Origin of the sequence: Streptomyces sp. NPDC052721, from assembly GCF_040678315.1 — a bacterium.
Lineage (GTDB): Bacteria > Actinomycetota > Actinomycetes > Streptomycetales > Streptomycetaceae > Streptomyces.
The window spans coordinates 57,672-114,789 of sequence record NZ_JBFATL010000026.1; the positions used below are offsets into that span (position 1 = coordinate 57,672).

At 71.8% G+C, this 57,118-nt stretch carries 49 protein-coding genes and 1 riboswitch (2 of these 50 only partly in view); of the genes, 33 read left to right on the plus strand and 16 right to left on the minus strand.

Features of this window, described 5'->3' with window-relative positions:
* Nucleotides 1-259, minus strand: the start of a protein-coding gene (locus tag AB0L21_RS23960) for a response regulator (RefSeq protein ID WP_365786270.1). It extends 434 nt beyond the left edge of the window; 259 of the gene's 693 nt are visible here — the first part of the coding sequence; the start codon lies at nt 257-259; its stop codon lies off the left edge, out of view.
* Nucleotides 260-418: 159 nt separating this feature from the next.
* Between AB0L21_RS23960 and AB0L21_RS23965 the strand changes: the two genes are divergently transcribed.
* The 3 genes from AB0L21_RS23965 to AB0L21_RS23975 all read left to right on the plus strand — a co-directional run bounded on the left by AB0L21_RS23965 (nt 419) and on the right by AB0L21_RS23975 (nt 3,208).
* Nucleotides 419-1,234, plus strand: coding sequence for an ABC transporter ATP-binding protein (locus AB0L21_RS23965; protein WP_365705655.1), 816 nt, complete (start codon nt 419-421; stop codon nt 1,232-1,234).
* The gene (locus tag AB0L21_RS23970; RefSeq protein ID WP_365705657.1) at nt 1,224-2,087 is read left to right on the plus strand and encodes an ABC transporter permease; all 864 of its coding nucleotides are present in this window, start codon (nt 1,224-1,226) and stop codon (nt 2,085-2,087) included. Before AB0L21_RS23965 ends, AB0L21_RS23970 begins: the two co-directional genes overlap by 11 nt.
* A gap of 62 nt (nt 2,088-2,149) precedes the next feature.
* Nucleotides 2,150-3,208 carry an ABC transporter substrate-binding protein gene (locus tag AB0L21_RS23975; RefSeq protein ID WP_365705659.1) on the plus strand — a complete coding sequence of 353 codons (1,059 nt, stop codon included), beginning with the start codon at nt 2,150-2,152 and terminating at the stop codon, nt 3,206-3,208.
* Between the two features lie 27 nt (nt 3,209-3,235).
* Here the strand turns inward: AB0L21_RS23975 and AB0L21_RS23980 are convergent, their stop codons facing one another.
* From AB0L21_RS23980 to AB0L21_RS23995, 4 genes are all read right to left on the minus strand, one after another.
* Complete coding sequence (locus AB0L21_RS23980) at nt 3,236-3,916, minus strand: response regulator (RefSeq protein ID WP_365786272.1); 681 nt, start codon at nt 3,914-3,916, stop codon at nt 3,236-3,238.
* Nucleotides 3,913-5,592 carry a sensor histidine kinase gene (locus AB0L21_RS23985; RefSeq protein ID WP_365786274.1) on the minus strand — a complete coding sequence of 560 codons (1,680 nt, stop codon included), beginning with the start codon at nt 5,590-5,592 and terminating at the stop codon, nt 3,913-3,915. The genes AB0L21_RS23980 and AB0L21_RS23985 overlap by 4 nt, the downstream gene beginning before the upstream one ends.
* A 142-nt stretch (nt 5,593-5,734) precedes the next feature.
* Nucleotides 5,735-6,676 (minus strand): sucrase ferredoxin, encoded by a 942-nt coding sequence (locus tag AB0L21_RS23990; protein WP_365705665.1) that lies wholly within the window; start codon nt 6,674-6,676, stop codon nt 5,735-5,737.
* Nucleotides 6,677-6,729: 53 nt separating this feature from the next.
* Complete coding sequence (locus AB0L21_RS23995; protein WP_365705667.1) at nt 6,730-7,986, minus strand: citrate synthase; 1,257 nt, start codon at nt 7,984-7,986, stop codon at nt 6,730-6,732.
* 124 nt (nt 7,987-8,110) lie between these two features.
* On the opposite strand from AB0L21_RS23995, the gene AB0L21_RS24000 reads away from it, so the two are divergent.
* Together AB0L21_RS24000 and AB0L21_RS24005 are read left to right on the plus strand one after the other, a co-directional pair.
* A complete protein-coding gene (locus AB0L21_RS24000; RefSeq protein WP_365705669.1) occupies nt 8,111-9,277 on the plus strand; it encodes a citrate synthase/methylcitrate synthase in 1,167 nt (388 codons plus the stop codon).
* A gap of 162 nt (nt 9,278-9,439) precedes the next feature.
* A complete protein-coding gene (locus tag AB0L21_RS24005; protein WP_365786276.1) occupies nt 9,440-10,534 on the plus strand; it encodes a GTP-binding protein in 1,095 nt (364 codons plus the stop codon).
* Between the two features lie 40 nt (nt 10,535-10,574).
* On the opposite strand, the gene AB0L21_RS24010 is transcribed toward AB0L21_RS24005, so the two are convergent.
* Complete coding sequence (locus AB0L21_RS24010) at nt 10,575-13,034, minus strand: DNA topoisomerase IV subunit A (protein WP_365705672.1); 2,460 nt, start codon at nt 13,032-13,034, stop codon at nt 10,575-10,577.
* 258 nt (nt 13,035-13,292) lie between these two features.
* Here AB0L21_RS24010 and AB0L21_RS24015 point away from each other — a divergent pair, with 258 nt between their 5' ends.
* The 4 genes from AB0L21_RS24015 (at nt 13,293) to AB0L21_RS24030 (ending at nt 18,122) form a co-directional block, all read left to right on the plus strand.
* A complete protein-coding gene (locus tag AB0L21_RS24015) occupies nt 13,293-14,687 on the plus strand; it encodes a pitrilysin family protein (RefSeq protein ID WP_365705674.1) in 1,395 nt (464 codons plus the stop codon).
* Entirely contained in the window at nt 14,684-16,072 is a 1,389-nt protein-coding gene (locus tag AB0L21_RS24020) for a pitrilysin family protein (RefSeq protein ID WP_365786278.1), read from the plus strand. Before AB0L21_RS24015 ends, AB0L21_RS24020 begins: the two co-directional genes overlap by 4 nt.
* A gap of 236 nt (nt 16,073-16,308) precedes the next feature.
* Nucleotides 16,309-16,469, plus strand: a riboswitch (cyclic di-AMP (ydaO/yuaA leader).
* Between the two features lie 12 nt (nt 16,470-16,481).
* The gene (locus AB0L21_RS24025; RefSeq protein WP_365786280.1) at nt 16,482-17,237 is read left to right on the plus strand and encodes a M23 family metallopeptidase; all 756 of its coding nucleotides are present in this window, start codon (nt 16,482-16,484) and stop codon (nt 17,235-17,237) included.
* A 198-nt stretch (nt 17,238-17,435) separates the two neighbouring features.
* Complete coding sequence (locus tag AB0L21_RS24030) at nt 17,436-18,122, plus strand: GntR family transcriptional regulator (RefSeq protein ID WP_365786282.1); 687 nt, start codon at nt 17,436-17,438, stop codon at nt 18,120-18,122.
* A gap of 202 nt (nt 18,123-18,324) precedes the next feature.
* On the opposite strand, the gene AB0L21_RS24035 is transcribed toward AB0L21_RS24030, so the two are convergent.
* Nucleotides 18,325-18,606, minus strand: coding sequence for an HPr family phosphocarrier protein (locus AB0L21_RS24035; protein ID WP_014675499.1), 282 nt, complete (start codon nt 18,604-18,606; stop codon nt 18,325-18,327).
* 177 nt (nt 18,607-18,783) lie between these two features.
* Between AB0L21_RS24035 and AB0L21_RS24040 the strand changes: the two genes are divergently transcribed.
* The 4 genes from AB0L21_RS24040 to AB0L21_RS24055 all read left to right on the plus strand — a co-directional run bounded on the left by AB0L21_RS24040 (nt 18,784) and on the right by AB0L21_RS24055 (nt 24,183).
* A complete protein-coding gene (locus AB0L21_RS24040; protein WP_365786284.1) occupies nt 18,784-21,594 on the plus strand; it encodes a GNAT family N-acetyltransferase in 2,811 nt (936 codons plus the stop codon).
* A 105-nt stretch (nt 21,595-21,699) separates the two neighbouring features.
* Entirely contained in the window at nt 21,700-22,287 is a 588-nt protein-coding gene (locus AB0L21_RS24045; RefSeq protein WP_365705684.1) for a DUF5998 family protein, read from the plus strand.
* Nucleotides 22,287-23,477: a nucleotide pyrophosphatase/phosphodiesterase family protein gene (locus AB0L21_RS24050; RefSeq protein WP_365705686.1), complete on the plus strand. Its 1,191-nt coding sequence runs from the start codon at nt 22,287-22,289 to the stop codon at nt 23,475-23,477. The genes AB0L21_RS24045 and AB0L21_RS24050 overlap by 1 nt, the downstream gene beginning before the upstream one ends.
* Before the next feature lie 46 nt (nt 23,478-23,523).
* Entirely contained in the window at nt 23,524-24,183 is a 660-nt protein-coding gene (locus tag AB0L21_RS24055; RefSeq protein ID WP_365705689.1) for a thymidine kinase, read from the plus strand.
* A gap of 3 nt (nt 24,184-24,186) precedes the next feature.
* Here AB0L21_RS24055 and AB0L21_RS24060 read toward each other — a convergent pair whose 3' ends face one another.
* Entirely contained in the window at nt 24,187-24,978 is a 792-nt protein-coding gene (locus AB0L21_RS24060) for a VOC family protein (RefSeq protein ID WP_365786287.1), read from the minus strand.
* A gap of 316 nt (nt 24,979-25,294) precedes the next feature.
* On the opposite strand from AB0L21_RS24060, the gene AB0L21_RS24065 reads away from it, so the two are divergent.
* Nucleotides 25,295-26,146 (plus strand): sulfurtransferase, encoded by an 852-nt coding sequence (locus tag AB0L21_RS24065; protein WP_365705693.1) that lies wholly within the window; start codon nt 25,295-25,297, stop codon nt 26,144-26,146.
* Between the two features lie 57 nt (nt 26,147-26,203).
* On the opposite strand, the gene sepH is transcribed toward AB0L21_RS24065, so the two are convergent.
* Nucleotides 26,204-27,244, minus strand: a complete 1,041-nt coding sequence (sepH, locus tag AB0L21_RS24070) for a septation protein SepH (RefSeq protein ID WP_365786289.1) — start codon at nt 27,242-27,244, stop codon at nt 26,204-26,206.
* 500 nt (nt 27,245-27,744) lie between these two features.
* On the opposite strand from sepH, the gene AB0L21_RS24075 reads away from it, so the two are divergent.
* Nucleotides 27,745-28,524 carry a hypothetical protein gene (locus AB0L21_RS24075; protein WP_365786291.1) on the plus strand — a complete coding sequence of 260 codons (780 nt, stop codon included), beginning with the start codon at nt 27,745-27,747 and terminating at the stop codon, nt 28,522-28,524.
* On the opposite strand, the gene AB0L21_RS24080 is transcribed toward AB0L21_RS24075, so the two are convergent.
* The gene (locus AB0L21_RS24080; protein WP_365786293.1) at nt 28,448-29,767 is read right to left on the minus strand and encodes a D-arabinono-1,4-lactone oxidase; all 1,320 of its coding nucleotides are present in this window, start codon (nt 29,765-29,767) and stop codon (nt 28,448-28,450) included. The two genes, AB0L21_RS24075 and AB0L21_RS24080, sit on opposite strands and share 77 nt — an antisense overlap.
* Entirely contained in the window at nt 29,727-30,965 is a 1,239-nt protein-coding gene (locus AB0L21_RS24085) for an MFS transporter (protein WP_365705704.1), read from the minus strand. The genes AB0L21_RS24080 and AB0L21_RS24085 overlap by 41 nt, the downstream gene beginning before the upstream one ends.
* 172 nt (nt 30,966-31,137) lie before the next feature.
* Between AB0L21_RS24085 and AB0L21_RS24090 the strand changes: the two genes are divergently transcribed.
* Together AB0L21_RS24090 and AB0L21_RS24095 are read left to right on the plus strand one after the other, a co-directional pair.
* Complete coding sequence (locus AB0L21_RS24090; RefSeq protein WP_365786295.1) at nt 31,138-32,265, plus strand: ferrochelatase; 1,128 nt, start codon at nt 31,138-31,140, stop codon at nt 32,263-32,265.
* A gap of 8 nt (nt 32,266-32,273) precedes the next feature.
* Entirely contained in the window at nt 32,274-33,089 is an 816-nt protein-coding gene (locus AB0L21_RS24095; RefSeq protein WP_365705709.1) for an inositol monophosphatase family protein, read from the plus strand.
* 71 nt (nt 33,090-33,160) lie between these two features.
* Here the strand turns inward: AB0L21_RS24095 and AB0L21_RS24100 are convergent, their stop codons facing one another.
* A complete protein-coding gene (locus AB0L21_RS24100) occupies nt 33,161-33,334 on the minus strand; it encodes a hypothetical protein (RefSeq protein WP_167381439.1) in 174 nt (57 codons plus the stop codon).
* Nucleotides 33,335-33,746: 412 nt separating this feature from the next.
* On the opposite strand from AB0L21_RS24100, the gene AB0L21_RS24105 reads away from it, so the two are divergent.
* The 4 genes from AB0L21_RS24105 to AB0L21_RS24120 all read left to right on the plus strand — a co-directional run bounded on the left by AB0L21_RS24105 (nt 33,747) and on the right by AB0L21_RS24120 (nt 37,279).
* Nucleotides 33,747-34,400, plus strand: a complete 654-nt coding sequence (locus tag AB0L21_RS24105; protein WP_003993508.1) for a response regulator transcription factor — start codon at nt 33,747-33,749, stop codon at nt 34,398-34,400.
* A gap of 5 nt (nt 34,401-34,405) precedes the next feature.
* The gene (locus AB0L21_RS24110) at nt 34,406-35,662 is read left to right on the plus strand and encodes a HAMP domain-containing sensor histidine kinase (protein WP_365705712.1); all 1,257 of its coding nucleotides are present in this window, start codon (nt 34,406-34,408) and stop codon (nt 35,660-35,662) included.
* A 392-nt stretch (nt 35,663-36,054) separates the two neighbouring features.
* Nucleotides 36,055-36,351, plus strand: a complete 297-nt coding sequence (locus tag AB0L21_RS24115) for a DUF4193 domain-containing protein (RefSeq protein ID WP_003997302.1) — start codon at nt 36,055-36,057, stop codon at nt 36,349-36,351.
* A gap of 13 nt (nt 36,352-36,364) precedes the next feature.
* Nucleotides 36,365-37,279, plus strand: coding sequence for a hypothetical protein (locus tag AB0L21_RS24120; RefSeq protein WP_365705714.1), 915 nt, complete (start codon nt 36,365-36,367; stop codon nt 37,277-37,279).
* Here AB0L21_RS24120 and AB0L21_RS24125 read toward each other — a convergent pair.
* Nucleotides 37,276-37,740 (minus strand): DUF3093 domain-containing protein, encoded by a 465-nt coding sequence (locus AB0L21_RS24125; RefSeq protein WP_365786297.1) that lies wholly within the window; start codon nt 37,738-37,740, stop codon nt 37,276-37,278. The genes AB0L21_RS24120 and AB0L21_RS24125 overlap by 4 nt on opposite strands.
* A gap of 112 nt (nt 37,741-37,852) precedes the next feature.
* Between AB0L21_RS24125 and AB0L21_RS24130 the strand changes: the two genes are divergently transcribed.
* The 8 genes from AB0L21_RS24130 to AB0L21_RS24165 all read left to right on the plus strand — a co-directional run bounded on the left by AB0L21_RS24130 (nt 37,853) and on the right by AB0L21_RS24165 (nt 45,310).
* Nucleotides 37,853-38,437 (plus strand): PaaI family thioesterase, encoded by a 585-nt coding sequence (locus AB0L21_RS24130; RefSeq protein ID WP_365705718.1) that lies wholly within the window; start codon nt 37,853-37,855, stop codon nt 38,435-38,437.
* The gene (dut, locus tag AB0L21_RS24135) at nt 38,434-38,985 is read left to right on the plus strand and encodes a dUTP diphosphatase (RefSeq protein ID WP_365786299.1); all 552 of its coding nucleotides are present in this window, start codon (nt 38,434-38,436) and stop codon (nt 38,983-38,985) included. The genes AB0L21_RS24130 and dut overlap by 4 nt, the downstream gene beginning before the upstream one ends.
* A 1-nt stretch (nt 38,986) precedes the next feature.
* Complete coding sequence (locus AB0L21_RS24140; protein WP_365705722.1) at nt 38,987-39,748, plus strand: DUF3710 domain-containing protein; 762 nt, start codon at nt 38,987-38,989, stop codon at nt 39,746-39,748.
* A gap of 188 nt (nt 39,749-39,936) precedes the next feature.
* Nucleotides 39,937-40,629 carry an ABC transporter ATP-binding protein gene (locus AB0L21_RS24145; protein ID WP_365786301.1) on the plus strand — a complete coding sequence of 231 codons (693 nt, stop codon included), beginning with the start codon at nt 39,937-39,939 and terminating at the stop codon, nt 40,627-40,629.
* 139 nt (nt 40,630-40,768) lie between these two features.
* Nucleotides 40,769-43,327 carry a sensor histidine kinase KdpD gene (locus AB0L21_RS24150; RefSeq protein ID WP_365786303.1) on the plus strand — a complete coding sequence of 853 codons (2,559 nt, stop codon included), beginning with the start codon at nt 40,769-40,771 and terminating at the stop codon, nt 43,325-43,327.
* Complete coding sequence (locus AB0L21_RS24155; protein ID WP_365705728.1) at nt 43,321-44,040, plus strand: response regulator; 720 nt, start codon at nt 43,321-43,323, stop codon at nt 44,038-44,040. The genes AB0L21_RS24150 and AB0L21_RS24155 overlap by 7 nt, the downstream gene beginning before the upstream one ends.
* A 115-nt stretch (nt 44,041-44,155) precedes the next feature.
* A complete protein-coding gene (locus AB0L21_RS24160) occupies nt 44,156-44,554 on the plus strand; it encodes an OB-fold nucleic acid binding domain-containing protein (RefSeq protein ID WP_078629620.1) in 399 nt (132 codons plus the stop codon).
* A gap of 3 nt (nt 44,555-44,557) precedes the next feature.
* Nucleotides 44,558-45,310 (plus strand): DUF3159 domain-containing protein, encoded by a 753-nt coding sequence (locus AB0L21_RS24165; RefSeq protein WP_365705730.1) that lies wholly within the window; start codon nt 44,558-44,560, stop codon nt 45,308-45,310.
* Nucleotides 45,311-45,619: 309 nt separating this feature from the next.
* Here the strand turns inward: AB0L21_RS24165 and AB0L21_RS24170 are convergent, their stop codons facing one another.
* Nucleotides 45,620-46,288, minus strand: coding sequence for a TrkA family potassium uptake protein (locus tag AB0L21_RS24170; RefSeq protein WP_014675525.1), 669 nt, complete (start codon nt 46,286-46,288; stop codon nt 45,620-45,622).
* Entirely contained in the window at nt 46,288-46,959 is a 672-nt protein-coding gene (locus tag AB0L21_RS24175) for a TrkA family potassium uptake protein (RefSeq protein WP_014675526.1), read from the minus strand. The genes AB0L21_RS24170 and AB0L21_RS24175 overlap by 1 nt, the downstream gene beginning before the upstream one ends.
* Before the next feature lie 374 nt (nt 46,960-47,333).
* Between AB0L21_RS24175 and AB0L21_RS24180 the strand changes: the two genes are divergently transcribed.
* Together AB0L21_RS24180 and AB0L21_RS24185 are read left to right on the plus strand one after the other, a co-directional pair.
* Nucleotides 47,334-49,382 (plus strand): APC family permease, encoded by a 2,049-nt coding sequence (locus AB0L21_RS24180; RefSeq protein ID WP_365705732.1) that lies wholly within the window; start codon nt 47,334-47,336, stop codon nt 49,380-49,382.
* Nucleotides 49,383-49,470: 88 nt separating this feature from the next.
* A complete protein-coding gene (locus AB0L21_RS24185) occupies nt 49,471-50,799 on the plus strand; it encodes a TRAM domain-containing protein (RefSeq protein WP_365705735.1) in 1,329 nt (442 codons plus the stop codon).
* Between the two features lie 851 nt (nt 50,800-51,650).
* On the opposite strand, the gene AB0L21_RS24190 is transcribed toward AB0L21_RS24185, so the two are convergent.
* Entirely contained in the window at nt 51,651-52,160 is a 510-nt protein-coding gene (locus AB0L21_RS24190) for a peptidoglycan-binding domain-containing protein (protein WP_365705738.1), read from the minus strand.
* Between the two features lie 342 nt (nt 52,161-52,502).
* Here AB0L21_RS24190 and AB0L21_RS24195 point away from each other — a divergent pair, with 342 nt between their 5' ends.
* Entirely contained in the window at nt 52,503-56,738 is a 4,236-nt protein-coding gene (locus AB0L21_RS24195; protein ID WP_365786305.1) for an FtsK/SpoIIIE domain-containing protein, read from the plus strand.
* A gap of 237 nt (nt 56,739-56,975) precedes the next feature.
* Nucleotides 56,976-57,118: the 5' portion of a hypothetical protein gene (locus AB0L21_RS24200; RefSeq protein WP_365705743.1), read on the plus strand. The gene runs 133 nt beyond the window's last position; 143 of the gene's 276 nt are visible here — the first part of the coding sequence; its start codon is at nt 56,976-56,978; its stop codon lies beyond the right edge, outside the window.

The following is a 57,118-nucleotide window of genomic DNA, read 5'->3' on the forward strand; positions in this document are numbered from 1 at the left end:
CATCGCTGGCCGCCGTGATCATGATGACGTCGGTGCCGTGGCCCTGCTCGCGCATGCGGTGCACGAGTTCCAGGCCGGTCTGGTCCGGCAGGTAGTGGTCGAGCAGGACCAGGTCGATGGAACCGCGTTCCACGGCGGCCAGGGCCTGGGCGGCGCTGTGCGCGCGGGCGGCCACCCGGAAGCCGGGAACCTTTCCCACGTACTTGGCGTTGATCTCAGCGACACGGTAGTCGTCGTCGACCACCAGGACGTCAATCATCAGGCCTCTCCTTACAAGGCCGGCGAGCGTTCAGCCCGTGTTTCGGCTCCGCAGTTGTAGCGCGAGCAAAACGAGCACAACAGGTTCTTGCGAGCAAAAGAACGGCTTGTGCTCACAAGACTCCTGCTGTGGCCGGGGCCACACCTACCGTCCCGGTCCATGAGCGCACACACCAGCCCCGCCATCGAGCTGCGGGGCGCGAGCAAGACCTTCAGAACCCCGTCCGGGGGACTGCACACGGCGGTGCGCGGCCTGGACCTCACCGTGGAGCGCGGCGAGTTCGTGGCCGTCGTAGGACCGACCGGATGCGGCAAGTCCACCACGCTGACCCTGGTCAGTGGCCTGGAGGAGCCCAGCGAGGGCGAGGTGCTGGTGGCCGGGGAACCGGTCGACGGGGTCGGCGACAAGGTCGGCTTCGTCTTCCAGCAGGACGCTACTTTTCCCTGGCGGACCGTGCTGTCGAACGTCATGGCGGGCCCGCGCTTCCGGGGCGTACCCAAGGCGGAGGCCAAGCAGAAGGCCCGTGACTGGCTGGCCCGGGTGGGACTCGCCGCCTTCGAGGACCGCTATCCGCACCAGCTCTCCGGCGGTCAGCGCAAGCGGGTCGCCCTGGCGGCCACCTTCGTCAACGACCCCGAGATCCTGCTGATGGACGAGCCGTTCTCGGCGCTCGACGTGCAGACCCGGGCGCTGATGTCGGACGAGCTGCTGGAGCTGTGGGAGGGCACCGGCGCCTCCGTCGTCTTCGTCACCCACGACCTGGAGGAGTCCATCGCGCTGGCCGACAAGGTCGTCGTGATGACCGCCGGACCCGCGACCGTGAAGCAGGTCTTCGACATCGACCTGCCCCGCCCGCGCAAGGTCGAGTCGGTGCGGCTGGAGCCGCGGTTCATCGAGATCTACCGCGAGATCTGGGAGTCCCTCGGCGAAGAGGTCCGCATCACCCGCGAGAGGGGTGCCGCCCATGTCGCCTGAGGTCCTCAGCACCCCGGTCGTGGACACCGTCAAGACACCCGATCGCGCGCAGACCCGCGCCCAGGCCGCACGCCGGCGCAAGCTCCTCGTCAACGCCGTGCGCGTGGTGCTCCTGGTGGCCGTCCTCGGACTGTGGGAGGCGCTGTCCCGCGCCAAGGTCATCGATCCGTTCAACTTCTCGATGCCCTCGAAGATCTGGGACCAGATCTACACCTGGGTGACCCATGGGACGGCACTCGGCTCCCTGGGCGAGCAGATCTGGTACACGCTGTACGAGGCCCTGCTCGGCTGGGTCATCGGTGTGATCGCCGGTGTGCTGCTCGGCATTGCGCTCGGGCGGATCAGATTGCTCGCCGAGGTTCTTGGTCCATACATCAAGGTGCTCAACTCGATTCCCAGGATCGTGCTGGCGCCGATCTTCCTGATCTGGTTCGGTCTCGGACCGTCCTCCAAGGTGGCCTCCGCCGTGGTGCTCGTCTTCTTCCCGGTGTTCTTCAACGCCTTCCAGGGCGCCCGCGAAGTGGACCGCAACCTCGTGGCCAACGCCCGCATCCTGGGCGCGAGCGACCGCAGGGTGACCCTCCAGGTGGTCATCCCGTCGGCCACCTCCTGGATCTTCACCAGCCTGCACGTCAGCTTCGGCTTCGCGCTCATCGGCGCCATCGTCGGCGAGTACATCGGCGCGACCAAGGGCATCGGCCTGCTCGTCTCGCAGTCGCAGAACACCTTCAACGCCGCCGGCGTGTACGCCGCGATGGTCATCCTCGCCGTCGTCGCCCTCGTCGCCGAGGGGCTGCTGACCTTCGCCGAGCGCCGCATCTTCCGCTGGAGGCCCACCGGTTCCGACAGCTGACCGGTCCCCTCGCCACCCCCCGCTCCTTCCCGCACAGCCCTCTCACAAGGACGTGAACCCGTATGCGCAAGACCGCCAGATACGCCTCCCTGGCCGCCGCCGGACTGCTCGCCCTCTCCTCCCTCACCGCCTGCGCCAACGACGCGGCAAGCTCCACGGCCGACACCGGCAGCGGCGGGGGCGGCGGAAAGGGGGAGACCGTCAAGATCATGGTGGGCGGACTGGACAAGGTCATCTACCTGCCCGCGATGCTCACCCAGCGCCTCGGCTACTTCCAGGCGCAGGGGCTGAACGTCCAGCTCCTCAGCGAGCCCGCCGGGGTCCAGGCCGAGACCGCGCTCGTCTCCGGCCAGGTGCAGGGGGCGGTCGGGTTCTACGACCACACCCTGGACCTTCAGGTGAAGGGCAAGTCGGTGGAGTCGGTCGTGCAGTTCTCGCACGCGCCCGGCGAGGTCGAGGTCGTCTCCAACAAGGCCGCCGGTGACCTCACCTCCCCCAAGGACTTCAAGGGCCGCAAGCTGGGTGTGACCGGGCTCGGTTCCTCGACCGACTTCCTCACCAAGTACCTGGCGGTCAAGAACGGAGTGAAGATCAGCGACTTCACGCCGGTCGCGGTGGGGGCCGGACCCACGTTCATCGCGGCGCTCCAGAAGGGCGCGATCGACGGCGGCATGACCACCGACCCGACCGTCGCGACGATCCTGGACAAGAAGGCCGGGAAGATCCTCATCGACATGCGCACCCCCGAGGGCTCGCAGGAAGCGCTGGGCGGGCCGTACCCCTCGTCAAGTCTGTACATGCAGACGGACTGGGTGAACGGACACAAGGACACCGTCCAGAAGTTGGTCAACGCATTCGTCAAGACGCTCAAGTGGATGTCCACGCACAGCGCCGACGAGATCGCCGCCAAGATGCCCGCCGACTACTCCCAGGGCGACAAGGCGCTGTACGCGCAGGCCATCAAGAGCACCCTTCCGATGTTCACCGACGACGGCGTGATGCCCCAGGGCGGCCCTGAGACCGTCGAGAAGGTCCTCAAGGCGTTCAACCCCAACATCAAGAACGCGAAGGTCGACTTGAGCAAGACGTACACGACGGAGTTCGTCAAGGCGGTCAAGTGACCGCCGCCGCGTCCATGTGAAGCGCGCTCAGGCGCGGGTCGCCCACACATAACGGTGTTCCGGGCGGCCCGCGTCGCCGTACTTGAGCGTCAGCCGGGCCCGGCCCGTGCGCTCCAGGAGCTTCAGATAGCGCTGGGCGGTCTGCCGGCTCACCCCCGTCCGCTCGGCGATCTCCTGGGCCGACAGGGGGCGTTCGGCGTTCAGCAGTGCCTGGCGCACCAGCTCGGCCGTCGTGGGGGAGTGTCCCTTGGGCAGCCCGGGCTCCGACGGGGCGGACAGGGCGCCGAAGATGCGGTCCACCTCCGCCTGCTCGGCCTCCCCGCCGCCGTCCAGGGTGCGCCGCAGCTCGGCGTACGCCTCCAGCTTCGCCCGCAGACCGGCGAAGGCGAACGGCTTCACCAGATACTGCAGTGCGCCCTGCCGCATGGCCGCCTGCACGGTCGATACGTCCCGCGCGGCCGTCACCATGATCACGTCGGTCTGGTGGCCGCGCCGGCGCATCTCCTGGACCACCGCGAGACCCGTGTCGTCGGGCAGGTAGTGGTCCATCAGGACGAGATCCAGCCGGGGCAGCGTCTCGACCTGGCGCAGTGCCTCGGCCGCGTTGTGCGCCTCGCCGGCGACGTGGAAGCCGGGCACCTTCTCCACGTAGGCGGCGTTGACCCGGGCGACGCGGGTGTCGTCGTCCACGACCAGGACCTCGATCATCGCGCTTCCTCCTCGGCGACGGCAGCTGTCTGGACAGACCCCTCGGGCACCGCCGGTTCCAGCTCCGGCTCGGTCAGCGCCTCGGGCAGGACCACGGTGAACTCCGCGCCACCGCCGGCCGCCGCGCCCACGGCCGCGCTGCCCCCCTGCCGTTCGGCGAGCCGGCGCACCAGGGAGAGTCCGATGCCCCGCTTGCCGTGCGCGGGCGGCTTCTTGGTGGACCACCCCTCCGTGAAGATCAGCTCCCGCTGGTCCTCGCGGATCCCGGGGCCCGTGTCGCGTACCCGCAGGACGACCGTACGGCCCTCCGTGCGCAACTCGACCTCCACGCGCGCGTGGAGTGTGCCCGCGACCGCGTCGAGAGCGTTGTCCACGAGGTTGCCGACGACCGTGACCAGCCCCCGGGGATCGATCAGCCGGTCCGGGAGCCGGGTGCGCTCCGACACCCACAGGGCGACCCCGCGCTCGGCCGCCACGGTCGCCTTGCCCACCAGCAGCGCGGCCAGCAGCGGGTCCTGGATCTTCTCCGTGACCTGCTCGGCGGTGGCCCGGTGGTCCCCGACCACCTCGCCGACGAACTCCACGGCGTCGTCGTACATCTCCAGCTCCAGCAGCCCCAGCAGGGTGTGCATGCGGTTGGCGTGTTCGTGGTCCTGGGCGCGCAGGGCGTCGATCAGCCCGCGCGTGGAGTCGAGTTCGCGTCCCAGCTGCTCCAGTTCGGTGCGGTCGCGCAGGGTCGCCACCGCACCGCCGTCGTCGGTGGGCATGCGGTTGGCGACCAGCACGCGATGGCCGCGCACGGTGAGCAGATCGGTGCCGGTGACCCGGCCGGCCAGCACGTCCGTCGTACGGCCCGCGCCGAGCGCCTCGTCCGGGGTCCGCCCGACGGCCTCGTCGCCGATGCCCAGCAGCCGTCGTGCCTCGTCGTTGAGCAGGCGGATACGGCCGCCCCGGTCGAGCGCGACCACGCCCTCCCGGATGCCGTGCAGCATCGCCTCGCGCTCCGCGAGCAGCGCCGAGATGTCGGAGAAGGCCAGGTCCCGGGTCTGCCGCTGGACCCGGCGCGAGATCAGCCAGGCGGCCAGCGCGCCCACCGCGAGGGCTCCACCGGCGTACGCGAACAGGCCCGGGATCGCGCTGATCAGCCGTGCCCGTACGCTGTCGTAGGCGATGCCGACCGATACCGCGCCGACGATGCGGTGGTCGGCGTCGTACAGCGGCACCTTGCCGCGCGCCGAGCGTCCCAGGGTGCCCCTGTCGATCTCCATGACCTCCTGGCCGGCCAGGGCGTCGGTGGGGTCGGTGGAGACGCGCCGGCCGATCTCCGAGGCCGTGGGATGCGACCAGCGCACCCAGTTCCGGTCCAGCACCACGATGTACTCGGCGTGCGTGGCCCGCCGGATCCGCTCGGCCTCCTTCTGCACGGGGCCGTTCCTGGCCGGCGGGGTGGTCAGGACGCCCTCGGCGATCTGCGGGTCCTGGGCCGTGGTCTCGGCGATGGCCAGCGCGCGGCGCATCGCCTCCTGGTCCAGCTGCTTGCTCAGCGGGGCGAGGAAGAGCCCGGTCGCGAGCACCGCGACTCCCGCGGCGATCGCCACCTGCATCAGCAGCACCTGGGAGAACATCCGCCGTGGCAGACCGAGGCGCAGCCGGCGGGCGGGGGGAGTGGGGCTCATACCCATGACGGTACGTGGGGCGGCCGGACGCACCCCAGCGGGTGTGGTGTGGATCTCTTGATCCATGCGTTGATCAAGGGTTGACGGCATCCGCGCCCAGGATGGCACCCGCACCATCGCCCAGGACCACACCCGAGCCCGGCTAACTCGCCAGCGTCGTCGGCCTCAGCTCGCGCACCTCGACCACGTCCATCCGCGCGGGCGCACCGAGCACCGCCGCGCCACAGCTCTCCGGCCGGGGCGGCAGCGACGTCCCCTGCGCCACGGTGACCCGCCACCGGCGGCCGTCGGCGTGCCGGACGGTGACCTCCCAGCCCGGAGCCGTGCCGTCGGTCCGTACGACGCTGAGCACACCCGCCCGGTACTCGCCCGCGGCCGACCGGACGGCCAGCTCAGCCGCCTGGCCGGGTCGTTCCCACGCCGAGCACCCCCGGCACCCCTCCACGACCACACGCCCCTCCTGGACGCCGTGCAGGGCCTCCTTGACGGTGTGCGCCTCGGCGCGGCCGTAGGCGTAGCCGTACGGCAGGACGAGCACTGTGGGGGAGAACCGATGTCCACCCAGATGGGTGACCTCCCAGACCCCGCGCACCCCCGAGGCGACCAGCTCCGTGGCGAGCGGGCGGCCCAGGAGGGCACAGCAGCGGTCACGTTTGCCGTTGGTGCACACGAGCGCCAGCGGATCACCCCGGTGCGGCCGTCCGCCGAGCACCGCGCCGAAGGAACGGTGGTCGCCCGCCCCGAGGCCGGCGAGATCCAGGTCGAGCAGCCGCCGCGGATCGCGTGTGGTGGCGCCGTGCAGCCACACACGCCCGGGGACGGTGTGGGCGGCGTACACCTGCCGGATCGGGGGCGTACCGGGGTCGGCGTGGCGCCCGGGGCGCCGGATGAGCGCGATCCGCACGCCGGTTCCGTCGGCGGCGGCCTCCAGCGCCCGGCCCAGCGCGGGGTCCAGGTGACTGGACGTGAGCGCCTTGGCGCCCCATGGGCCGGGCTGTTCCAGCAGCAGCCATGTCGTCGCCGTGGCCGCCGTACCGGACACCGGCTCGTCGAGGCTCCGGGAGACGGTCGCACACCTACTCACAGAGGTGAGCCTAACCTGACTTTCCCCGGGGCGACTTCCGGCCCGCCCGTGTCCTACTCCGGGAGGGGCTGCGGCGGGCGCGGACCGACGTAGTGGCCGCTGGGCCGCATGCGCAGCGGACGCTCGCCGTACTCCTCCAGCGCGTGGGCGATCCAGCCCGCGGTCCGCGCGACGGCGAAGATCGTCTCACCGGCCGTGGCCGGCATGCCGCTGGAGGCGGTGAACACCGCGAGGGCCAGGTCCACATTGGCGTGCAGCGGGGTGTGCCGGGCGGTCGTCGCGACGATGTCACGGGCCGCGAGCAGCGCGGACTCCGCGCGTGGGACCTGCTCCAGGAGGCCGAACAGCACCCGCGCGCGGGGGTCCTCGCCGGGGTACAGCCGGTGGCCGAGACCGGGGACGCGGCGGCCCGCGCGCAGCTCGTCGGCGATCACCGGGACCGCCGTGCCCTGGTCGAGCACGTCCAGGAGCATCCGGTGGGCCAGGCCGCTGGCGGCACCGTGCAACGGGCCTTCCAGCACGCCGAGCCCGGCCGAGACGGCCGCGTACGCGTGCGCCCGGGCCGAGGCGGCGACCCGCACCGCCAGTGTGGACGCCGCAAGGTCGTGGTCGGCGAGCAGTGCGAGCGCGGTGTCCAGGACGCGCAGGGAGGCCTCGTCGGCCGGGTGGCCGGTCAGCCGCCCCCACAGGCGCTGTGCCAGCGGGCCGCCGTCCTTGTGGCCGGGACGGGCCGGCGGGAGCGCGGCGACGAGGGTCGGGATGAGGACGCGCGCCGTGTTCAGCACGGCGTCCTCGGACAGGTCGAAGCGCAGCGGGTCCTCGGCCGCCGCGGCGATCGCGGCGACCCGCAGCCGGTCGACCGGGGAGGCGTGTTCGGACAGGGCGTCCACCGCGCGGCGGGCCACCGCGACGGTGGCCTCGGGCGCGGAGAACGTCACCCCGGGGGTCAGCCGGCCGGTCCACAGCCACTCCGCGACCTCCTCGTAGGAGCGGCGGGTGGCCAGGTCGACGGCGTCCACGCCCCGGTAGAAGTACCGGTCCTGTTCGATGAGCGTGATCCGGGTGCGGACGGACAGGTCCCCGCCGGAGCCCGGACTCCCGGCCGCCTCGCGCCGGTTGCGGCGGGCGAGGGCCTCCACCTCCCCGGCCTCGAACGTGCTGGACCGGCCGCCGGGTTCGCGTCTGCTGCTGAGCAGGCCGCGGCTCACGTACGCGTAGACCGTCTCGGGCTTCACGCCGAGCAGTTCGGCGGTCTCCTTGGTGCTCAGCCGGCGCCCGGGACGGTGGGGAGCGGTGTCGTGATCGCGCATGGGGGTCACCGTAGTCGCCTCTGCACATCTTGATGGCCGAATATTGATTCCATCAACGTTGACAAGCAAATAGTCAAGCATGGACAGTCGGATCAAGTCGAAGGAGAAAACCAGGAGGAAATCCATGGCCGTCAACACGACCGCCACCCCGCTCATCGACGCCCCACGCGGTCTCGCCGGCGTCGTCGTCACCGAGACCGAGATCGGTGACGTCCGGGGCCGGGAGGGCTTCTACCACTACCGCCAGTACTCGGCCGTCGACCTCGCGCGCACCCGGAGCTTCGAGGACGTCTGGCATCTCCTGGTCCACGGCACCCTCCCGGACGCCCGGCGCGGTGCCGCCTTCGCCGCCGGGACCGCCGCGCTGCGACGCCTGCCCGAGGACGTCCGCGCGGCCCTGCCCGCCATCGCCGCGGCCGGGCAGGGCTCCGGACCACTGGCCGGACTGCGCACGGCGCTGTCCCTGCTCGGCGCGGCACTGGGTTTCCGGCCCGTGTACGACATCGACGCCGACCGGCGCCGCGACGACACCGTGGCCGCCTGCGCGGCCGTACCCACCCTGCTCACCGCGCTCTACCGGCTCGGCCGCGGCCTTCACCCGGTCGAGCCGCGCGAGGACCTCTCGTACGCGGCCAACTACCTGTACATGTTGACGGGTTCGGAACCGGATCCGCGCCGGGCGCGTGCGGTCGAGCAATACCTGATCTCAACCATTGATCACGGATTCAATGCGTCAACCTTCACCGCTCGCGTCATCGCCTCCACGGGCGCCGATGTGGCGGCCTGCCTGACCGGTGCCGTCGGCGCCCTGTCCGGGCCGCTGCACGGGGGCGCGCCCAGCCGGGCCCTGGACACCCTGGACGCGATCGGCACGCCCGACCGGATCGACGCCTGGATCCGCGAGCGGGTGCTCGCCGGTGACCGCGTCATGGGCTTCGGCCACGCCGTCTACCGCACGGAGGACCCGCGGTCCCGGATGCTGCGCGAGATCGCCCTCGGCTTCGGCGGCCCGCGGGTGCGCTTCGCGGTGGAGGTCGAGCGCCGTGTGGAGGCGATCCTCGCCGAGCTGAAGCCCGGCCGTGAACTCCACACGAACGTCGAGTTCTACGCCGGTGTGGTCATGGAACTGTGCGGCCTGCCCCGGGAGATGTTCACCCCCACCTTCGCGGCGGCACGGGTCGTGGGCTGGAGCGCCAACATCCTGGAACAGGCCGCCGACTCGAAGATCATCCGCCCGGTGGCGCGGTACGTGGGCCCGGAGCCGAAGGCGGCGGTGCCCGCCGCCGAGTGAGCACGGCGGACCGCCGTGTCCCCATGCCGCCCGTCGTATCCCCGCGCCGACGGCCGCACCCCTTCGGGTCCCGTCCCGCTCGTATCCTTGACGGGCAGTCCCTGCCCGTCCGCGCATCGGGCAGCGAACCGGTGCGCGCTGGTACGTCAGAGAGGTCGCCCGTTGGGGAACAGCCTGGCACGCAGCGGCAGTCCGCAGCAGATCCCGGTCGTCGTGCTCGCCGGTTTCCTGGGCTCCGGGAAGACCACGCTCCTCAATCATCTGCTGCACCGCAGCGGAGGCAGCCGGATCGGGGCCATCGTCAACGACTTCGGGGCCATCGAGATCGACGCGATGGCCGTCGCCGGCGCCCTGGGCGACTCGACCGTCTCGCTCGGCAACGGCTGTCTGTGCTGCGCCGTCGACGCGAGCGAACTCGACCTGTACCTGGACCGGCTCGCCGCGCCCGGCACCGGGATCGACGTGATCGTCATCGAGGCCAGCGGGCTGGCCGAGCCCCGGGAACTCGTGCGCATGGTGCTCGCCAGCGAGCACCCGGGCATCGTCTACGGCGGTCTCGTCCAGGTCGTCGACGCCGCCGAGTTCGACGACACGCGGGAGAAGCACCCCGAGATCGACCGGCACCTTGCCCTCGCCGACCTGGTCGTCGTCAACAAGCTGGACCGCACGGACGACGCCGAGCGGATCCTGGAGGTCGTCCGTTCCCTCACCGGCCGCGCCGCCGTCGTTCCCGCCAGCTACGGCCGGATCGACCCCGAGTTCCTCTTCGACTGCCGGCCGAGCCAGGAGCGCCTCGGGCAGCTGTCCTTCGACGACCTGGACGACCACGACGCCGACGACCACGAAGCGGACGACCATGCCGGGCATCTGCACACCGGCTACGACAGCCTGTCCTTCACCTCCGGCGTGCCCCTGGAGCCCCGTCGGCTCATGCGGTTCCTGGACAGCCGGCCCGAGGGGCTGTACCGGATCAAGGGGTACGTCGACTTCGGGCCGTACGACCCGCTCAACCGCTACGCCGTGCACGCCGTCGGCCGGTTCCTGCGCTTCTACCCGGAGCCCTGGGCGCCCCGTGAGGACCGCCGCACCCAGCTCGTGCTGATCGGCGCCGGCATCGACGCGGACACCCTCGGCAAGGAACTGGAGGCGTGCGAGGACGACGCCCCGCACGCCGACGAACACGGCATGTGGGGCGTCCTGCGCTACGTACAGGGCCCGGACGAAGCGGATGCCGACGTGGAGGATCCGCCCGCCTAGAGCCCCCGGGCGAGCCCCGTGGAGCCCGCCCGGAGCCCGCCTACAGCACCGGTCCCGCCACCACCGCCACCGTCTTCGGCAGCGACGTGCCCGAGCCGTCCCGGCGCGGGTCCGGCTCCGGCAGGTCCGCCGGAGTGCCGTTCTTCTGCGCCGCGAGCGCGGGCGCCGGGCCCGCCCAGGCCAGCGACAGGCAGTCCTCGCCCTTCAGGAACCGCTGGCAGCGCACGCCGCCCGTGGCCCGGCCCTTGCGCGGGTACTGGTCGAACGGGGTCAGCTTGGCCGTCGTCTGCACCGAGTCGTCCAGCGTGCCGCGCGAGCCCGCCACCGTGAACACCACCGCGTCGACGGCCGGGTCGACCGCCGTGAAGGAGATGACCTTCGCGCCCTCGGTGAGCTTGATGCCCGCCATGCCGCCCGCCGGGCGGCCCTGCGGGCGGACGATGGAGGCCTGGAAGCGCAGCAGCTGCGCGTCGTCCGTGATGAACACCAGGTCCTCCTCGCCGGTGCGCAGCTCCACCGCGCCGACGATCCGGTCGCCCTCCTTGAGCGTGATGACCTCCAACTCGTCCTTGTTGGACGGGTAGTCGGGCACCACGCGCTTGACGACGCCCTGCTCGGTGCCGAGCGCGAGACCCGGGGACGATTCGTCCAGCGTGGTCAGGCAGACCACCGTCTCGTCGTCCTCCAGGGAGACGAACTCCGCCAGCGGTGCCCCTCCGGAGAGGTTCGGCGCGGTCGCCGACTCGGGCAGCTGCGGCAGGTCCACCACGTTGATCCGCAGCAGCCGGCCCGCCGAGGTCACCGCGCCGATCACCCCGCGCGCGGTCGCGGGCACCGCCGAGACGATCACGTCGTGCTTGACGCGCTTGGCGCCCGCCGCCTCCGGGAACGGCTCGTCGGTCGCCGTACGGGCCAGCAGCCCCGTCGAGGACAGCAGCACCCGGCACGGGTCGTCGGCCACCTGCAACGGGACCGTGGCCGCCGGGGCGCCCGCGGACTCCAGCAGGACCGTGCGCCGGTCGGTGCCGAACTTCTTGGCCACGGCGGCGAGTTCGGCCGAGACCAGCTTGCGCAGCTCCGCGTCCGACTCCAGGATCCGGGTCAGCTCCTCGATCTCCGCGGTGAGCTTGTCCTTCTCCGCCTCCAGCTCGATCCGGTCGTACTTGGTGAGCCGGCGCAGCGGCGTGTCGAGGATGTACTGCGTCTGCACCTCGCTCAGCGAGAAGCGCTCGATCAGGCGCTCCTTGGCCTGCGCGGAGTTCTCGCTGGACCGGATGATCCGGATGACCTCGTCGATGTCGACCAGCGCGGTCAGCAGGCCCTCGACCAGGTGCAGCCGGTCGCGCCTCTTGCCGCGGCGGAACTCACTGCGGCGCCGGACCACGTCGAAGCGGTGGTCCAGGTAGACCTCCAGCAGCTCCTTGAGGCCCAGGGTGAGCGGCTGGCCGTCGACCAGGGCGACGTTGTTGATGCCGAAGGACTCCTCCATCGGGGTCAGCTTGTACAGCTGCTCCAGGATCGCCTCCGGCACGAAGCCGTTCTTGATCTCGATGACCAGGCGCAGGCCGTGCTCGCGGTCGGTGAGGTCCTTGACGTCGGCGATGCCCTGGACCTTCTTCGCGTTGACCAGGTCCTTGATCTTCGCGATGACCTTCTCGGGGCCGACCGTGAACGGCAGCTCGGTGACCACCAGGCCCTTGCGACGGGCGGTCACGGGCTCGACCGAGACCGTCGCGCGCATCTTGAAGGTGCCACGGCCGGTCGCGTACGCGTCCCGGATGCCGTCCAGGCCGACGATCCGGCCGCCGGTGGGCAGGTCCGGGCCCGGGACGTGCTTCATCAGCGCGTCCAGGTCCGCGTTCGGGTTCCGGATCAGGTGGCGGGCGGCGGCGATGACCTCGCGCAGGTTGTGCGGCGGCATGTTCGTCGCCATGCCGACCGCGATGCCCGAGGAGCCGTTGACCAGCAGGTTCGGGAAGGCGGCGGGCAGCGCCACCGGCTCCTGCTCCTGGCCGTCGTAGTTCGGCGCGAAGTCGACCGTGTCCTCGTCGATCGACTCGGTCATCAGGCTCGTGGCCTCGGCCATCCGGCACTCGGTGTACCGCATGGCGGCCGGCGGGTCGTCGTTGCCCAGCGAGCCGAAGTTGCCGTGGCCGTCGACCAGCGGCACGCGCATGGAGAAGGGCTGCGCCATGCGCACCAGGGCGTCGTAGATCGACGCGTCGCCGTGCGGGTGCAGCTTGCCCATGACCTCGCCGACCACACGCGCGCACTTCACGTAGCCGCGCTCGGGGCGCAGGCCCATCTCGTTCATCTGGTACACGATCCGGCGGTGCACCGGCTTCAGGCCGTCACGGGCGTCCGGCAGGGCGCGCGAGTAGATGACCGAGTACGCGTACTCCAGGTAGGAGCCACGCATCTCGTCCACGACGTCGATGTCGAGGATCCTCTCCTCGAACGAATCGTCGGGCGGCGGGGTCTTCGTGCTGCGGCGGGCCATCGCTGCCGGCTCCTTGCTGAAAGGATGGACGGAACTGACGCCGACCATTGTGGACCGACACACTGACAACCCGTGCCACGACCCGGTTCCGGAGGGCCTGCCGGGAGCCGGGGCCGGGTCCCGGGGGATCGCGATATCCGCTGTGGGCGTACGTCCCGCGGGAACTTCGCCGAGGCCCCGCACGCTTTGCATACAGTGGCAGGAACGGCAGGAAAACCGCGGTTTCCATCAACCGCCTCCGCTCGCGAAGGGACGTACATGCCCATGGGTCACACGACCACAGCCGAGGCAGGCTCCGGGGGCCTGACAGCGACCGAGCACCGCCTGGCCAACGGTCTGCGCGTGGTGCTCTCCGAGGACCACCTGACCCCGGTGGCGGCGGTCTGCCTCTGGTACGACGTCGGCTCCCGCCACGAAGTCAAGGGGCGTACCGGCCTGGCCCACCTCTTCGAGCACCTGATGTTCCAGGGCTCCGCGCAGGTCAAGGGCAACGGCCACTTCGAACTGGTGCAGGGCGCCGGCGGCTCGCTGAACGGCACGACGAGCTTCGAGCGCACCAACTACTTCGAGACCATGCCCGCCCACCAGCTGGAGCTGGCGCTCTGGCTGGAGGCCGACCGCATGGGCTCGCTGCTGGCCGCCCTGGACGACGAGTCCATGGAGAACCAGCGGGACGTCGTCAAGAACGAGCGCCGCCAGCGCTACGACAACGTGCCCTACGGCACCGCCTTCGAGAAGCTGACCGCGCTCTCCTACCCGGAGGGCCACCCTTACCACCACACGCCGATCGGCTCCATGGCGGACCTGGACGCGGCCACCCTGGAGGACGCCCGCCAGTTCTTCCGCACCTACTACGCGCCGAACAACGCGGTGCTCTCCGTGGTCGGCGACATCGATCCGCAGCAGACCCTGGCCTGGATCGAGAAGTACTTCGGCTCCATCCCGTCCCACGACGGCAAGCCCGCCCCCCGCGACGGCTCGCTGCCGGACATCATCGGCGAGCAGCTGCGCGAGGTCCTCGTGGAGGAGGTCCCGGCGCGCGCCCTGATGGCCGCCTACCGGCTCCCGCACGACGGCACGCGCGCGTGCGACGCGGCCGACCTCGCCCTGACCATCCTGGGCGGCGGCGAGTCCTCCCGCCTGTACAACCGGCTGGTGCGCCGGGACCGGACGGCCGTCGCGGCCGGCTTCGGCCTGCTGCGCCTGGCCGGCGCGCCCTCCATGGGCTGGCTGGACGTGAAGACCTCCGGTGACGTCGAGGTGCCGGTCATCGAGGCCGCCATCGACGAGGAGCTGGCCCGGTTCGCCGCGGAGGGCCCCACGCCCGAGGAGATGGAGCGCGCCCAGGCCCAGCTGGAGCGCGAGTGGCTGGACCGGCTCGGCACGGTCGCCGGCCGCGCCGACGAACTGTGCCGGTACGCGGTCCTGTTCGGCGACCCGCAGCTCGCCCTGACCGCCGTCAAGCGCGTCCTCGAGGTCACCCCGCAGGAGGTCCAGGAGGTCGCCAAGGCCCGCCTGCGGCCCGACAACCGCGCGGTCCTCGTCTACGAGCCGAAGTCCCCGGAGGCCGTCCCGGACGCCGGGGTCCCCGAGGACCCGGAGCAGGAAGCGACCGTAGAGGCCGGCAACGAGAACGAGGAGACGGCCAAGTGACCGAGCTCGCCACCATGGACTTCCACCCCCAGCCGCAGCCCGGCGAGGCCAGGCCGTGGGCGTTCCCGGCGCCCGAGCGCGGCACGCTCGACAACGGCTTGACCGTGCTGCGCTGCCACCGCCCGGGCCAGCAGGTCGTCGCCGTCGAGGTGCTGCTGGACGCGCCGCTGGACGCCGAGCCGGCCGGCCTGGACGGCGTCGCCACGATCATGGCGCGGGCCTTCTCCGAGGGCACCGACAAGCACTCCGCCGAGGAGTTCGCCGCCGAGCTGGAGCGCGCGGGCGCCACCCTCGACGCGCACGCCGACCACCCCGGTGTCCGGCTCAGCCTGGAGGTCCCGGCCTCCCGCCTGGCCAAGGGCCTCGGCCTGCTCGCCGACGCCCTGCGCGCGCCCGCCTTCGCCGCGAGCGAGGTCGAGCGGCTGGTCCGCAACCGCCTGGACGAGATCCCGCACGAGCTGGCCAACCCCTCCCGCCGGGCCGCCAAGGAACTCTCCAAGGAGCTGTTCCCGGCGACCTCGCGCATGTCCCGTCCGCGCCAGGGCACCGAGGAGACGGTCGAGAAGATCGACGAGGCGGCCGTACGCGCCTTCTACGACCGTCATGTGCGGCCCGCCACGGCCACCGTCGTCGTCGTCGGCGACCTGACCGGCGCCGACCTGGACGCGCTGCTGGGCGACACCCTGGGCGCGTGGACCGGCACCCCGGGCGAGCCCCGGCCGGTGCCGCCGGTGACCGCCGACGACACCGGGCGCGTGGTCATCGTGGACCGGCCCGGCGCGGTCCAGACGCAGCTGCTCATCGGCCGCATCGGTCCCGACCGGCACGACCGGGTGTGGCCCGCCCAGGTGCTCGGCACGTACTGCCTCGGCGGCACCCTCACCTCCCGCCTGGACCGCGTGCTGCGCGAGGAGAAGGGCTACACCTACGGCGTGCGGGCCTTCGGGCAGGTCCTGCGGTCCGCGCCGGACGGCACGGGCGCGGCGATGCTCGCCATCAGCGGCTCCGTGGACACCCCGAACACCGGCCCGGCGCTGGACGATCTGTGGAAGGTGCTGCGCACGGTCGCGGCGGACGGCCTGACCGACGCCGAGCGGGACGTCGCCGTGCAGAACCTGGTCGGTGTGGCGCCGCTGAAGTACGAGACCGCGGCGGCCGTCGCGAGCACGCTGGCGGACCAGGTCGAGCAGCACCTGCCCGACGACTTCCAGGCGACGCTGTACCAGCAGCTGGCGGCCACGGGCACGGTGGAGGCCACCGCGGCGGTCGTGAACGCCTTCCCGGTGGACCGCCTGGTGACCGTCCTCGTCGGTGACGCGTCGCAGATCAAGGCGCCGGTGGAGGCGCTGGGCATCGGTGAAGTGACCGTGGTGGCGGCCGAGTAGACGCGACCGTGACGGCGGCCGGATGACGGCACGCGCGCGTGGGGCCCTGGCGACCTACAGGTCGTCAGGGCCCCATGGTGTTCCACTCCGACCCCCGGTGCCCGTTTTGGGGCGGAGGTTGCCTGTCTGCCCTGTGGGATGCGCTACAAAAGCCGGGATGCGTTTGAGGATTGACAGCGTGCTTGCGTAGCTTCGTCCGGGCTGTTCGTCAGGCAGTGCGCCGCATCCGCGGCACCGGACAGTCATCGCCGAGTCCCCGTACGGCGCGAGCCAGGGGAGCCGGGGACCCACCGTCCCTGGGGTGAATCGGGCGCCCGCGCGACCGCGAGGGGGCTCGTAGGAGACCTTCCTGCTCCGAACCCGTCAGCTAACCCGGTAGGCGAGAGGGAAGGAAAGGACCAGCCACTTCATGGCGTTCATGTGCGCCACCGGGAAGCACCGCAAGCCCGGCCGGGTCAAGCGGACCACCGTTCAGGCGGCCGGCGTCGCGGCCCTCACCACCACCGGTGTGATCGGCACCCTCGCCGCCTCCCCGGCGCTCGCCGCCGAGAACTCCACGGAGCAGACCGGCCTCACCCCGGTCGTCGCCGCGTCCGAGGACGTCGCCGACGAGATCGGCGCGCAGGCCGCCGCGCAGCAGCAGGCCGCCGAGCAGAGGGCGGCCGAGGAGGCCGCGGCGAAGGCGGCGGCCGAGCGAGCGGAGGAGATCCGCGCCGCCAAGGCCCGGGCCGCCCGCGAGGCGGAGCGCAAGCGGCTGAACGCCTTCGTCGCCCCGATCGCCCACTCGTACGTCTCCACCGCCTACCAGGCCGGCAGCTCCCTGTGGTCCTCCGGTGCGCACACCGGCATCGACTTCCACGCGGCCAGCGGCACGGCCGTCCACGCGGTGGGCTCCGGCACGGTCGTCTCCGCGGGCTGGGGCGGCGCGTACGGCAACCAGGTCGTGATCCGCATGGCCGACGGCATGTACACCCAGTACGGACACCTGTCGTCCATCGGGGTCACGGTGGGCCAGAAGGTCGTCCCGGGCCAGCAGATCGGCCTGTCCGGCGCCACCGGCAACGTCACCGGCCCGCACCTCCACTTCGAGGCGCGCACGACCCCCGAGTACGGCTCCGACGTCGACCCCGTCGCCTACCTCCGCAAGCACGGCGTGAACGTCTGACACCGACCGCACGACTGTCCGAGGCCCCGGCTCACCGAGCCGGGGCTTTCGCCGTTTTTCATGGTGTCCGCCGGATCCGCTGTCCAAAAAATAGCCATGGATTAGGGCCCGCCGTCGGAAATTCCGGCTCATTGGAATAGAGTCACGGAACACGCGTCCATCGTCGACGTTTCACGGGGATTAAGACGGAGGTCGGTCATGCGTATTCCGGCGCACTCGGTGTGCACGGCCATCCGGGACGACATCGTCGCGGGTGTCTACGAGCGCGGCAGCCGCCTCACCGAGGAAGTCCTGGCCCGCCGCTACGGCGTCTCGCGCGTCCCCGTCCGCGAGGCCCTGCGCACCCTGGAGGCCGAGGGCTTCGTGGTGACGCGCCGGCACGCGGGCGCGTGCGTGGCCGAGCCGACCGAGCAGGAGGCCGCCGACCTGCTGGAGATGCGGACGCTGCTGGAGCCGCTGGGCGCCGCCCGGGCCGCCCAGCGGCGCACCGAGGCGCATCTGAAGGTGCTGCGCGGTCTGGTCCGGCTGGGTCAGGAGAGGGCCCGCAGAGGCAGCAACGAGGATCTGCGGTCGCTGGGCGGCTGGTTCCACGAGACGCTCGCCCAGGCCTCCGGCAGCACCTCGCTGACCTCGATGCTCACCCAGCTGCGGCACAAGATCGCCTGGATGTACACGGTGGAGGCGCCGGCCAGTCCGGTGGAGTCCTGGACGGAGCACGGTGCCATCGTGGACGCGGTGGCGCGCGGCGACGCCGAGCGCGCCCGGGCGCTCACCGCGCTGCACGCCGAGCGTGCGACGGGCGCGCACCGGCTGGGCTTTTCCCCCGCCGCGGAGCGCGTGAGGACTTCGCAACATGCAGTAAACATGTCGGGCCCGCGACATTAACAAGCGCACCGTATACAAAGAAGAGTTATTCCGGGCCGGGTATTTCCTGCTGCCCGAATTCATCCTGTCGTAATTCGCCGGAGCTCTCCGGGCGGCGGCGGGCGGTAAATCGACGGCACATCGGATCGAGCGCGCCCGCAAACGGCGAAGCCGCGCCGCCCGGAAAGGCGAACGCGGCTCCGGCGCTCTGTGCGGTGGTCGCTCAGACGGTCTCGGGCAGCTCTTCCAGGCCCTCGGAGACCAGCTTGGCCAGACGGTCCAGGGCGGCGTCGGCGCCCTCGGCGTCGGAGGCGAGGACGATCTCCTCGCCACCCTGGGCGCCCAGGCCCAGGACGGCCAGCATGGAGGCCGCGTTGACGGGGTTGCCCCCGGCCTTGGCGATCGTCACCGGGACGCCTGCGGCCGTGGCGGCTCGGACGAAGATGGAGGCGGGGCGGGCGTGGAGGCCCTCGGCCCAGCCGACGTTGACGCGGCGCTCAGCCATGTGTTGCTGCCCTTCGGTGTTCAGGGTTGTCTAGACCAGTTTCCCATATCGTGAAGCGCGTCCGGAGCGGACCTGCGTCCGCTCCGGTGTGGCACCGGACCGCGGCCTCGGTCCGGCTTCCCGTCCTCCACAGACTGCCTCGCGCCGTTGTCGGACGCGAGCCGTACTCTGGGGCCCATGCAGACCTCGGCGGACCGGCAGGACCGGCACCAGTACCCCGCCCACTGGGAGGCGGACGTGGTGCTGCGCGACGGTGGCACCGCGCGCATCAGGCCCATCACCGTTGATGACGCCGACCGCCTGGTCAGTTTCTACGAGCAGGTCTCGGACGAGTCGAAGTACTACCGCTTCTTCGCGCCGTACCCACGGCTCTCCGCCAAGGACGTCCACCGCTTCACGCACCACGACTTTGTGGACCGGGTGGGACTCGCGGCCACCATCGGCGGCGAGTTCATCGCCACCGTACGCTATGACCGCATCGGTACCGACGGCATGCCCGCGTCCGCGCCCGCCGACGAGGCCGAGGTCGCCTTCCTGGTGCAGGACGCCCACCAGGGCCGCGGGGTCGCCTCCGCCCTGCTGGAGCACATCGCGGCCGTCGCCCGCGAGCGGGGCATCCGCCGCTTCGCCGCCGAGGTGCTGCCCGCCAACACCAAGATGATCAAGGTCTTCACGGACGCCGGCTACACCCAGAAGCGCAGCTTCGAGGACGGCGTCGTCCGCCTGGAGTTCGACCTCGAACCCACCGACCGCTCCCTCGCCGTGCAGCGCGCGCGGGAGCAGCGCGCCGAGGCCCGTTCCGTACGCAGGCTCCTCGCGCCCGGCTCCGTCGCGGTGGTCGGTGTCGGCCGCGCCCCCGGCGGGGTGGGCCGCGGCGTCCTCGGCAACCTGCGCGACGCCGGCTACCCCGGCCGCCTGTACGCGGTGAACAAGGCGTTCCCGGAAGACCTCAAGGAGGTCGACGGAGTGCCCGCGCACCGCTCGGTGCGGGACATCGACGGGCATGTCGACCTGGCCGTCGTCGCCGTACCGGCCGCGCACGTGCCCGCCGTGGTCGCCGAGTGCGGGGAGCACGGCGTCCAGGGGCTGGTGGTGCTCTCCGCCGGATACGCCGAGAGCGGGCCCGAGGGGCGCGAGCGGCAGCGGGCCCTCGTGCGGGCCGCGCGCGCCTACGGCATGCGGATCATCGGCCCGAACGCGTTCGGGATCATCAACACCGCCCCGGACGTCCGGCTGAACGCCTCGCTCGCCCCGGAGATGCCCCGTCCGGGCCGCATCGGGCTGTTCGCCCAGTCCGGTGCCATCGGCATCGCCCTGCTGTCCCGGCTGCACCGGCGCGGCGGAGGGGTCACCGGGGTCACCGGCGTCTCCACGTTCGTGTCCGCCGGCAACCGCGCCGACGTCTCCGGCAACGACGTCCTCCAGTACTGGTACGACGACCCGGAGACCGACGTCGTCCTCATGTACCTGGAGTCGATCGGCAACCCCCGCAAGTTCACCCGCCTCGCCCGGCGGACGGCGGCGGCCAAGCCACTGGTCGTGGTGCAGGGGACCGGCACGGCGCCGCAGGGACACGCGGTCCGGGCCACCCGGCTGCCGTACGAGACCGTCTCCGCGCTGCTCCGGCAGGCCGGTGTGATCCGGGTCGACACGATCACCGAGCTGGTCGACGCCGGCCTGCTGCTCGCGCGGCAGCCGCTGCCCGCCGGGCCGCGCGTGGCCATCCTCGGCAACTCCGAGTCGCTGGGCGTGCTGACGTACGACCGGTGCCTCGCCGAGGGGCTGCGGCCCGCGCGGCCGGTGGACCTGACGACCGCGGCGACGGCGGAGGACTTCCACCGGGCGCTCGCCGCCGCGCTGGCCGACGGCACCAACGACGCCGTCGTCGTCACGGCGATCCCCGCCATCGGGGAGGGCTCACCGGGGGACGCGGAGCTGGCGCAGGCGCTGCGGTCGGCCGCGGCGACGGTGCCGGGCAAGCCGGTGCTCGTGGTGCACGTGGAGCTGGGGGGACTGGCGGAGGCGTTGTCGGCCGCGGCGAGCACCGCACCGGGTGCCGTCGAGAAGGTGCCCGGCACCGAGGGAGCGGCGGTCCCCGCCCCACGGACCACCCCGCCCGAAGGCACCCACCTCATCCCCGCCTACCCCGCCGCCGAACGTGCCGTCCGCGCCCTCGCCGAAGCCGTGAGGTACGCGCAGTGGCGGCGGGAGGCCGCCGATCCCGGGAAGGTGCCGGAGTACGACGACATCGACGAGAAGGGGGCCGCCCGGCTGATCGGCGAGCTGCTCGCGCGCGGGCAGGGGCTCACCATCTCCGACGCGGAGACCTGTGAACTGCTCGCCAGGTACGGCATACCCGTGCGCCGCGCCCTGCCCGCCCTCACCCCGGACGCCGCCGTCGAGGCCGCCCGCGCGCTCGGCTACCCGGTGGCCCTCAAGGCCACCGCCCCGCACCTCAGGCACCGCGCCGACCTGGGCGGCGTACGCCTGGACCTCGCGGACGAGGAGCAACTACTGCGGGCGTACGCCGAATTGACCGAGCTGTTCGGGCCGCCGGAGGAGCTGCGGCCGGTGGTGCAGGGGATGGCACCCCGCGGGGTCGACACGGTCGTACGGGCCGTGATCGACCCGGCGGCCGGGGCCGTGCTGTCCTTCGGGCTCGCCGGGGCCGCCTCCCAGCTGCTCGGCGACATGGCCCACCGGCTGGTCCCCGTCACCGACCGGGAGGCCACCTCGCTGGTGCGGTCGATCCGGACGGCACCGCTGCTGTTCGGCTGGCGCGGCTCCACCCCGGTGGACACCCCGGCCCTGGAGGAACTGCTGCTGCGGGTGTCGCGGCTGGTCGACGACCATCCGGAGGTGGTCGCCGTCACCCTGGAGCCGGTCGTCGTCGCCCCCCACGGAGCCAGCGTGCTCGGCGCCACGGTACGGCTCGCACCCCCACCGGCCCGCGACGACCTGGGCCCACGGACCCTGCCGGCGTACTGAGCGGGCACCGCCGCGCCGAGATCGGCCGCGCCCCGGCCTCCCGACCGGTCACGTGTGCTCGCGACTGGCCCGGACCGCCCTTGCCCACGGATTAGGATGGACGCCATGGCCAAGACCAGTACGACGACCCAGGGGCTGCGCGCGGCGATCGAGCGCAGCGGCTACTACCCGGCCCTCGTGGCCGAGGCGGTGGAGGCCGCAGTGGGCGGCGAGCCCATCCGGTCGTACCTGGTCCACCAGGAGACCACGTTCGACCAGAACGAGGTGCGCCGGCACGTCACCGTGCTCGTCCTGACCGGCAACCGGTTCATCGTCAGCCACACCGACGAGCAGGCCGCCGACACCACGTCCCCGACGCCGTACGCCACCACCTCCACCGAGTCGGTGAAGCTCGACCGGATCTCCTCGGTCGTCGTCAGCCGGGTGGTCGCGAACCCCGAGCAGTACACGCCGGGTACCCTGCCCCGCGAGGTCGTGCTGACCATCGGCTGGGGCGCGGTCAGCCGCATCGACCTGGAGCCCGCCGCCTGCGGCGACCCCAACTGCGACGCCGACCACGGCTACACGGGCAGCTCCACGGCGGACGACCTCAGCCTGCGCGTCAGCGAGGCCGGGGACGGCCCGGAGACGGTGCGCCAGGCGCTCGCCTTCGCGCAGGCCATCTCGGAGGCGACCGCGGACGTCACGCGCTGATGTCCCAGCTCTCCGCCTGGGACCACCCGGAACCCCTCGCCCTGGACACCGCGCCGCTGCCGGAGTACGGCACCGGCTCCCTCGCCGACCTGCTGCCCACCCTGGCCGCCGGCATGGGCGTGCCCGGTCTGACCGCCACGATCGAGGAACTGACCCCCGCCGACCGGGTCTGCGTCTTCCTCATCGACGGCCTCGGCTGGGAGCAGCTGAAGGCCCACCCGGACGAGGCCCCGTTCCTGACCTCCCTGCTCGGCAGCTCGCGCGGCGGCACCGGCCGCCCGCTCACCGCCGGCTACCCGGCGACGACCGCGACCTCCCTCGCCTCCGTCGGCACCGGCCTGCCGCCCGGCGCCCACGGCCTGCCCGGCTACACCGTGCGCAACCCGGAGACCGGCGCGCTGATGAACCAGCTCCGCTGGCAGCCGTACACCGAACCGCGCCCCTGGCAGCCGTACCCCACCGTCTTCCAGCTCGCCCACCAGGCCGGGGTGCACGCCGCCCAGGTGTCCTCGCCCGCCTTCGAGCACACCCCGCTCACCAAGGTGGCGCTCAGCGGCGGCAGCTTCCGCGGCCGGCTCACCGGCGAGGAGCGCATGGACCTCGCGGCCGAGCAACTGGCCGCCGCGGACCGCGCGCTGGTGTACACGTACTACGCCGAACTGGACGGCTCCGGACACCGCTACGGCATCGCCTCCGACACCTGGCGCGGTCAGCTCATGTACGTCGACCGGCTCGCCCAGCGCCTGGCGGAGCAGCTGCCGCCGCGCAGCGCCCTCTACGTCACCGCCGACCACGGCATGGTCGACATCCCGTTCGACGAGCGGCACCGCATCGACTTCGACGAGGACTGGGAACTGCGCGCCGGGGTCGCGCTGCTGGGCGGCGAGGGCCGCGCCCGGCACGTGTACGCGGTGCCGGGCGCGGAGAACGACGTACTGACCTGTTGGCGCGAGGTGCTCGGGGAGCAGTTCTGGGTGGCCTCACGGGACGAGGCGATCGCGGCCGGCTGGTTCGGGCCGCAGGTGGAGGAGCGCGTGTACCCGCGGATCGGGGACGTGGTCGCCGCCGCGCACGACGACGTCCTGATCATCGCCTCCGAGCGGGAGCCCAAGGAGTCGGCGCTGGTCGGCAACCACGGCTCGATGACCCCTGCGGAGCAGCTGGTCCCGCTGCTCGAAGTACGCTCCTGAACCGCCCCCCGTCTTCAGCGACTCGCCGAAAGGTGCTCAACTCCTCATGCCCGAGCTGGTGTTCTTCTCCGGAACGATGGACTGCGGGAAGTCGACGCTGGCTCTGCAGATCGAGCACAACCGCTCCGCGCGCGGCCTGGCCGGCATGATCTTCACCCGGGACGACCGCGCCGGCGAGGGCAAGCTCTCCTCCCGGCTGGGCCTGGTCACCGACGCGGTGGAGGTCGAGGACGGCCAGGACCTGTACGCCTATCTCGTGGACCATCTCTCGCGGGGCGGCCGGGCCGACTATGTGATCGCGGACGAGGCGCAGTTCCTCGCGCCCGAGCAGATCGACCAGCTCGCGCGCGTGGTGGACGATCTCGGCCTGGACGTGTTCGCCTTCGGCATCACCACCGACTTCCGCTCCAAGCTGTTCCCCGGCTCCCAGCGGCTGGTGGAGCTGGCCGACCGGATCGAGGTGCTCCAGGTGGAGGCGCTGTGCTGGTGCGGCGCCCGCGCCACGCACAACGCCCGCACGATAGACGGTGAGATGGTGGTCGAGGGCGCCCAGGTGGTCGTCGGCGATGTCAACCAGTCCGCGGGCCAGGTCGGCTACGAGGTGCTGTGCCGGCGCCACCACCGGCGCCGGATGACCGCGGCGACGGCCCGCGCGGCGGCCCTGTCCCCGGACGTGCTGCCCGTCCCGTCCTCCGGAACCCCCTGAGTCTCAGCGCGGCTCCTGGACCACCGAGAACTCGGCGCCCTCCGGGTCCGCCACCGTCGCCAGCCGCCCGTGCGGGCCGTCGTGGGCCGGCTTGAGGATCCGGCCGCCCAGGCCGGTGACCTGCCGCAGCGTCTCGGCGAGGTCGGCGACCTCGAAGTACGTCTCCCAGTACGGCCCCCGGTCCGGGGGCAGGCCGTGGCCCACGCCGTGCAGCCCGGCCACCGGACGGCCGTCGAGGCGCAGGGTCAGATAGTCGAAGTCGGCGGAGACCACCGGCTCCTCCTCGTAGCCGAACACACTCCTGTAGAACTTGGCGACGCTCTCGGTCTCGAAGGTGACCAGTTCGTTCCAGACGGGCGTGCCGGGTACGCCGGTGACCGACGTGCCGAGATACGCGGAGTCCTGCCAGATCCCGAACACCGCCCCGGAGGGATCGGAGGCGATCGCCATCCGCCCGGCCTCCGCCGCGTCCAGCGGCCCGACGGCCAGCGTGCCGCCGCACAACCGTACGGTGTCCGCGGTCTGGTCCACGTCGTCCGAGGCGAAGTACGGCGTCCAGGCGACCGGCAGCCGGCGGTCCGGCGGCAGCTGGCCCATGCCGGCGACCTCCCGCCCGTCCAGCAGCGCCCGCACATAGGGTCCGAGCTGCTGCGGGCCCGGCAGGAACTCCCAGCCGAACAGCTCACCGTAGAACTCCTCGGTGGCGTCCAGCGCGTGCACCATCAGGCTCACCCAGCAGGGCGTGCCGGGCACGCGCCGCGCGTGCGGACCGGCCGACTCCCGTGCCTCGGTCATCGATCACTCTCTCCCCGGCCCCTCGTGGTGGCCGTCTCGCTTCCGCTGCCCGGAAACGGTGTCCACGCCGCTGGCGCGTACGCCCGTGCCGGTGCCCGCATCCTCCGCGGTGCCGGGGGCCGTACCGCCCGCTCGGCCGTACTCCGGGAGGATGCCCGATCTGCCGTCTTCCGCCGCTTCCTGACGATGGCCGGCGGGTGTCCGTCGGCTGTACAGCACGTGCTCGATCACGTACGCCGGGTGATCGAGTGGGTCCGGCCGAGCAGAGTAGCCGGACCTGGACGCCGCGGCCACCCCTGGCGTATGGATGGACGCCATGACAGCCATCATCACCGCATCCGAACTCGCACACGAGCTGACCGGCGGCAACCCGCCGGTACTGCTGGACGTGCGCTGGCAGCTGACCACGGCGAAGGCGCCGGGCGCTCCGGCCTTCGACGGCCGGGCCGAGTACGCGGCCGGCCACCTCCCCGGCGCGGTCTTCGTCGACCTGGACCGGGAGCTGGCCGCCGCGCCCGGCACACACGGCCGGCACCCGCTGCCCGGCCTGGCGGAGTTCGGTGCCGCGATGCGCCGCGCGGGCGTGTCGGCGGGCCGGCCGGTCGTCGTGTACGACGGCGGGCAGGGCTGGGCCGCCGCGCGCGCGTGGTGGTTGCTGCGCTGGACGGGTCACCCGGACGTGCGGGTGCTCGACGGCGGGTTGCCGTCCTGGGAGGGCGAGCTGTCCACCGGGACGCCGGTGCCGGAAGAGGGCGACTTCGAGCCGGCGCCGGGCGCGGCTGGACTGCTGGACGCGGACGGTGCCGCGGCCCTGGCCCGCACGGGTGTGCTGCTGGACGCGCGCGCGGGTGAGCGGTACCGGGGTGAGGTGGAGCCGATCGACCGGGTCGGCGGGCACATCCCGGGCGCGGTGTCGGCGCCGACGACGGAGAACGTGGGCCCGGACGGCCGCTTCCTGCCCGCGGCGGAACTGAGGGACCGCTTCAAGGCCCTGGGGGTGTCCGAGGACACCGAAGTGGGCGTGTACTGCGGTTCGGGCGTCTCCGCCGCCCACGAGGTCCTCGCGCTGGCGGTGGCGGGCATTCCGGCGGCCCTGTACGTCGGTTCCTGGTCCGAGTGGTCCGCGGACCCGTCCCGGCCGGTGGCGGTGGGGGCGGATCCGCAGTAACCGGGCAGCCGGAAGAGGGGGCACGCGCGCGTGCCCCCTCCTGTCCGTACGACAGTCCTACTCCTGCTTCTTGCGGCGCGTGCCGAACACGATCTCGTCCCAGCTCGGTACGGCGGCGCGACGACCGGGGCGGACACCGTCGGCCTCGGCCTGGCGGTCGGTCGCGCCGATGAGCCGGTCGCGGTGGCTGCCGACGGAGCGCGGCATGAGGACGTCCGCGTAGGCCGAGCCGGCGGACGCGGCGGGCGCCGGCGGCTCCTCGGCGGCGGGCTCCTCCTCAGGCTCCTCCGAGGCCTCCGACGGGCGTTCCGGGACCACCAGGTCGCCCCGGAAGCTCGGCACGGCCTCCAGCAGGCTGGTCAGCGAGTCGCGTTCGCCCGTGCTCTCCTCGGCCGGCTCGGACGACTGCGCCGGCAGGCTGGGCCGCTCGCGGTCGCTCCGGTCGAGAGCGCGGTCCATGGAGCGCTCGCGCGGCAGCCGGGCGATCCGCGGGACGAACGGGAAGCTCGGCTCCGGCACGGCGAGGTCGTCGGACTCGCCGATCAGCGAGCGCGCCTCGTCGTCGACGGCCTGGACGAGTCGCCGGGGCGGGTCGTACGTCCAGCTCGCCGAGTGCGGTTCGCCCGCGACCCGGTAGACGAGGAGCACTTCCCAAGTGCCGTCGTCGCGGCGCCAGGAGTCCCACTGCACGGTGTCCTTCTCGGCACCGCGCAGCAGCAGCCGCTCCTGCACGGCCTCGCCGAGCAGCGGGCCGGAGTTCTCGCCGGGGCGGCGGACCGGGGTCTTGCGGGCCCGCTCGGCCATGAAGGCGCGCTCGGCCAGCACCGGACCCTCGAAGCGCCGTACCCGGTCGACGGGGATGCCGGCGAGCTGCGCGACCTCCTCCGCCGTGGCACCTGCTCTTATCCGGGCCTGGATGTCCCGCGGGCGCAGATGGCTCTCGACCTCGATCTCGATCTGGCCGAGGCGAGGCCGGTCGCCGCGGACGGCGGCGCGCAGCCGTTCGTCGATCGGAAGCGTGTACTCCGTAGAGTCGGCAGCCTTCAGCACCAGCCGTGTGCCGTCATTCGAGACGGCCACGACACGCAGTTCGGGCATGGGGACCTCCCGGGTGGTGCCTGCCGACGTCACGTGCGTCGCTGCTTCCGCTAGTCGAGTGTGGCCTGCCCGGGTGCAGCCTGCCACAACCTTGCCGAGTTGCCCGGCGTGTCGGGCGCGGGCCCGGGATCGCCGTTATGGCACGGTTACCTGTTCGCAACGCTAAGTGACCAACTCCGTCACCCTGTGCAACTAGCCCCCTCCCGGCGATCCTGCAAGGTCGCGGGCACCCTGGTGGGAGACCGGACCCAGGGCTCGCAACAGTACTCCATTTGGACCACGTGCGTGGATTGGCGCGCCGCCCAACTTCTGGCAAGGGGTGCGACTTGACCGTCCGCAACCGGTTTTGTGGATCATGAACGTGGCGAACTTCACGCAATCGCCAGAAACGGAACTAATGGTTTCGTCCGTACGTCCCCTTCTCGTGCAGTCGGCCGACCAATGTCGGCAACTGCGGCAAGTGCTCCGTGAGGTACGGGAAAGGCAGGCAAGTTCCGGGTATGCGTGAGACGCCCGACACGGGTCGGAAGCGGATCGACCTGAGCGTCCCCCAGGTCGCGGGCAGCGCCCTGGCGGCGGTGGTGGCGGCCAAACTGGCTTCGTACTTCGGGGTGTACGGCACGATCCTCGGCGCCGGCGTCGTCAGCGTCGTCGCCACCTGCGGCGGCTCGCTCTTCCAGCACTTCTTCAAGCGGACCGGGGAGCAGCTCCGGGAGAAGACCGCGGTGGCGGCCCGGCCGCAGGAGGAGCGGGAAACGCGGGCACAGGAGCGGCAGACGTCCCCGCCGCCGGGCGAGTTCACCGAGGGGACCGTCTACCGCGCACGGGCCAGGAGCCGGCGCCGCCCGCTGGTCGCCGCCGCCCTGGTCTTCGGGGTCACGCTGGCCGGTATCACGGCGTACGAGCTGGTCTCCGGGAACAGCTTCAGCGGCGGTACGGGGACGACGGTGAGCGACGCCGTCACCGGACGGGGCTCCTCCGGCGCCAAGTCCGGTGAGGCACCCGCCCCTTCGGGCACCCCGTCCCCGGAGCGCACGCCGCCCACCGGCGGTGGTACGAGCCGCGGCACGCCCCCGGAGCCCGGCGGCTCACCCAGCGGGCAGCCGGCCGGGCAGCCGGACTCCGCCCGGAGCGGGGAACCGAGCGGCGACCCGGCCACCCCGGCCCCCACGCCCACTGCGCCCAGCGCGTCCGCCACGACGCCTACGCCCCCAGAACCCTCCGCAGATAGTCGTTCTGGAACAGCCGGTCCGGGTCCAGACGATCCCGCAGCGCCGTGAACTCGCCGAAGCGCGGGTACACCCGGGCGAAGTACTCCGCGTCCCGCGTGTGCACCTTGCCCCAGTGCGGGCGCCCCTCGTGCGCGGTGAAGATCCGCTCGGCGGCCGTGAAGTACGCCTGGTACGGCGTGCCCCGGGACATGTGCACGGCGATGTAGGCGCTGTCCCGGCCGGAGGCGGTGGACAGGGTGATGTCGTCGGCCGGGGCGGTGCGCACCTCGACCGGGAAGCTGACGCGCAGCCCGGAGCGGTCGACCATGGCCCTCACTTCGCGCAGCGTCTCCACCAGGGCCGCGCGCGGGACGGCGTACTCCATCTCCACGAAGCGCACCCGGCGCGGTGAGGTGAAGACCTTGTAAGGGATGTCCGTGTACGTCCGCGCGGACAGGGCCCTGCTGGAGATCTGCGCGATCGCCGGAACGGTCGCCGGGACCGCGCGGCCGACCCACTGGGCCACCTGGAAGACGCCGTTGGAGAGGAACTCGTCCTCGAACCAGCCCGCGAGCTGTCCCACCGGCTGCTCGGGGCCGGCGCTGCGGTTGTTCCGCTTGGTGTTGGTGTTGCCGGTGTGCGGGAACCAGTAGAACTCGAAGTGCTCGTTCTCGGCCCACAGCTGATCGAACTCGGCGAGGACCCGCTCGAAGGGCATGGGTTCCTCGCGCGCGGTGAGCAGGAAGAGCGGCTCCACGGCGAAGGTGATCGCGGTGACGACGCCCAGGGCGCCGAGGCCGATGCGGGCCGCCGCGAAGACCTCCGGGTTCTCCTTCTCGGAACAGGTGAGCACCGAGCCGTCGGCCGTGACCAGTTCCAGTGCCTTGATCTGCGCGGCGATGGAGCCCGAGGCGCGGCCGGTGCCGTGCGTGCCGGTGCTGGTGGCCCCGGAGACGGTCTGCTCCATGATGTCGCCCATGTTGGTGAGCGAGAGGCCCTCACGCGCGAGAGCGGCGTTGAGTCTCTTGAGCGGGGTGCCCGCCTCCACCGTGACCGTCATGGACGCCCGGTCGATGGTGCGTATACCAGTCAACAGTTGAGGGCGTATCAACACACCGTCGGTGGCGGCGATCGAGGTGAAGGAGTGCCCGGTGCCGACCGCCTTCACCCTCAGGCCGTCCTCCCGGGCCCGGCGCACCGCACCGGCCAGCTCCTCCACCGAGGCCGGCGTGACCTGCCGGGCGGGCCGGGCGGAGACATTGCCGCCCCAGTTACGCCAGGTGCCGTTCTTCCCGCTCGCTGTGCTGCTCAACGGTGCCTCCCCGACCCGAGGCCGGCCTGCGCAGCCGGCGGTACCCGAGGAAACCGACCGCGACCGCGACGGCCCCGGACACGGCCGGAACCCCGTACCCGGCCCGTGCTCCGGCCGCGTCGATCACCCAGCCGGCCACGGAGGAGCCGACCGCGATGCCGACGGCGAGGCCGGTGCTCACCCAGGTCATGCCCTCGGTGAGCTGCGCGCGCGGTACGTGCTCTTCGATGAGGGACATCGTCGTGATCATCGTCGGTGCGATGGACAGCCCCGCAACGAACAGCGCCACGGCCAGAAGCGGCAAGTTTCCGACCAGTAGGAGGGGGATCATACTCACGGCCATCGCCGCCACGCCCAGCAACCAGCGACGTTCCGGCGCACCGCTGAGGCGCAGCAGCCCGAAGACCACCCCCGCCACACAGGAACCGGCCGCGTACAGCGCCAGGACCACGCTCGCGGCGCCCTTGTGGCCGCGCTCGTCGGCGAAGGCGACGGTGACCACGTCCACGGCTCCGAAGATCGCGCCGGTCGCCACGAAGGTCGCCACCAGCACCTTCAGCCCCGCCGCGCGCAGGGCGCTGCCGCCGCCGTGCCGCTCGCGCGGATGCGGTGCCGGCTCGGTGGCGCGCTGGGCGGTCAGCCAGCAGACGCCGGCCGCCAGGAAGCAGGCGGCGAGCAGGGGGCCGGCCTCCGGGAACCAGGCCGTGGACAGGCCGATGGAGATGATCGGCCCGAAGATGAAGCACACCTCGTCCACGACCGACTCGAACGAGTAGGCGGTGTGCAGCTTCGGGGTGCCCCGGTACAGCGCGGCCCAGCGGGCCCGGATCATCGCGCCCAGACTCGGCACCGAGCCGATCCCGGCCGCGCAGACGAACAGCACCCAGTCCGGCCACCGGAAGTGGGCGGCGAGCAGCAGCCCGGCCGCCGCGAGCAGGGCCACCAGGGTCGCGGGACGCAGCACCCGGCGCTGCCCGTGCCGGTCCACCAGCCGGGAGATCCGCGGCCCGATCGCGGCGGCGGACAGCGCGACGGTGGCCGACAGGGCGCCCGCGAGGCCGTACCGCCCGGTGAGCTGGGAGACCATCGTGACGACGCCGATGCCCATCATCGACAGCGGCATCCGCCCGAGGAATCCCGCGGCGGAGAAGGCCTTGGTGCCGGGCTCGGCGAACAGGGCTCTGTAGGGGCTGGGCACGTGGTCTCCGAAGCGGCTCGGTAAGGCGCCAACGCGGCTGATACAGCTTACGAGTCAGGGGACCCTCAACGCACCCGATATGACACCCGGAGAAACCGCCCCAAACCGATGGGAAGCCGACTCTTCACCCCGCTGTTTCCCCGCTGTCAGTACCGGGTGGCAGGATCGACTCATGCCAGACGCGCTCGATCCCACCCCGTACGACGCCCTGCTCCTGCTCTCCTTCGGCGGCCCCGAAGGCCCGGAGGACGTGGTCCCGTTCCTGGAGAACGTCACGCGCGGGCGCGGCATCCCCAAGGAACGCCTCAAGGAGGTCGGGCAGCACTACTTCCTGTTCGGCGGGGTCAGCCCCATCAACGCCCAGAACCGCGCCCTGCTGGACGCCCTGCGCAAGGACTTCGCCGACCACGGCCTGGACCTGCCGGTCTACTGGGGCAACCGCAACTGGGCGCCGTACCTGACGGACACCCTGCGCGAGATGGCCGCCGACGGCCGTCGCCGCATCCTGGTCCTCGCCACCAGCGCCTACGCCTCCTACTCGGGCTGCCGCCAGTACCGGGAGAACCTCGCCGACGCGCTGGCCGCCCTTGAGGCCGAGGGCCTGGAGCTGCCGAGGATCGACAAGCTGCGGCACTACTTCAACCACCCCGGCTTCGTCGAACCCATGATCGACGGCGTGCTGCGCTCCCTCGCCGACCTCCCCGAGGACGTCCGTGCGGGCGCCCACATCGCCTTCACCACCCACTCCATCCCGGCCTCCGCCGCCGACACCTCCGGCCCCGCCGAGGCCCACGGCGAGGGCGGTGCCTACGTCGAGCAGCACCTGGACGTGGCCCAGCTGATCGCCGACGCCGTCCGCGAGCGCACCGGCGTCGACCACCCCTGGCAGCTCGTCTACCAGTCGCGTTCCGGCGCCCCGCACATCCCCTGGCTGGAGCCGGACATCTGCGACCACCTGGAGGAGCGGCACGCCGCCGGTGTCCCGGCCGTCGTCATGGCCCCCATCGGCTTCGTCTCCGACCACATGGAGGTCCTCTACGACCTCGACACCGAGGCGAAGGCCAAGGCCGAGGAACTGGGCCTGCCGGTGCGCCGCTCGGCCACCGTGGGCGCCGACCCGCGGTTCGCCGCGGCCGTCCGCGAGCTGATCGTGGAGCGGGCCGCCGTGGAGCGCGGCCAGGAGGTCACCCCCTGCGCCCTGGGCGCGCTCGGCCCCAGCCACCACGTCTGCCCGGTCGGCTGCTGCCCGGCCCGCGCCCCGCGCCCCGCCGCCGCGGGCGCCGACAGCCCCTACACGTGAGGAGACCCGTGACCGACGCCCTGCACCGGGACCTGCTCGAACTGGCCCAGGAGGCCGCCCGCCGCGCCGGCGAGCTGCTGCGCGACGGCCGCCCCGCCGACCTGGCCGTGGCGAAGACCAAGTCCAGCCCCATCGACGTCGTCACCGAGATGGACATCGCGGCGGAGAAGCTGATCACCGATCTGATCTCCGGACAGCGCCCCGACGACGGCTTCCTCGGCGAGGAGGGCGCCTCCGTCGAGGGCACCAGCGGCATCCGCTGGGTGATCGACCCCCTGGACGGCACCGTCAACTACCTGTACGGCCTGCCGACCTGGGCGGTGTCCATCGCCGCCGAGCGGGACGGAGAGACCGTCGTCGGGGTCGTCGCGGCTCCGATGCGCGGTGAGACGTACCACGCGGTGCGGGGCGGCGGCGCGTGGGCCACGGGGGCGTGGCAGGGCGAGCGCGCGCTCGCCTGCCGCCCCGCGCCCCCGCTGGAGGAGGCCCTGGTCTCCACCGGCTTCAACTACGTCACCGAGGTCCGCACCCACCAGGCCGAGATCGCCGCCCGGCTGATCCCCAGGCTGCGGGACATCCGGCGCGGCGGCTCGGCGGCGGTGGACCTGTGCGACGTGGCCTGCGGCCGGCTCGACGGGTACTACGAGCGGGGGCTCAACGCGTGGGACTTCGCGGCCGGGGACCTGATCGCCCGGGAGGCCGGCGCGCTGACCGGCGGGCGGCCCGGGGAGCGGCCGTCGCGGGATCTGACCGTGGCCGGGTCGCCGGGCGTCTTCGAGCCCCTTCAGCGGCTGCTGGAGGACTTCGGCGCCTGGCACGACTGACCGGAAGGCGGGCACGCGAAGGGACCCCGGCGCTGGATTCGCCGGGGTCCCTCCTTGCGCTTCCGGGCCGATCAGACGCGTGACGCGCCGACCTCCACACCGTGTTCGGCGGCGAGGCGGCGCAGGTCGTCGAGCTCTGCCTGCTCCACCTCGACGAGGAAGTCGTCGCCCTCGTCACGAGCCCGCGACAGGTCGGACTCGGTCGCCTTTATGCGCTGCAGAAGTCCTGCGGTGAAAGCGTCCATGCTGCGCCCCCTCGTCCAGGGTCGTGGGTCGGTGGCACGGAGGTGTGCCGTAGGGAAGGGGCGATCACGTCTCTCGCAGGTGCCCAGCGCTGCCCGGCCGGGCGGCGACGGTGCCGGACACCCACGCCCGCTCTGCGAAGCGGAGGCCGAAGTACCGCATGGTGCTGCGGCACATGCAGAGCGTGATCGCGGGGTGTAAAGCCGTCCTCCCCCCGCTCGCCTCCGCGGAAACCTCAACCGGAGGAGAATTTCTCGTATTCCCGCCCCCGGACCCCCGTGCCTGCGGTCCGGAGGCCGCCTTACAGCCGACTTATGGCCGAAAAGGGCAGGATGGGGGTCACACCCACGGACACCCCTGCCCGCACGCGCCCACGGCGCGTCCTCGCGGGTGGACACAGGAAGGACAAGCGACGTGCGCGTACTCGTCGTCGAGGACGAGCAGCTGCTCGCCGATGCGGTGGCCACCGGACTGCGCCGGGAGGCCATGGCCGTCGACGTCGTGTACGACGGTGCGGCCGCCCTGGAGCGCATCGGCGTCAACGACTACGACGTGGTCGTCCTCGACCGCGACCTCCCGCTCGTTCACGGCGACGACGTCTGCCGCAAGATCGTCGAGCTGGGCATGCCCACGCGCGTGCTCATGCTCACCGCCTCCGGCGACGTCAGCGACCGCGTCGAGGGCCTGGAGATCGGCGCCGACGACTATCTGCCCAAGCCGTTCGCGTTCAGCGAGCTGATCGCGCGCGTCCGTGCCCTCGGGCGCCGCACCAGCGTGCCGCTGCCGCCGGTCCTGGAGCGCGCCGGCATCAAGCTCGACCCCAACCGCCGCGAGGTCTTCCGCGACGGCAAGGAGGTCCAGCTCGCGCCCAAGGAGTTCGCGGTGCTGGAGGTGCTGATGCGCAGCGAGGGCGCGGTCGTCTCGGCGGAGCAGCTGCTGGAGAAGGCCTGGGACGAGAACACCGACCCGTTCACCAACGTGGTGCGCGTGACGGTGATGACCCTGCGCCGCAAGCTGGGCGAGCCGCCCGTCATCGTCACCGTCCCCGGCTCCGGCTACCGGATCTGATCCCTGTGGCCACGACACCCGCGCCGCCCCAGGCGCCCCCGAAGCCCACCTGGGACCCCAGAAGGCCGCAGCCGCCCTTCCCGTGGCTGCGCCCCACCATCCGCATACGGCTGACGCTGCTCTACGGCGGCATGTTCCTGATCGCCGGCATCCTGCTGCTGTCGATCATCTATCTGCTCGCCGCACAGGCGATCAGCACCGGCAACCAGCCGCTGTTCAAGATCGTCAGTGGTTCGGCGATCAAGGTCACCAGCGACAACTGTCCCGCGGTCACCGCGATCAACTCCGGCCCGGTGCCGCTGTCGGACTTCAACGAGGCCATCGCCCACTGCGTGGACCAGCAGCGTCAGGCGGCCCTGGACAACCTGCTCAGCCGCTCCCTGCTCGCGCTGCTGGGCCTCGCCGTGATCGCCTTCGCCTTCGGCTACGCGATGGCCGGCCGTGTGCTGTCCCCGCTCGGCCGGATCACCCGCACCGCCCGCCAGGTCGCCGGCTCGGACCTGTCCCGCCGGATCGAGCTGGACGGCCCGGACGACGAGCTGAAGGAGCTGGCCGACACCTTCGACGACATGCTGGAGCGGCTGGAGCGGGCCTTCACCGCCCAGCAGCGCTTCGTCGGCAACGCCTCGCACGAGCTGCGCACCCCACTCGCGATCAACCGCACGCTCCTCGAAGTGCACCTGTCGGATCCGAACGCGCCGATGGAACTCCAGCAGCTCGGCAAGACCCTGCTCGCCACCAACGAGCGCAGCGAACAGCTGGTCGAGGGGCTGCTGCTGCTCGCCCGCAGTGACAACCAGATCGTCGAGCGCAAGCCGGTCGACCTGGCCGAGGTCGCCACGCAGGCCATCGACCAGGTGCACGCCGAGGCGGATGCCAAGGGCGTGAAGATCCGCGGTGAGCGCAAGCCCGCCGTGGTGCAGGGCAACGGCGTGCTGCTGGAGCGGATCGCGCTGAACCTCGTCCAGAACGCCGTGCGGTACAACGTGCCGGAGGACGGCTGGGTCGAGGTGGACACCGACATCCAGCACGGGCAGGCGGTGCTGACCGTCACGAACACCGGGCCGGTCGTGCCGGCGTACGAGATCGACAACCTCTTCGAGCCCTTCAGGCGGTTGCGCACCGAGCGGACGGGCAGTGACAAGGGGGTGGGCCTCGGCCTGTCCATCGCCCGGTCCGTGGCCCGCGCGCACGGCGGTCACATTCTGGCTCAGCCCCGGGAGGGCGGTGGTCTGGTGATGCGCGTCACGCTGCCGCTGTGATCAGGACTGACACGCGCGGAGGATGTTCGCTTCGCGCGGAATTTTTGGACCGCCGTACATGGTTCTTCCTGTGTGATCGATCACATGGGCGGATTTCCGGCCATGTACATAGGGTGATCATGACAGAAGGTGGAAAGCCGGGAAAGTCCGGGTTTTCAGGGCTCTTGATCACGGGAAGTACACGGTGAGGCGCCTTTGAGGTGCGGCATTCGAACCGTGTACGGTCCTCACCGCCATCCAAGCCGATCACTCTTGAGAGGTCGGGTTGGGTGTCGATTGAGTAACAGACCTTGATGTGAGGCAAAATCTCCGCCTCAGGTCGGGCACAAGTCCGGCCTCTCACGCGTTACGTGCGCTGGAGACACCGCAGACACCCAGAGGGGGAGAGCGATATGGCAACCGATTACGACACTCCACGCAAGACCGACGACGACGTCGACTCGGACAGCCTTGAAGAGCTGAAGGCCCGGCGGAACGACAAGTCCACCTCGTCGGTGGACGTCGACGAGTTCGAGGCCGCCGAGGGCCTCGAACTGCCCGGCGCCGACCTCTCGAACGAGGAGCTGGCCGTCCGGGTGCTGCCGAAGCAGCAGGACGAGTTCACCTGCATGAGCTGCTTCCTGGTGCACCACCGCAGCCAGCTGGCCAGGGAGAAGAACGGCCAGCCGATCTGCCGCGACTGCGACTGAGGACGGGTCGGCCGTGTCTGGCTCGACCCCTCCCCGGAAGCGCCGCTTCCCCCTGCGGAAAGCGGACCAAGGGCCGACCGACGGCCCGCACGGCGCGCGTGACGACGAGCGGGGCTCCCCGGGAGCGGGAGCCCCGCTCGGACCGGCGTCCGACCGGGAGAACCTGCCCGCGTCGGCGCGGCACCCCTCACCCGTCGCCCGGCGCCGGGCGGCGGTGATCCGCGAGAAGGCCCGGGATCTGGCCCGCGAAGGCGCCCGTAAGGGCGGCAGCCGGGCTCGCGAGGGGCTGGGGCACCTCGCCGACCGCATCATCGAGATCGCCCCGCGCATCCCCGTACGCGACCTCGCGACCCTGCGCGAGCAGTTCCCCGGCCTCGGACCCGAGGAACTCGCCGACAAGCTCGTGGCGGGCGCGGCGGCGGGCACCTCGACGGTCGGAGCCGGGATCGGAGCCGCGGCCATGCTGCCGGTGCCGCCGGCCATGCCCACCGAGCTGGCCGCGGAGATCACCGGGGTCGCCGCGATCGAGCTGAAGCTCATCGCCGAACTGCACGAGGTCTACGGCGTACGCCCGCCCGGGAACCTCAGGACCCGCACCGCCGCGTATCTGTCCTCCTGGTCGCAGGAGCGCGGGATCGACGTGATGAAGCCGTCGACGTACGACACGGCCCTGGGCGGCCGGATGAAGCGCGAACTGCGCCGGCAGATCATGAAGCGGATGGTCCGCGACCTGCCCAACCTGATGCCGTTCATGGTCGGGGCCACGGTCGGGGCGGTCATGAACCGCCGGGACACCAAGAGACTCGCGGCCCGCATCCGGGCCGACCTGCGCAAGATCCAGGTTCCCTGGGACGAGCTGCCGGAGCTGCCGCCGCTGGAGAAGCCGGCGAAACCGCTGGGACCGCGCGAACTGCCCGGCGAACTCTAGGCGTGTGCCTTGCGCGCCGCCTCGATCGCCGCGGCCAGCTTCTCCGGCTCCCGCGTCGACAGGTACAGATACGGCGTCGGGTCCTGCGGGTCCGTGACCGCCACGCGCAGCGCCGTCGGGATGTAGGCGCGCAGCAGCAGGAACGCCCGGGTGTCGGCCTTGTACGTCCGCCAGGCGCGGGCCTCCTCCGCGTCCAGGATCTCCGCCTCGCCCAGCGCCGCCACCGGGATCTTCGCCTCGCCCGCGATCAGGGAGTCGCCCACGACCCGGATGCGCGGGGAGCCGTAGGCGCTGGCCACCACCGCCGCCGCGGCCGTACCGCCGACCAGGCCGCCGAGCAGCGGCAGGGTGCCGAAGGGCAGCAGGATCAGGGCGAACGAGACGCCCACCAGGAAGCTGATCAGCCACCATGAGCGGGGGGCGGTGAGGCGTTCTTCGTACGGGGTGGCGGAGAGCTGCATGAAGCCAAGCTTGGCACGGGAACCGCACACCGCCGGAGTCGGGGCGTTCAGCGCGAGGCGCTGTCGAGCAGGGCGGTGGTGGGTGACGGGCGGGCGGGTAAGGTCTGCGGCTGTGAGTGGTAGTTCCGCAGCTCTTCAGCCTCCCGCCGACGCGGGGAAACCGGTACGGCACCCCGACGCGCCCGCGCCCGGGGAACTCCTCGGTGCCCACTACGCACACTGTTTCGGGTGCGGCCCCGGGCAGCCGCACGGACTGCACCTGGAGGCCCGCGCCGGCGAGGGCGTCTCGCTGACCGCGGAGTTCACCGTGCAGCCCGCCCACCAGGGCGCCCCGGGCCTCGCGCACGGCGGAGTGCTCGCCACGGCCCTGGACGAGACCCTCGGCTCGCTGAACTGGCTGCTGCGCACGATCGCCGTCACCGGACGGCTGGAGACCGACTTCGTGCGGCCGGTGCCCGTCGGCACCACGCTGTACCTGGAGGCCGAGGTCACCGCCGTCGCCGGGCGGAAGATCTACTCCACCGCCACCGGGCGCATCGGCGGCCCCGACGGGCCGGTGGCGGTCCGCGCCGACGCCCTCTTCATCGAGGTCAAGGTGGACCACTTCATCGACCACGGCCGCCCGGCGGAGATCCAGGCCGCCATGACCGACCCGGACCGGATCCGGCGCACCCGCGCCTTCGAGGTGAACCCGTGAGCCGAGACCCGCTGAACGTCCTCATCCGGCGTGTAGATGCGGACGTACCGCTTCCGGCCTACGAGCATCCCGGGGACGCCGGAGCCGATCTGCGCACCACCGAGGCGTGCGAGCTGGCACCCGGAGAACGGGCCGTCCTGCCCACGGGTGTGTCGATCGCCCTGCCCGAGGGGTACGCGGCCTTCGTGCATCCGCGTTCCGGCCTCGCCGCCCGCTGCGGTGTCGCCCTCGTGAATGCCCCGGGGACGGTTGATGCCGGGTACCGTGGGGAGATCAAGGTGATCGTGGTGAATCTCGACCCGCGCGCGAGCGTGCGGTTCGAGCGCTTCGACCGGATCGCCCAACTGGTCGTCCAGCAGGTCGAGAGGGTCCGCTTCCAGGAGGTCGCGGAACTTCCCGGCTCGGCGCGGGCCGAGGGGGGCTTCGGGTCCACCGGTGGCCATGCCGCGGTGGGCGGCGAGAGCGGCACAAGCGGTCAGGCCGCCGAGGGCGGTCCGACGGGTGGGAATCGATACGCTTCGGTCGTATCCGACCGGGAAGGACAGTGACGTGTTCGGACGTCGCAAGAAGAAGGGTGCCGCCGAGGACGCGGCCGGCGAGGCCGAGCAGGTCGTCGACAGCGTCGACACCGAGGCGGACGAGGAGGAGGCCGAGCGCGAGCGCGTCCGGCTGGAGCCCGGGCCCCGGCCCGACGGGCCGTGGGACAGCAGCGAGGTGCGCGACCCGGCCGAGGGCCGCGTGGACCTCGGCGGTCTGTTCGTACCGGGCGTCGACGGCATGGAGCTGCGGGTCGAGGTCGCCGGTGACGCCATCGTCGCCGCGACCGTCGTGCTGCGCGACAGCGCCATCCAGCTTCAAGCGTTCGCCGCGCCCAAGCGAGAGGGCATCTGGGGCGAGGTCCGCGAGGAGATCGCGTCCGGCATCACCCAGCAGGGTGGCATCGTCGACGAGATCGAGGGCCCGCTGGGCTGGGAGCTGCGCGCGCAGGTGCCGGTTCAGCTGCCGGACGGCACCGGCGGCTTCCAGGTCGTCCGGTTCGTCGGCGTGGACGGCCCGCGCTGGTTCCTGCGCGGGGTGATCTCCGGCCAGGGCGCGGTGCAGCCGCAGGCCGCCGGGCTGCTGGAGCAGATCTTCCGCGACACCGTCGTGGTCCGTGGCGAGGGTCCGATGGCCCCGCGCGACCCGATCGTCCTCAAGCTGCCGAACGACGCGCAGATGGTCCCCGAGGGGGTCCAGCAGGAGGAGGGCTCGCGGTTCTCCGGGGGGATGGGGCAGTTGCAGCGGGGCCCCGAGATCACCGAGGTCCGCTGACGGCTTCAGCAGCGGTACACGGGCCGTGCCTCTGAGGGGGTGCGGTCCGTTCTCTTGCGGGCGCGCCGTCGGGATGCCCGGCCGTTGCCGGGTGCGGGTCCGTCGTGGTCGCTCGCGCAGTTCCCCGCGCCCCTTACGGGGCGCTGCCCGACCGGTGATACTGATGCTCGGTCGACGGGGGAGGGGACATGAGCCACGTGGTCACCGAGACCATGGTGCGGGTCGAGGGTGTGCACAAGTCGTACGGCGTGGGGGCCGCCGCCGTGCACGCGTTGCGCGGGGTGTCCTTCGAGGTGCCCCGGGGGGAACTCGTCGCCCTGAAAGGGCGTTCCGGCTCCGGCAAGACCACCCTGCTGAACATCGTCGGCGGGCTGGACGTCCCCGACCGGGGCCGTGTCGAGGTGGAGGGCCGGGATCTCGCCCAGCTCGGTGAGAGCGCGTTGCTGCGGCTGCGGCGGGACCGGGTCGGGTTCGTGTTCCAGTCGTTCGGGCTCATCCCGATCCTCAGCGCCGCCGAGAACGTCGGCGTACCACTCCGGCTGCGCCGTGCCGACCCGCGTGAGCGCGAGGAGCGGGTCGAACTGCTGCTCTCCCTCGTGGGCCTCGCCGGGCACGCGGCCCAGCGGCCCGGTGAGCTGTCCGGCGGCCAGCAGCAGCGGGTCGCCATCGCGCGGGCCCTCGCCAACCGGCCCGCCCTGCTCATCGCCGACGAGCCCACCGGCCAGCTCGACGCCGAGACCGGGCACGCCGTCATGGAGCTGCTGCGGGCCGTCGTCCACAGCGAGCGGGTCACGGCGCTGGTCGCCACGCACGACGCGACCCTGCTGGACCTGGCCGACCGGGTGCTGGAGCTGCGCGACGGGGAGATCACCGAGCACTGAGCCGCGGGGCCCGGCGATGGCCTCATCAGGGTTCCGTCAAAAGTTGCCCGCTGCGCCCGCTCCCCGCCCCGTTCGTCCTGATCGTGGGCCGTAGGGTCGACGCTGCGTAGGCGACAGGCACGGGAAGACAATGGTGGCCATGGCACGCGGCAAGCTTCGGATCTACCTCGGTGCGGCACCGGGCGTGGGCAAGACCTACGCCATGCTCGCCGAGGCGCACCGCCGGGTCGAGCGGGGCACCGACTGCGTGGCCGCGCTGGTCGAGAGCCACGGCCGGCCGCGCACCGAGGTGATGCTGCACGGTCTGGAGCAGGTGCCGCGCAGGCAGCTGGAGTACCGGTGTGCCGTCTTCGGTGAGATGGACGTGGACGCCGTCCTGCGGCGGGCGCCCGCCGTCGCCCTCGTGGACGAGCTGGCCCACACCAACATCCCCGGCTCCCGCAACGCCAAGCGCTGGCAGGACGTGGAGGAGCTGCTGGCCGCCGGCATCGACGTGATCTCCACCGTCAACATCCAGCATCTGGAGTCACTCGGTGACGTGGTCGAGTCGATCACGGGGGTGCGGCAGCAGGAGACCGTCCCGGACGAGGTCGTACGGCGGGCCGACGACATCGAGCTGGTCGACATGTCCCCGCAGGCCCTGCGCCGCCGCATGGCCCACGGCAACATCTACCAGCCGGACAAGGTCGACGCGGCCCTCTCCAACTACTTCCGCCCCGGCAACCTCACCGCCCTGCGCGAGCTGGCCCTGCTGTGGGTGGCCGACCGGGTCGACGCGTACCTGAACGCGTACCGCAGCGAGCACCGGGTCTCGACGATATGGGGCTCGCGGGAGCGGATCGTGGTGGGCCTGACCGGCGGCCCCGAGGGGCGCACGCTGATCCGCCGGGCCGCCCGGCTCGCCGAGAAGGGCGCGGGCGGCGAGGTCATGGCCGTCTACATCGCCCGCAGCGACGGGCTGTCGTCGGCCTCCCCGAAGGAGCTGGCCGTCCAGCGCACCCTGGTCGAGGACCTCGGCGGAACGTTCCACCATGTGGTCGGCGACGACGTCCCGGCCGCCCTCCTCGACTTCGCCCGCGGCGTGAACGCCACCCAGATCGTGCTCGGCTCCTCCCGCCGCAAGGCCTGGCAGTACGTCTTCGGGCCCGGCGTCGGCGCCACGGTCGCCCGGGACTCCGGCCCCGACCTGGACGTGCACATCGTCACCCACGAAGAGGTCGCCAGGGGCCGGGGACTGCCCGTGGCCCGGGGCGGCCGGCTCGGGCGGGCCCGGATCATCTGGGGCTGGGCGGTCGGTCTGGCCGGTCCCGCGATCCTCGCGGTGCTGCTGAACACCGTCGACCTCGGCCTCGCCAACGACATGCTGCTGTTCCTGGCCGTCACCGTCGCGGCGGCCCTGCTCGGCGGTCTGCTGCCCGCGCTGGCCTCGGCGGCCTTCGGCTCGCTGCTGCTGAACTACTTCTACACCCCGCCGCTGCACCGGCTGACCGTCGCCGACCCCAGGAACATCGTCGCCATCGCGATCTTCTTCGGGGTGGGGATGGCGGTCGCCTCGGTGGTCGACCTCGCCGCCCGGCGCACCCACCAGGCCGCCCGGCTGCGCGCCGAGTCCGAGATCCTCTCCTTCCTCGCCGGAAACGTGCTGCGCGGCGAGACGAGCCTGGAGGAGCTGCTGGAGCGGGTCCGCGAGACCTTCGCCATGGAGTCGGCCGCCCTGCTGGAACGCGCGAGCGACGTGGCGCCCTGGACGTGCGCGGGCCGCGCCGGCTTCGGGCCGCCGCTGGAGCGGCCCGAGGACGCCGACGTGGACATGCCCGTCGGCGACCACATGGCGCTCGCGCTCACCGGTCGGGTGCTGCCCGCGGCGGACCGCCGGGTGCTCGCCGCGTTCGCCGCCCAGGCCGCCGTCGTGCTCGACCGCAGGCGCCTGAAGGAGGAGGCCGACCGGGCCCGCACGCTCGCCGAGGGCAACCGCATCCGCACCGCCCTGCTGGCCGCCGTCAGCCACGACCTGCGCACCCCGCTGGCCGGCATCAAGGCCGCCGTGTCCTCCCTGCGCTCCGACGACGTCGCCTGGTCCGAGGAGGACCAGGCGGAGCTGCTGGAGGGCATCGAGGAGGGCGCCGACCGGCTCGACCACCTCGTGGGCAACCTCCTGGACATGTCCCGCCTCCAGACCGGCACGGTCACCCCGCTGATCCGCGAGATCGACGTCGACGAGGTCGTCCCGATGGCGCTCGGCGGCGTACCCGAGGACAGCGTGGAGCTGGACGTGCCCGAGTCGCTGCCCATGGTCGCCGTCGACCCCGGGCTGCTGGAGCGGTCGGTGGCCAACCTGGTGGAGAACGCCGTCAAGTACAGCTCGCGCGGACGGCGGGTCCTGGTGGCCGCGAGCGCCATCGCCGACCGCGTGGAGATACGCGTGGTGGACCGCGGCCCGGGCGTACCGGACGAGGCCAAGGACCGCATCTTCGAGCCCTTCCAGCGGTACGGTGACGCTCCGCGCGGCGCCGGCGTCGGGCTCGGCCTCGCGGTCGCCCGGGGCTTCGCCGAGGCCATGGGCGGCACCCTCACCGCCGAGGACACACCGGGCGGCGGGCTCACCATGGTGCTGAGCCTGCGCGCGGCAGGACCGCGTCCCGAGCAGCTCCCTGCCGGGCAGTCCCGTACCGAACCGGAAAGGCAGTCCACATGGTGAGCCCGGCTGGGGGGTCCCCCCTGACCCCCACGAGGGTGCTCGTGGTCGACGACGAGCCGCAGATCGTGCGCGCCCTCGTGATCAACCTCAAGGCGCGCAAGTACGACGTCGACGCGGCCCCCGACGGCAGGACCGCGCTCGAACTCGCCGCCTCCCGCCACCCCGACGTGGTCGTCCTCGACCTCGGTCTGCCCGACATGGACGGCGTCGAGGTGATCAGGGGGCTGCGCGGCTGGACCCGGGTGCCGATCCTGGTGCTGTCCGCCCGCCATTCCTCCGACGAGAAGGTCGAGGCGCTGGACGCGGGCGCCGACGACTACGTGACCAAGCCGTTCGGCATGGACGAGCTGCTGGCCCGGCTGCGGGCCGCCGTCCGCCGGGCGGAGCCTACCGGGCCGGGCGAGGACGACGTGACGACCGTGGAGACCGAGTGCTTCACCGTCGACCTCGCCGCCAAGAAGGTCAACCGGGGCGGCAAGGACGTCCGGCTCACCCCCACCGAGTGGCATCTGCTGGAGGTGCTGGTCCGCAACACCGGCCGGCTGGTCAGCCAGAAGCAGCTGCTCCAGGAGGTGTGGGGGCCGTCGTACGGGACCGAGACCAACTACCTGCGGGTGTACATGGCCCAGCTGCGGCGGAAGCTGGAGTCGGACCCGTCGCACCCGAAGCACTTCATCACCGAGCCGGGGATGGGATACCGGTTCGAGACATGAACCGGGGCACGCAGACGCCCCGCGCCCCGGAGACGCCCCGCGCCCCGGAGACGAGCCGCGCTGCGGAAGTGAGCTGCGCTACGGCCCTGTCGGCGCACCCCGGTACGCTTCAGGTATGACTGCTGTTCCTCGTTCCGAAAAGCCGGCCGGCCGGTTCCGGCGCATGCTCGACCGGCTCTCCTCGTCGCAGGAGGACCTGGAGTCCGAGGAGCTGCGCGAGGACGCGGAGACGGCCGGGTGTACGAAGATCGGTGACTGTCACGACCGGCAGATCGTCACCGTAACTGGTACCTTGCGCACGGTCACCCTGCGGCCGCGCGCCGGAGTCCCGGCCCTGGAGGCCGAGCTGTTCGACGGCTCCGCCGCGCTGGACGTGGTGTGGCTCGGCAGGCGCTCCATCGTGGGGATAGAACCGGGGCGCAAGCTGATCGCATCGGGCCGGATCTCGATGAGCCGGGGCCGCCGGGTGCTGTTCAACCCGAAATACGAACTGCGACCCCTCGGACGGGAGTAGCCGGTGACGTCCCTCGACAAGCCGACCCAAGACACCGACCAGACTCAGCCCGCCGACGCCCGCGCGGTGACCGAGGCGGCGCTGTTCGAGGCCTTCGGCGGGGTCCGCGGCATGGTCGAGACGGTCCTGCCGGGCCTGCTCTTCGTCGCGATCTTCACGGTCAACAAGAACCTGCACATGGCGGCGATCGCCGCGCTGGCCCTGTCGCTGATCCTGGTCGTCGTCCGGCTGGCGATGAAGGACACCGTCAAGCACGCCTTCAGCGGTGTCTTCGGTGTGGCCTTCGGTGTCGTGTTCGCGATGTTCACCGGCAACGCCAAGGACTTCTACCTCCCCGGCATGCTCTACACGCTGGGCATGGCGCTGGCCTACATCATCACGACCCTGGCCGGTGTGCCCCTGATCGGCCTCATCCTCGGCCCGATCTTCAAGGAGAACCTCTCCTGGCGCACCCGCAACCCGGGCCGCAAGAAGGCGTACGCCAAGGCCAGTTGGGCCTGGGGCCTGATCCTGCTCGCCAAGTGCGCGATCCTCTTCCCGCTGTACTGGTGGGCCGACACCACGCAGCTCGGCTGGGTCCTGGTCATCCTGAAGATCCCGCCGTTCCTGCTGGCGGTGTGGCTGACCTGGGTCTTCCTCGCGAAGGCGCCCGCGCCCATCGACGTGTTCGCGGAGATGGAGGCGGAGGAGAAGGCGGCCGAGGAGAGGAAGGCCGCCGCCGAGGCGACCGGCGGCCGGCACCGCCGGGAGAGCTGAGCCGACACCGCCGGGAGGGTTAGGCGGGCTCCGCCGGGAGGGCTGAGCCGGCACCGGCGGGAGGGTTAGGCGGGCTTCTCAAGGAGGGCCGGTCAGGCTCCGGTGGGAGGGCTGGGCGGGCTGCTCCAGGAGAGCCAGGCGGGCTCCGCCGGGAGGGCCGAGCCGGCACCGGCGGGAGGGTTAGGCGGGCTCCTCAAGGAGGCCGGTCAGGCTCCGGCGGGCGGGCCAGGCAGGCTGCGCCGGGAGGGCTGGCGGGCTTACGACGACGGAGGGCGCCCTTGTCGCCAAGGGCGCCCCTGTCTTGTGCGGTCAGTCCTCCCGCCGTACCGACAGCAGGTCCTCCAGCTGCTCTTCCCGGGCCTGCGCGGCTACGAAGAGGAGCTCGTCACCCGGCTCCAGGGAGTCCTCCTTGGAGGGGGTCAGCACGCGGGTGCCGCGGATGATCGTGACCAGGGAGGTGTCCTCCGGCCACTGCACGTCCCCGACCTGGGTGCCGGCCAGTGCCGACTCCTCCGGCAGGGTCAGCTCGACGAGGTTGGCGTCGCCATGGCTGAAGCGGAGCAGCCGGACCAGGTCGCCGACGCTCACCGCCTCCTCGACCAGGGCGGACATCAGGCGCGGGGTGGAGACGGCGACGTCGACGCCCCAGGCCTCGTTGAACAGCCACTCGTTCTTGGGGTTGTTCACCCGGGCCACGACGCGCGGAACGCCGTACTCCGTCTTGGCGAGCAGCGAGACGACCAGGTTCACCTTGTCGTCGCCGGTCGCGGCGATCACGACGTTGCAGCGCTGCAACGCCGCCTCGTCCAGGGAGGTGATCTCGCAGGCGTCGGCGAGCAGCCACTCCGCCTGCGGGACGCGCTCGACCGAGATGGCGGTCGGCGCCTTGTCGATCAGCAGGACCTCGTGGCCGTTCTCCAGCAGCTCGCCCGCGATCGAGCGGCCGACGGCGCCGGCCCCGGCAATGGCGACCCTCATCAGTGACCGCCCTCCTCTTCCGGGCCACCGGCGAACGCCGCCTCGACCTTGTCCACGTCGTCCGTCCGCATCATCACGTGCACGAGGTCACCCTCCTGCAGCACCGTCTGCGAGGTGGGCAGGATCGCCTCGCCCAGGCGGGTCAGGAACGCCACCCGGACGCCCGTCTCCTCCTGCAGCTTGCTGATCTTGTGGCCGACCCACTTCGGGGAGGCGTGCACCTCGGCCAGCTGCACCCCGCCGGTGGGATCCCGCCACAGCGGCTCGGCCCCGGAGGGCAGCAGCCGGCGCAGCATCTGGTCGGCGGTCCAGCGGACCGTGGCCACGGTGGGGATGCCCAGGCGCTGGTAGACCTCGGCGCGGCGGGGGTCGTAGATGCGGGCGGCCACGTTCTCGACGCCGAACATCTCACGGGCCACGCGCGCGGAGATGATGTTGGAGTTGTCTCCGCTGGAGACGGCGGCGAAGGCGCCCGCCTCCTCGATGCCCGCCTCGCGCAGGGTGTCCTGGTCGAAGCCGACGCCGGTGACCCGGCGGCCCCCGAATCCCGGGCCCAGCCGGCGGAAGGCGGTGGGGTCCTGGTCGATCACGGCGACCGTGTGTCCCTGTTGCTCCAGGGTCTGGGCAAGAGCGGAACCCACTCTTCCGCAGCCCATGATGACGATGTGCACGACCGTCCTTCCGGTGTCCAAAAGCTACTGCTCAGCATCAGGGTCTCAGACCGACGCCCAAAGCTACACACGGGCGCCACGCGGCGGGCACCCCTGTGCCACGGGCGGTGGCGGGAGCCGTCGGCGAGTGATGCTGCGCACGCTGCACAGGGTCAGGATTCCGAGGCCGCCGAGGGCGAGCAGCGCCCCGATCAGCTCCGCGGTCGCGGGCATGGATCCTCCGAAGTGCGATGACGGGCGGGGTTTGCCATCTAGGCACGGCGGGCACACGAAGCACGGATTCCGTAGTTCCGTGCGCCCCCGATTTCACTCGTGAGGCAGATCCAGCACGCCGGGTGGGCGGGTGCCAGTTCGAAGGCTTACGATCCTCTCTCGTGTCCAAACTGACCGACGTGCCCAAACGGATCCTGATCGGGCGCGCACTGCGCAGTGACCGGCTGGGCGAAACGCTCCTGCCGAAGCGCATCGCCCTCCCCGTCTTCGCTTCCGACCCGCTGTCCTCCGTCGCCTACGCGCCGGGGGAGGTTCTGCTGGTCCTGTCCATCGCGGGCGTGTCGGCGTACCACTTCAGCCCCTGGATCGCGGTCGCGGTCGTCGTGCTGATGTTCACCGTGGTCGCCTCCTACCGGCAGAACGTGCACGCCTACCCGAGCGGCGGCGGCGACTACGAGGTCGCGACCACCAACCTGGGCCCCAAGGCCGGCCTCACCGTGGCCAGCGCCCTGCTCGTGGACTACGTCCTCACCGTCGCCGTCTCCATCTCCTCCGGCATCGAGAACCTCGGCTCCGCGATCCCCTTCGTGGTCGAGCACAAGGTGTTCTGCGCCGCCGCCGTGATCGTGCTGCTGACGCTGATGAACCTGCGGGGCGTGAAGGAGTCGGGCAAGCTCTTCGCGATCCCCACGTATGTGTTCGTCGGCGGCGTCTTCATCATGATCGCGTGGGGCGCCTTCCGCAGTCTGGTCCTCGGGGACACCATGCGGGCGCCGACGGCCGACTACCACATCAAGGCCGAGCACCAGGGGCTCGCGGGCTTCGCGCTCGTCTTCCTGCTGCTGCGCGCCTTCTCCTCCGGCTGTGCCGCCCTCACCGGCGTCGAGGCCATCTCCAACGGCGTCCCCGCCTTCCGCAAGCCCAAGTCGAAGAACGCGGCCACCACGCTCGCCATGATGGGCCTGCTGGCCGTCACCATGTTCTGCGGCATCATCGTGCTCGCCATGACCACCAAGGTCCGCATGGCGGAGAAGCCGGCCACCGACCTGCTGCACAACGGCGTCCCGCTGGGCTCCGGCTACGTCCAGAACCCGGTGATCTCCCAGGTTGCCGAGGCGGTCTTCGGCAAGGGCAGCTTCCTGTTCGTCCTCCTCGCCGCCGCCACCGCGCTCGTCCTGTTCCTGGCCGCCAACACGGCGTACAACGGCTTCCCGCTGCTCGGCTCGATCCTCGCCCAGGACCGCTACCTGCCGCGCCAGCTGCACACCCGCGGCGACCGGCTCGCCTTCTCCAACGGCATCGTGCTGCTCGCGGGCGCGGCGATGCTGCTGGTGTTCATCTACGGCGCCGACTCCACCCGTCTGATCCAGCTGTACATCGTCGGCGTGTTCGTGTCCTTCACGCTCAGCCAGACCGGCATGGTCCGGCACTGGAACCGCCATCTCGGGGTCGAGAAGGACCCGGCCAAGCGCAGCCACATGATCCGCTCCCGCGCGATCAACGCGTTCGGCGCCTTCTTCACCGGTCTGGTGCTCGTCGTCGTCCTGGTCACCAAGTTCGCGCACGGCGCCTGGGTGGCCCTGCTCGGCATGTGCATCTTCTACGCGACGATGACCGCGATCCGGAAGCACTACGACCGGGTCGCCGAGGAGATCGCCGCGCCCGAGGGCCCGAGCGACGACATGGTCCGCCCGTCGCGGGTGCACTCGGTGGTGCTGATCTCGAAGATCCACCGTCCGACGCTGCGCGCCCTGGCCTACGCCAAGCTGATGCGCTCGGACACCCTGGAGGCGCTGACCGTCAACGTCGACCCGGCCGAGACCAAGGCGCTGCGCGAGGAGTGGGAGCGGCGCGGGATCGACGTACCGCTCAAGGTCCTGGACTCGCCGTACCGCGAGATCACGCGGCCGATCATCGACTACGTCAAGAGCCTGCGCAAGGAGTCCCCGCGCGACGCGGTCTCCGTGATCATCCCCGAGTACGTGGTCGGCCACTGGTACGAGCACCTGCTGCACAACCAGAGCGCGCTGCGCCTCAAGGGCCGCCTGCTGTTCACGCCCGGCGTGATGGTCACCTCCGTCCCCTACCAGCTGGCCTCCTCCGAGGTCGCCCGGGCCCGCGCCCGCAAGCGGCAGGAGTGGAACGCACCGGGCGCCGTCCGCCGCGGTCCGGCGGTGGAACGGCCGAAGGAGCCGTCGGCCAAGGACTGAGGCGCGGCGGGGAGGCCGTAGACTGGTGGGCTGTTGTCGGGCCCGCCGGTGCGGGCCGCCCCCGCTGCCGATCTGGAGTCACCCCACCATGCCCGCAGAACCGAAGAAGTCGCTGGTGGGGGAGGAGTACGAGGTCGAGATCGGCCCCGTCGCCCACGGCGGTCACTGCATCGCCCGTACGTCCGAGGGACAGGTGCTGTTCGTGCGGCACGCGCTGCCCGGCGAGCGGGTGGTGGCCCGGGTGACCGAGGGGGAGGAAGGCGCCCGCTTCCTGCGTGCGGACGCCGTGCGGGTCCTGGAGGCGTCCAAGGACCGCATCGAGGCCCCCTGCCCCTTCGCCGGCCCCGGCCGCTGCGGCGGCTGCGACTGGCAGCACGCCAAGCCGGGCGCCCAGCGCCGGCTGAAGGCCGACGTGATCGCCGAACAGCTCCAGCGGCTCGCCGGCCTCACCCCCGAGGAGGCGGGCTGGGACGGCACCGTGGTCCCGGCCGAGGGCGACAAGCTGCCCGCAGGCCAGGTCCCGCAGTGGCGCACCCGCGTCCAGTACGCCGTCGACGCCGACGGCCACGCCGGTCTGCGCCGGCACCGCTCGCACGAGGTCGAGCGCATCGACCACTGCATGATCGCGGCGGCGGGCGTCAGCGAGCTGGGCATCGAGAAGCGGGACTGGACCGGCATGGAATCGGTCGAGGCCATCGCGGCGACCGGATCCCAGGACCGCCAGGTGATCCTCACCCCGCGCCCGGGCGCCCGCCTCCCGCTGGTCGAACTGGACCGGCCGGTGTCGGTCCTGCGGGTGGACGAGAAGTCCGGCGGAGTGCACCGCGTCCACGGCCGCCCCTTCGTCCGCGAACGCGCGGACGGCCGTACGCACCGGGTCGGCAACGGCGGCTTCTGGCAGGTCCACCCGAAGGCGGCGGACACGCTCGTCACCGCCGTCATGCAGGGCCTGCTGCCCCGCAAGGGCGAGACGGCCCTCGACCTCTACTGCGGTGTCGGCCTCTTCGCCGGCGCGCTCGCCGACCGTCTCGGCGAGAAGGGCGCGGTTCTCGGCATCGAGTCCGGCAAGCGGGCGGTGGAGGACGCCCGGCACAACCTGGCCGACTTCCCGCGGGTCCGCGTCGAGCAGGGCAAGGTCGAGTCGGTCCTGCCGCGCACCGGCATCACCGAGGTCGACCTGATCGTCCTCGACCCGCCCCGCGCCGGCGCCGGCCGCGACACGGTCGCCCACCTCTCCTCCCTCGGCGCCCGCCGCATCGCCTACGTCGCCTGCGACCCCGCTGCGCTGGCCCGGGACCTGGGGTACTTCCGGGAGGGCGGCTACCGGGTGCGGACGCTTCGAGCGTTCGATCTGTTTCCGATGACGCACCACGTGGAGTGCGTGGCGATTCTGGAGCCTGCGGAGAAGGGGCTCTGACCTGCGATTTTCGTAGGTTTCTCAGGCGAGGCCGGGCGCGCTCGACCTGTTTCCCGAAGTTCACCGCGTGGAGCATGTTGCAGGTTCCCGCCACGTGTCTCACCTGCGGTTTCGCAGCGTGGGCGTGGGTCCGGAACGCTCTGCCTCAACTCCGTAAGAGGCGAGTTCGGGAAATGTCTTGACGCTCGGTCGACGCTGTTTCTGACGGGCGTGAGGTGGTCGTCCTGGATCAGATAGCGCGGGTCAATCGAATTGTCGGGCTTAACCTGTCGAGCAGCGCGGTAGGGCTGTTCTTTGAGCTCGGGCTGTACGTCTCGAGTTGACGTGTGCTGATTGCGCTGGCGTCGTTACCCTGTGTCGTGGGGAGTGCCGAGGTATGCGGGGGGAGGGGCGGGTTTGAGCACGGGGGACTCGGGCCTGCGGCAAAGGGCGTCTGACCCGCCACTATCTCACCGAGGCGGTTGGGGAAACGTCTTGCCGCTCGTCCTACGCTGATTCTGGCGGAGCGTCATGACGTTTGCTCGGCGGTTGTCGAGCTCAAGGCAGCGATCCTTCCCGGCGGGGATCGACGCCCGTCGTCTGTCGCCCGGCCAACCGGGCGGGCGGCTCGACCGGTCGCTCGAAGGCCGGGGCCAGCCGAGCCCATTTCGGGGCGTGCACGCGAATCTTGGCCGGCACACTTGCCCCAAGAAATTCGGGGTGAGGGCCCGGTGGTGATGTTCCGGTCCTGGTGATCGCTGCACGAGTCGCATGCCCCTGGTCGGTGATCAACGGCACGTCATCTCGCGGCCTGCTGTGCACGAACGCGTGAGTGAGTCCGCGCGGGCCTCTCCGAAAGCGTGGCCCCGCGCTCAGCACACACTGAAGGTGGCGGTGTTGTAGAAAAGCCCCTTCTTGTCGCTGCCGATGTACATGTACCAGGCACCGCTGTAGTCGTCTCGGTCGAAGGTGATGTATCGGCCGCTGACTCCCTGGTAGATGTAGTCGGCACCTGATTGATAGAGCCATGTGCTGGCCTTCTTCAAGGTGTTGGGTCCGACTATGCCGTCGGCCGTGAGACCGTGATTGCTTTGCCAGCTCTTGGTGGCCGACGTGGTCCCGGACCCGAACCGGCAGTCGATGCCGGAGTACGAGAGGTATCCGTCCGCCCAGAGGATGGTCTGCCACATCGCGGCCGCGTTGCTGTAGGAGTACGACGACGCCGAGATCGGGCCCTCGTCCCACCAGTCGTCGGTCCAGTCGCCGCTGCCCGAGACGTAGCCCAGGCTTGTGTTGGCCGAAGCAGGCGTCGTTGAGACGTTGATACCGGCGGCAACAGCGATGGCCAAAGCCAACGCGGCTGCCTTAGGGCGCAGTGACATGAATGATTCCTTTCCCGATGTGTACCGGTGTGACCATCGATCTTCGGCGAGTCGTCGGTGACCGCAGCTTGCTCAATACCGTCCCTTCCGTCAGCGGGCGTGTCATTGATACACAACGCGAAGTCATTGACGTTGAACGAGCGGCTGACCGGAGGTGTGTGGCTCCGACGCTATGGACAGGCCGGCACGCTCGGCGTGACTCGCCCCGGTCCGCGCGGACGAGGCTGAGCCGTCGCTGTTGCCTGCTCGGTCAACCGGTTTGCACGCAGTGCCGATGCCCTCCCCGGTGAGCCGCGAAAGGCTGGATGCCCCGTCATCTGGACCGATGAGGAGTGGCAAGCGGTGCGGATCGTTTGTATCGACGGTGGACGTGAGTGGGACGTGGAGGTGCGTTTCGGCCGGCCGGACGCCACCCTCGCCGATCTGGCCGCGGCCGTGGGGCTGTCAGGCCACGTGCTCGCCGTCGACGGCCGGGTGATGCCCCCCGAGACCGTGGTGAACGAGTCCGGCCTCGTGCACGGTTCGCGGGTGTCCGGTGCCCATGCGCCTGTGGCCGGTGGACTACGGAAGCCGACGGTCGTCCTGCGGCTGGTGGGAGGTCTGGAGGCGGGCCGCAGCGTCCCGCTGGCGGCGGGCCGCACGGTCGTCGGGCGGGGAGCGGAAGCGGACATCCGTGTTGTTGCCACGGGCGTGTCACGGCTCCACGCCGCGTTCCACGTCCTGCCCGACGGCCGGGTCACCGTTACCGACCTCGGCTCGGCGAACGGCACGGACGTCGACGGCACGAGGATCCGCGAGGCGGTCCCCGTCCATGCCGACGACCTGGTGTCGCTCGGCGGTGAACTGCTTGTCCGGGTACTGCCCGCCGACCGGCTTGGTCCGGTGCAGCGGATCAACGCCGTCCGCGAGGCCGGGCCCGCCGGGACGCTGCCGTTCAACCGCCCGCCGCGGGGCGGGCGTCCGACCGGCACAGCACCGATCGCCGTCCCCGCGCCGCCGGCTCGCACCCACAACGCTCCCTTCAGCCTTGCGGCCCTGCTCGGCCCGCTGGCCATGGCCGCCGCGACCGTTGTGCTGACCGGCGATCCGCGCTATGCGGCCATCGCGGCGCTCACCCCGCTGATGTTCCTGGCAAACTTCGCCGAGGAACGCCTGCGCGGCAGGTCCGCGCTGCGCCGGGGGAGTCGTGAATACGCCGCCCGGCTGGCGGAGTTCGAGACGGCGGTGGAGCGCAGGTACACCGAAGAGATACGGTCCCGCCGCGCGGCCCACCCCGATCCGGCCGAGGTGCTCTACCGGGCGACTGCCCCAGGGACCGCGCTGTGGGAGCGGCGTCCGGCCGCGGACGACTTCCTCCAACTCGTGGTCGGGACGGCCGACCTGCCCTGGGACCCGCCGTTGGAGCAGGGCTCCACCGAGCCGGCACCGGAACCCGCGGCCGTACTCGCGCGCAGGTCCGTACTGCCGCAGGTGCCCGTGGTGGTGGGTGTCTCGGCGGGTGAGGCCGTGGGCTTCGAGGGCAACCGGAAGGCGTGCCTCGCCGTCGCCCGGTCCCTGCTGTGCCAGGCCGTGGTGGGCAGCGGGCCCGCGGACGTCACGGTCGCTGTGTTCACCGACGCCGACCGGCTCACCGACTGGGACTGGACCAAGTGGCTGCCGCACGGAGCCGACGTACGATCCGGGACGACACGGCTGGTGGCGGTCGGTCCGGAGCAGGCCGACACGCTGGCCCAGCACCTGCTTGCCGCGGGGCCGCCCGCACAGGCTGCGGCCGGTCGGCCGACCACAGGCCCGGTGCTGCTCGTGGTCGTGGACGGCGCCACCCTGCTGGAGGGCCGCCCCAACCGGCTGCGGGACCTGATCGCGGGCACCTCCGTACGCTGCGGGGCGCTGGTGCTGACCACCCGCCTGCCCGCGCTGTGCACCTCCGTGGTCACCGCCTCGCCCGAGGGCATCGGACAGGTCCGTGACGTGGCCCTGGGCGTCACCGTGGAGCGGGTGCTGCTCGACGGCGTTCCGTTGGCCGAAGCGCGGGACACCGCGCGGGCGGTGGCCCGCTTCGAGGACCCGGAAATGCGGATCGAGGGCGCCGGACTGCCCGACCGGATCTCTCTGCTGCCCCTGCTGGACCTGGAGAGCGTGGACGGCGCCGCGGTAGCCGGCCACTGGAAGAAACGGGTGCCCGAGCTCCGGGTCCGGGCGGTGCTGGGCGTCACGGAACGTGACCTGTTCAGCATCGACCTCGATGACGACGGTCCGCACGCGCTCATCGCCGGGACGACCGGTTCCGGCAAGAGTGAACTGCTGCGCACGCTCATCGCGAGCATGGCGGTCGACGCGGACCCGGAGCACCTCACCTTCGCGCTGATCGACTACAAGGGCGGCGGCGCGCTGGACGAATGCGCCGCCCTACCGCACACCGTCGGCCTGGTCACCGACCTCGACGAGCAGCTCAGCGAACGCGCCCTGCGCTGCCTGGAAGCCGAACTGCACCACCGCGAACGGTTGCTGCGTGAGACGGGTCTGAGCCACGTACGCGACTACCAGCGGCTGCGCGACACCGGGCGGACCGAACTGGAGCCGATGCCGCGGCTGGCCGTGGTCATCGACGAGTTCGCCACGCTGGTCAAGGCGCTCCCGGACTTCGTGGACGCCCTCGTGGGCATCGCGCAGCGCGGGCGCAGTCTGGGCGTGCACCTGATCATGGCGACGCAGCGGCCCGCCGGCTCCGTCAACGACGCGATCAAGAACAACGTCAAGCTGCGCATCGCGCTCCGGCTGGAATCCACCGGCGACTCGCAGGACGTCATCGACAATCCGGCCGCCGCCGCGATCGGCAGCCGGCAGTGGGGCCGCGCCTTCTACCGGCTCAGCGCTCGTGAAGTCATGCCGGTGCAGACCGCTCTCTCCACCGGCATCACCCCCGAGACGGCCGTCACGGCCCCGGCGACCGCGGGCCCCTTCCTGCTGGCCCTGCCCGCCGCCGAGCCGAGCAAGGCGGAAACCGACGGGGCAACCGACCTGCAGCGCCTGGTCGCGGCTGCCAAGGAGGCGGCAGGGCTGGCCGGTTTCGCCCAACCGCGCCGCCCGTGGCCCGACCCTCTGCCCGCCGTCGTACGCACCGCCGATCTGCCGCACGTCGCGGAACGCGGTCTGCAGACAGAGGCCGTCGGCCTCCCCACGTACGCCCTCGCCGATGACCCCGAGCGACAGCGGCAGTACCCGGTCGGCTGGGATCCCGCGGCGGGAAACGTCCTGATCTACGGCAGCGGTGGCTCGGGGACGTCCACCGCCCTGGCTGCCCTCGCCCTGGCCGTCGCCGACGCCCAGCCGCCCGAGCGGTGCCACATCTTCGCCCTCGACATGGGCGCGGGCGACCTGGCGCCGCTGGTCGGCCTGCCGCACACCGGGGCCCACATCGGGCCGGCTGAACGCGAGCGGCAGGTCCGCCTCGTCCGGTTGCTGCGCCGGGAACTCGACGAGCGCAAGGCCCGCGGCGGCGCGGCGCCCGGCCACGGCGTGCCCGCCCCGGACTGGCTGGTGCTCTTGGACAACCTCGGGGCGTTGCTGTCGGACTTCGACAAGGACATCGCCGGGATGAACCTCATCGACGAACTGGCCCGGGTCTACGCGGACGGGCCGGCCGTCGGCATCCGCTTCGCCGTCACTGCGGACCGGTCCGGCGCGGTGCCGTCCGCGTGGGCGGCACTGACCCAGCAGAAGCTGCTGATGCGCATGGCCGACCCCGGCGAGTACGGCTACTTCGACGTGCCGCGCAGCGCCGTCCCCGCGTATGTTCCCGGGCGCGCGCTGGTGGCCGCGACGCGCCAGGTGATCCAGATCGGCCTGCCCGCCGAGGACCTCGGTGCCGCGGTGGCCGCTTGCTCCACCCGGTGGCCCGGCGCCGTCACCACCGCGCCACGAGTCGGACTGCTGCCCGCGGAGATCACCCTCGGGGCCCTCGAGGCGCAGGCTGCGGTAACCGCCGAGCCCTGGTACATCCCCGTTGGTCTGGACGCGGACACCCTCGGCGGCACGGCCCTGCGGCTGTACGAACGGGAGCACGCGCTGATCGCCGGGCCGCAACGGTCCGGCCGCTCCACCGCTCTGTGCACGATCGCGCGCCAGGTAACCGCCGCGGCGAACCCGCCTGCTGTGGTCGCGTTCGCCCCCCGCCGCTCACCCTTGCGTGACCTGTCCTGCCTGACCACTCTCGTCACCGACTACAGCGACCTCGAAGCGGCCCTGGTCCCGCACCCCGGCCCCACCCTCCTCCTCGTCGACGACGCCGAAACGGTCGAGGACGACCTCGGTGTGCTGGAGCGCTGGCTGTCCTTGGCCGGGCCCGGACGCCACCTCGTCGCCGCCGGTCGCGCCGACGCCCTGCGTCGCACCTACGGCCACTGGACCCAGCGCGCCCGCGACAGCCGCTGCGGCGTTCTGCTCGCCCCGGACCACGACCTCGACGGCGACCTGCTCGCCACCACCCTGCCCCGCCACGACCGCCTCGCCCCCCTCCCCGGCCGCGGCTACCTCGTCACCGACGGCATCGCGGGCGGGGCTCAGGTGGCGCACTGACGGTTGCTGCGCGCAGCGTCTACGGATGTGCGTGCGCGATCAATGACAGCTGGGTGCGACACGGGAAGAGTGCTGTTCGAGGCGCGTGTCGCGCAGTGGAGTCCGGGGAGCGGTGTCGTGGCTGACGGGGGTCCGCGGAGCCGAGGAGGGCGACCCGTGCGAGGTCGCCGACCCACCCGCCCCCGGGCCGGTGCCACGGGAACGTCACGACCGAACCAGCCAAAGGGGAACGAACGGATGGCATCCACGGAGGCCGAAGCGGCCGACTGGCTCGAACGTCAGCTGACCCAGCTCGCCGCGAAGCTGGACGCGCTGATCCACCTGCGCACCACCAAGCGCCAGGCACTGCTCGGCGACAGGGAATGCGACTTCTGGTCGGG

Bases quoted from the DNA above. Each gene is read 5' to 3' on its own strand.
- AB0L21_RS23965 (WP_365705655.1), top strand. From the start codon at position 419: ATGAGCGCACACACCAGCCCCGCCATCGAGCTGCGGGGCGCGAGCAAG.
- AB0L21_RS23970 (WP_365705657.1), top strand. From the start codon at position 1,224: ATGTCGCCTGAGGTCCTCAGCACCCCGGTCGTGGACACCGTCAAGACA.
- AB0L21_RS23975 (WP_365705659.1), top strand. From the start codon at position 2,150: ATGCGCAAGACCGCCAGATACGCCTCCCTGGCCGCCGCCGGACTGCTC.
- AB0L21_RS23980 (WP_365786272.1), bottom strand. From the start codon at position 3,916: ATGATCGAGGTCCTGGTCGTGGACGACGACACCCGCGTCGCCCGGGTC.
- AB0L21_RS23985 (WP_365786274.1), bottom strand. From the start codon at position 5,592: ATGAGCCCCACTCCCCCCGCCCGCCGGCTGCGCCTCGGTCTGCCACGG.
- AB0L21_RS23995 (WP_365705667.1), bottom strand. From the start codon at position 7,986: ATGCGCGATCACGACACCGCTCCCCACCGTCCCGGGCGCCGGCTGAGC.
- AB0L21_RS24000 (WP_365705669.1), top strand. From the start codon at position 8,111: ATGGCCGTCAACACGACCGCCACCCCGCTCATCGACGCCCCACGCGGT.
- AB0L21_RS24010 (WP_365705672.1), bottom strand. From the start codon at position 13,034: ATGGCCCGCCGCAGCACGAAGACCCCGCCGCCCGACGATTCGTTCGAG.
- AB0L21_RS24015 (WP_365705674.1), top strand. From the start codon at position 13,293: ATGCCCATGGGTCACACGACCACAGCCGAGGCAGGCTCCGGGGGCCTG.
- AB0L21_RS24025 (WP_365786280.1), top strand. From the start codon at position 16,482: ATGGCGTTCATGTGCGCCACCGGGAAGCACCGCAAGCCCGGCCGGGTC.
- AB0L21_RS24030 (WP_365786282.1), top strand. From the start codon at position 17,436: ATGCGTATTCCGGCGCACTCGGTGTGCACGGCCATCCGGGACGACATC.
- AB0L21_RS24035 (WP_014675499.1), bottom strand. From the start codon at position 18,606: ATGGCTGAGCGCCGCGTCAACGTCGGCTGGGCCGAGGGCCTCCACGCC.
- AB0L21_RS24040 (WP_365786284.1), top strand. From the start codon at position 18,784: ATGCAGACCTCGGCGGACCGGCAGGACCGGCACCAGTACCCCGCCCAC.
- AB0L21_RS24045 (WP_365705684.1), top strand. From the start codon at position 21,700: ATGGCCAAGACCAGTACGACGACCCAGGGGCTGCGCGCGGCGATCGAG.
- AB0L21_RS24050 (WP_365705686.1), top strand. From the start codon at position 22,287: ATGTCCCAGCTCTCCGCCTGGGACCACCCGGAACCCCTCGCCCTGGAC.
- AB0L21_RS24055 (WP_365705689.1), top strand. From the start codon at position 23,524: ATGCCCGAGCTGGTGTTCTTCTCCGGAACGATGGACTGCGGGAAGTCG.
- AB0L21_RS24060 (WP_365786287.1), bottom strand. From the start codon at position 24,978: ATGACCGAGGCACGGGAGTCGGCCGGTCCGCACGCGCGGCGCGTGCCC.
- AB0L21_RS24065 (WP_365705693.1), top strand. From the start codon at position 25,295: ATGACAGCCATCATCACCGCATCCGAACTCGCACACGAGCTGACCGGC.
- sepH (WP_365786289.1), bottom strand. From the start codon at position 27,244: ATGCCCGAACTGCGTGTCGTGGCCGTCTCGAATGACGGCACACGGCTG.
- AB0L21_RS24075 (WP_365786291.1), top strand. From the start codon at position 27,745: ATGCGTGAGACGCCCGACACGGGTCGGAAGCGGATCGACCTGAGCGTC.
- AB0L21_RS24090 (WP_365786295.1), top strand. From the start codon at position 31,138: ATGCCAGACGCGCTCGATCCCACCCCGTACGACGCCCTGCTCCTGCTC.
- AB0L21_RS24100 (WP_167381439.1), bottom strand. From the start codon at position 33,334: ATGGACGCTTTCACCGCAGGACTTCTGCAGCGCATAAAGGCGACCGAG.
- AB0L21_RS24115 (WP_003997302.1), top strand. From the start codon at position 36,055: ATGGCAACCGATTACGACACTCCACGCAAGACCGACGACGACGTCGAC.
- AB0L21_RS24125 (WP_365786297.1), bottom strand. From the start codon at position 37,740: ATGCAGCTCTCCGCCACCCCGTACGAAGAACGCCTCACCGCCCCCCGC.
- AB0L21_RS24145 (WP_365786301.1), top strand. From the start codon at position 39,937: ATGAGCCACGTGGTCACCGAGACCATGGTGCGGGTCGAGGGTGTGCAC.
- AB0L21_RS24150 (WP_365786303.1), top strand. From the start codon at position 40,769: ATGGCACGCGGCAAGCTTCGGATCTACCTCGGTGCGGCACCGGGCGTG.
- AB0L21_RS24155 (WP_365705728.1), top strand. From the start codon at position 43,321: ATGGTGAGCCCGGCTGGGGGGTCCCCCCTGACCCCCACGAGGGTGCTC.
- AB0L21_RS24160 (WP_078629620.1), top strand. From the start codon at position 44,156: ATGACTGCTGTTCCTCGTTCCGAAAAGCCGGCCGGCCGGTTCCGGCGC.
- AB0L21_RS24170 (WP_014675525.1), bottom strand. From the start codon at position 46,288: ATGAGGGTCGCCATTGCCGGGGCCGGCGCCGTCGGCCGCTCGATCGCG.
- AB0L21_RS24185 (WP_365705735.1), top strand. From the start codon at position 49,471: ATGCCCGCAGAACCGAAGAAGTCGCTGGTGGGGGAGGAGTACGAGGTC.
- AB0L21_RS24190 (WP_365705738.1), bottom strand. From the start codon at position 52,160: ATGTCACTGCGCCCTAAGGCAGCCGCGTTGGCTTTGGCCATCGCTGTT.